General features: G+C 37.8%; 32 protein-coding genes and 2 tRNA genes. 22 read left to right on the forward strand and 12 right to left on the reverse strand.

The features are described from left to right. Nucleotides 1–207 precede the first annotated feature (207 nt). From D0T60_RS11910 to D0T60_RS11930, 5 genes are all read left to right on the forward strand, one after another. Nucleotides 208–831: a hypothetical protein gene (locus D0T60_RS11910; protein WP_163218387.1), complete on the forward strand. Its 624-nt coding sequence runs from the start codon at nt 208–210 to the stop codon at nt 829–831. A 132-nt stretch (nt 832–963) separates the two neighbouring features. Further along, nucleotides 964–3,060, forward strand: a complete 2,097-nt coding sequence (locus D0T60_RS11915; RefSeq protein WP_163218388.1) for a KamA family radical SAM protein — start codon at nt 964–966, stop codon at nt 3,058–3,060. A gap of 11 nt (nt 3,061–3,071) precedes the next feature. After that, a complete protein-coding gene (locus D0T60_RS11920) occupies nt 3,072–3,656 on the forward strand; it encodes a uracil-DNA glycosylase family protein (protein ID WP_163218389.1) in 585 nt (194 codons plus the stop codon). Nucleotides 3,657–3,742: 86 nt separating this feature from the next. Next, nucleotides 3,743–3,815, forward strand: a tRNA-Trp gene (locus D0T60_RS11925). Between the two features lie 32 nt (nt 3,816–3,847). Beyond that, nucleotides 3,848–4,204 (forward strand): YbaN family protein, encoded by a 357-nt coding sequence (locus tag D0T60_RS11930; RefSeq protein WP_163218390.1) that lies wholly within the window; start codon nt 3,848–3,850, stop codon nt 4,202–4,204. Nucleotides 4,205–4,352: 148 nt separating this feature from the next. Here D0T60_RS11930 and D0T60_RS11935 read toward each other — a convergent pair whose 3' ends face one another. Both D0T60_RS11935 and D0T60_RS11940 read right to left on the reverse strand, forming a co-directional pair. Beyond that, nucleotides 4,353–5,792, reverse strand: coding sequence for a tagaturonate reductase (locus D0T60_RS11935; protein WP_163218391.1), 1,440 nt, complete (start codon nt 5,790–5,792; stop codon nt 4,353–4,355). A gap of 17 nt (nt 5,793–5,809) precedes the next feature. Then, a complete protein-coding gene (locus tag D0T60_RS11940) occupies nt 5,810–6,871 on the reverse strand; it encodes a LacI family DNA-binding transcriptional regulator (RefSeq protein WP_163218392.1) in 1,062 nt (353 codons plus the stop codon). A 224-nt stretch (nt 6,872–7,095) separates the two neighbouring features. Between D0T60_RS11940 and uxaC the strand changes: the two genes are divergently transcribed. The 4 genes from uxaC to D0T60_RS11960 all read left to right on the forward strand — a co-directional run bounded on the left by uxaC (nt 7,096) and on the right by D0T60_RS11960 (nt 11,001). Beyond that, nucleotides 7,096–8,502 carry a glucuronate isomerase gene (uxaC, locus tag D0T60_RS11945; RefSeq protein WP_163218393.1) on the forward strand — a complete coding sequence of 469 codons (1,407 nt, stop codon included), beginning with the start codon at nt 7,096–7,098 and terminating at the stop codon, nt 8,500–8,502. A 112-nt stretch (nt 8,503–8,614) separates the two neighbouring features. After that, complete coding sequence (locus D0T60_RS11950) at nt 8,615–10,009, forward strand: peptide MFS transporter (RefSeq protein ID WP_163218394.1); 1,395 nt, start codon at nt 8,615–8,617, stop codon at nt 10,007–10,009. Beyond that, nucleotides 10,000–10,839, forward strand: a complete 840-nt coding sequence (locus tag D0T60_RS11955) for an MBL fold metallo-hydrolase (protein ID WP_163218395.1) — start codon at nt 10,000–10,002, stop codon at nt 10,837–10,839. The genes D0T60_RS11950 and D0T60_RS11955 overlap by 10 nt, the downstream gene beginning before the upstream one ends. Nucleotides 10,840–10,925: 86 nt before the next feature. After that, a tRNA-Lys gene (locus tag D0T60_RS11960) sits at nt 10,926–11,001 on the forward strand. Between the two features lie 231 nt (nt 11,002–11,232). Here the strand turns inward: D0T60_RS11960 and D0T60_RS11965 are convergent. The 5 genes from D0T60_RS11965 to ppdK all read right to left on the reverse strand — a co-directional run bounded on the left by D0T60_RS11965 (nt 11,233) and on the right by ppdK (nt 19,420). Continuing rightward, nucleotides 11,233–12,999 carry an ABC transporter ATP-binding protein gene (locus D0T60_RS11965; RefSeq protein ID WP_163218396.1) on the reverse strand — a complete coding sequence of 589 codons (1,767 nt, stop codon included), beginning with the start codon at nt 12,997–12,999 and terminating at the stop codon, nt 11,233–11,235. 6 nt (nt 13,000–13,005) lie between these two features. After that, nucleotides 13,006–14,730, reverse strand: a complete 1,725-nt coding sequence (locus tag D0T60_RS11970; RefSeq protein WP_163218397.1) for an ABC transporter ATP-binding protein — start codon at nt 14,728–14,730, stop codon at nt 13,006–13,008. 4 nt (nt 14,731–14,734) lie between these two features. After that, nucleotides 14,735–15,778, reverse strand: a complete 1,044-nt coding sequence (locus D0T60_RS11975) for a L,D-transpeptidase (RefSeq protein ID WP_163218398.1) — start codon at nt 15,776–15,778, stop codon at nt 14,735–14,737. 178 nt (nt 15,779–15,956) lie between these two features. Then, a complete protein-coding gene (locus D0T60_RS11980; RefSeq protein WP_163218399.1) occupies nt 15,957–16,454 on the reverse strand; it encodes an outer membrane beta-barrel protein in 498 nt (165 codons plus the stop codon). 245 nt (nt 16,455–16,699) lie between these two features. Further along, complete coding sequence (ppdK, locus tag D0T60_RS11985; protein WP_163218400.1) at nt 16,700–19,420, reverse strand: pyruvate, phosphate dikinase; 2,721 nt, start codon at nt 19,418–19,420, stop codon at nt 16,700–16,702. A 191-nt stretch (nt 19,421–19,611) separates the two neighbouring features. On the opposite strand from ppdK, the gene rlmD reads away from it, so the two are divergent. Next, nucleotides 19,612–21,030, forward strand: a complete 1,419-nt coding sequence (gene rlmD, locus D0T60_RS11990) for a 23S rRNA (uracil(1939)-C(5))-methyltransferase RlmD (RefSeq protein WP_163218401.1) — start codon at nt 19,612–19,614, stop codon at nt 21,028–21,030. Nucleotides 21,031–21,034: 4 nt separating this feature from the next. Next, nucleotides 21,035–21,976 carry an RluA family pseudouridine synthase gene (locus tag D0T60_RS11995; protein WP_163218402.1) on the forward strand — a complete coding sequence of 314 codons (942 nt, stop codon included), beginning with the start codon at nt 21,035–21,037 and terminating at the stop codon, nt 21,974–21,976. A gap of 69 nt (nt 21,977–22,045) precedes the next feature. Here the strand turns inward: D0T60_RS11995 and D0T60_RS12000 are convergent, their stop codons facing one another. Continuing rightward, on the reverse strand, nt 22,046–22,906 hold the full coding sequence (locus tag D0T60_RS12000) for a CPBP family intramembrane glutamic endopeptidase (RefSeq protein WP_163218403.1): 861 nt from the start codon (nt 22,904–22,906) through the stop codon (nt 22,046–22,048). A 103-nt stretch (nt 22,907–23,009) separates the two neighbouring features. Between D0T60_RS12000 and D0T60_RS12005 the strand changes: the two genes are divergently transcribed. Further along, a complete protein-coding gene (locus D0T60_RS12005; protein WP_163218404.1) occupies nt 23,010–24,056 on the forward strand; it encodes a leucine-rich repeat protein in 1,047 nt (348 codons plus the stop codon). Nucleotide 24,057: 1 nt separating this feature from the next. Here the strand turns inward: D0T60_RS12005 and D0T60_RS12010 are convergent, their stop codons facing one another. Continuing rightward, nucleotides 24,058–25,677: an ABC-F family ATP-binding cassette domain-containing protein gene (locus D0T60_RS12010; RefSeq protein ID WP_163218405.1), complete on the reverse strand. Its 1,620-nt coding sequence runs from the start codon at nt 25,675–25,677 to the stop codon at nt 24,058–24,060. Between the two features lie 239 nt (nt 25,678–25,916). On the opposite strand from D0T60_RS12010, the gene D0T60_RS12015 reads away from it, so the two are divergent. Both D0T60_RS12015 and dnaJ read left to right on the forward strand, forming a co-directional pair. Then, the gene (locus D0T60_RS12015) at nt 25,917–26,516 is read left to right on the forward strand and encodes a nucleotide exchange factor GrpE (RefSeq protein WP_163218406.1); all 600 of its coding nucleotides are present in this window, start codon (nt 25,917–25,919) and stop codon (nt 26,514–26,516) included. 11 nt (nt 26,517–26,527) lie between these two features. Further along, the gene (gene dnaJ / locus D0T60_RS12020) at nt 26,528–27,706 is read left to right on the forward strand and encodes a molecular chaperone DnaJ (RefSeq protein WP_163218407.1); all 1,179 of its coding nucleotides are present in this window, start codon (nt 26,528–26,530) and stop codon (nt 27,704–27,706) included. Between the two features lie 80 nt (nt 27,707–27,786). Here dnaJ and D0T60_RS12025 read toward each other — a convergent pair whose 3' ends face one another. The 3 genes from D0T60_RS12025 to uvrA form a co-directional block, all read right to left on the reverse strand. Then, nucleotides 27,787–29,361, reverse strand: a complete 1,575-nt coding sequence (locus D0T60_RS12025) for a peptide MFS transporter (RefSeq protein ID WP_163218408.1) — start codon at nt 29,359–29,361, stop codon at nt 27,787–27,789. A gap of 152 nt (nt 29,362–29,513) precedes the next feature. Continuing rightward, nucleotides 29,514–29,990 carry a Cys-tRNA(Pro) deacylase gene (ybaK, locus tag D0T60_RS12030; protein ID WP_163218409.1) on the reverse strand — a complete coding sequence of 159 codons (477 nt, stop codon included), beginning with the start codon at nt 29,988–29,990 and terminating at the stop codon, nt 29,514–29,516. 6 nt (nt 29,991–29,996) lie between these two features. Then, nucleotides 29,997–32,822 carry an excinuclease ABC subunit UvrA gene (gene uvrA / locus D0T60_RS12035; RefSeq protein WP_163218410.1) on the reverse strand — a complete coding sequence of 942 codons (2,826 nt, stop codon included), beginning with the start codon at nt 32,820–32,822 and terminating at the stop codon, nt 29,997–29,999. A 288-nt stretch (nt 32,823–33,110) separates the two neighbouring features. Here uvrA and D0T60_RS12040 point away from each other — a divergent pair, with 288 nt between their 5' ends. The 8 genes from D0T60_RS12040 (at nt 33,111) to D0T60_RS18960 (ending at nt 40,794) form a co-directional block, all read left to right on the forward strand. Continuing rightward, nucleotides 33,111–34,733: a LysM peptidoglycan-binding domain-containing protein gene (locus D0T60_RS12040; RefSeq protein ID WP_163218411.1), complete on the forward strand. Its 1,623-nt coding sequence runs from the start codon at nt 33,111–33,113 to the stop codon at nt 34,731–34,733. 163 nt (nt 34,734–34,896) lie between these two features. After that, nucleotides 34,897–36,660, forward strand: coding sequence for a LysM peptidoglycan-binding domain-containing protein (locus tag D0T60_RS12045; protein ID WP_163218412.1), 1,764 nt, complete (start codon nt 34,897–34,899; stop codon nt 36,658–36,660). Nucleotides 36,661–36,669: 9 nt separating this feature from the next. Next, nucleotides 36,670–37,371: a porin family protein gene (locus D0T60_RS12050; protein WP_163218413.1), complete on the forward strand. Its 702-nt coding sequence runs from the start codon at nt 36,670–36,672 to the stop codon at nt 37,369–37,371. A gap of 183 nt (nt 37,372–37,554) precedes the next feature. Continuing rightward, nucleotides 37,555–37,848: a hypothetical protein gene (locus D0T60_RS12055; RefSeq protein WP_163218414.1), complete on the forward strand. Its 294-nt coding sequence runs from the start codon at nt 37,555–37,557 to the stop codon at nt 37,846–37,848. Between the two features lie 23 nt (nt 37,849–37,871). Next, complete coding sequence (locus D0T60_RS12060) at nt 37,872–38,162, forward strand: cell division protein ZapA (RefSeq protein WP_163218415.1); 291 nt, start codon at nt 37,872–37,874, stop codon at nt 38,160–38,162. Nucleotides 38,163–38,264: 102 nt separating this feature from the next. Next, the gene (gene rny / locus D0T60_RS12065; RefSeq protein ID WP_163218416.1) at nt 38,265–39,800 is read left to right on the forward strand and encodes a ribonuclease Y; all 1,536 of its coding nucleotides are present in this window, start codon (nt 38,265–38,267) and stop codon (nt 39,798–39,800) included. Between the two features lie 46 nt (nt 39,801–39,846). Further along, nucleotides 39,847–40,524 carry a copper homeostasis protein CutC gene (locus D0T60_RS12070; protein ID WP_163218417.1) on the forward strand — a complete coding sequence of 226 codons (678 nt, stop codon included), beginning with the start codon at nt 39,847–39,849 and terminating at the stop codon, nt 40,522–40,524. A gap of 135 nt (nt 40,525–40,659) precedes the next feature. After that, on the forward strand, nt 40,660–40,794 hold the full coding sequence (locus D0T60_RS18960) for a hypothetical protein (RefSeq protein WP_255491686.1): 135 nt from the start codon (nt 40,660–40,662) through the stop codon (nt 40,792–40,794). Nucleotides 40,795–41,527: the final 733 nt, after the last annotated feature.

The raw sequence follows: 41,527 nt of genomic DNA on the forward strand, positions 1-41,527 counted from the left end.
ATCTCACGAATCCGAAAATGAAAAGCGTGAGCATCGTTGGACTTCTTTTCTTTCATTGGTTGAGTCGTTAAAGAGTCAACCATATCTACAAAAAGACAGCTTGCCCTAAACTTCTTCATGAAGCTGAGTATGAATAATCCGGGTTAAAGCTAATATTTCTTTTTATTTTTGTATTTTTGCGCTGATTCTAAAAAAACATCAAGAACTATGAGTATATTTTCAAAGCTTTTCGGAAAAAAGAATGATGACGATCAAAAGAATGTAGAAGACTTTGCCTCTCTTACACGTGTTTACTTTCAATCCGTGATTGCTTCTAATCTGGGAATTACCAACATCAATATGGTACCTGACGTAGCCAACTTCAAACGCGTATTCAAAGTACCTACCCAGGGAGGAAAATTAGGTTTGGGCGAAAAATCGCGTGCTAAGAAAATGCTCATGCAAGATTATGAAATCAGCGAAAACTTCTTCAAGGAAATAGATTCTTCCATCAAAAAGAACTGTAAAAAGCAGCAGGATGTACAACCATACCTGTATGTTTATCAGGCATTCTCCAATGATTTAATGATGTTATTGGGAAATTTGATGCAATGGAAATTCCGTCTTCCCGGTCGATTCAAGAAAACGATGTATGGCTTAACCGAGAAAACAATTCATGACATTGTAACCAAAACAGTGTGGAAGAAAGATGAAGTACACAAAACCGCCACTGATGTTCGTAAATACAAAGAACGTTTGGGATTCTCTGAACAATGGATGACGGAATATGCTTATCATATTATTATGTTGGCTAAAAAAGAATCCGGAAAGAAGAAAACAGCCGAAGAATAATTCTGTTAGCGAATAGGAAAAAATCCTAAAGAAATTCACATAACACCGAAGCGGGAGACCTTTTCTCCCGCTTTTTTGTTATATTTATATGATCCCACCTTATTTAATTAACAATTAAAACAACATTTTTACATGAAACAAAAGAAGATACTCACCTTCAATTTCAATCAATTACGCCAGTTATTTAAACAAGATTTACCCGATCTTTTTTCGATTGCTTTGAAAAGCGAAAACGATTCGGAATTTAAAGATTACTTGCTTACATACCTGGACGGGATGGAAAGAAAAGAAGCCAATGAGCAGATTCGACTCCTGATTGATTATTCCGGCAAAGAGATCTATGAGCTCTCTACCGAACAAACCATGAAAGTACAAACACTGTCTCTGCTTTGGCAATTCTTAACCGGTCATCTTCCGGAAGAAGTTACCGGCACCGATCTGTTTATTGATCTCTATTATCAATTTCAAAGGTTGTATTTTCCGGATATACCCAAGCCATCTGCCCAGCGCATTAAAACCCGCACAGAAAGATGGCCTACGGGAATGGACGAAGATGTCATACAATTGCGTGAACAAAACAAAGAACGAATGATTCAATTACTGATTACAAAAATTGAAGCACGCAAAGGTTCACAATCTCGCTATCAATTTCCGGAATCGGCCTCCTATGAAGAAAAATACAACCTGGTAAGCAACTGGTGGAATAATTTTCGTTTCCACTTATCCATGGCCATTAAAGGCCCCAATGAACTAAATCGCTTTCTGGGCGAATCATTATCGGCAAATACCATGCAAGTTCTTACCAAAGCGAAGAAGAAAGGAATTCCATTCTTTGTAACTCCCTACTACCTCTCTTTACTGAACACAACCAAAGAAGGGTATAATGACGAAGCCATCAGAAACTACATTCTTTATTCGCCCGAATTAGTGGATACTTATGGCAATATACATGCTTGGGAAAAAGAAGATGTAGTAGAAGAAGGGAAACCCAATGCTGCTGGCTGGTTACTCCCCGATGGACACAACATCCATCGCCGCTACCCGGAAGTAGCGATTCTAATCCCCGACACTATGGGACGTGCTTGTGGAGGGTTATGTGCCTCTTGTCAACGTATGTACGACTTCCAAAGCGAACGTCTTAATTTTGAGTTGGAAACGCTTGCTCCCAAAGAATCCTGGGAAAAGAAACTGCGCCGACTCATGAATTATTTCGAAGAAGATACTCAACTAAGAGATATACTCATCACAGGTGGAGATGCCTTGATGAGCCAAAATAAAACCTTGAAAAACATTCTTGATGCCGTATACCGGATGGCGCAGCGCAAACGTCAAAAAAACTGGGATCGGCCCGAAGGAGAAAAATATGCAGAGCTACAACGAGTACGCCTTGGTTCTCGCCTGTTGGCTTATCTGCCTATGCGTATTAACGATGAGTTAGTAAATATTCTGCGAGAATTTAAGGAGAATGCTTCTGCCATCGGAGTGAAACAGTTTGTTATCCAGACACATTTTCAAACGCCATTAGAAATCACTCCGCAAGCCCGTGAAGCTATTAATAAGATTCTCTCTGCCGGATGGACAATAACTAACCAACTGGTATATACGGTTGCCGCCTCCCGCCGGGGACATACCAATCGTCTTCGTCAGATGCTTAATAGATTAGGAGTAGTTTGCTATTATACATTCTCCGTAAAAGGGTTTCACGAGAATTATGCCGTATTCACGCCCAATAGCCGTTCATTACAAGAACAGCATGAAGAGAAAATATTTGGGAATCTATCTTATGCACAACAAGAAGAATTGGTTTATCTTCTGGAAAGTGGCGAGTATATTGCAGAACGTATCCTGCGATTCATGAAAAGATATCATCTCCCCTTTTTAGCTACCGACCGCAGCGTACTTAATTTGCCCGGAATAGGAAAAAGCATGAGTTTCACCACCATCGGGCTTACCAAAAATGGAAAAAGGATTCTAAAATTCGATCATGATAATACCCGAAAGCACAGTCCTATTATTAATCAAATGGACAATGTCTACATTGTAGAAAACAAATCCATAGCCTCTTACCTTCGTCAATTAGAACAAATGGGAGAAGATGCCGATGACTATAATACAATTTGGTTCTACACCGAGGGAAAAACCGAACCCAGATTTCGCATTTATGAATATCCTAATTTTCGTTTCAAAACCACCGAAGAGTTTAGTAATTTGGGCGTCGACATCAAATAACCAAGCAACCAATGAATATTATCCCTATTGAAACACATCCGCTTGAGCCATTCATGCCCATGAATGCTCTAGTGTTGATGCTGGGTAGTTTTCCTCCCCAAAAGAAGCGCTGGTGTATGGAATTCTACTACCCGAACTTTAACAATGATATGTGGCGAATTATGGGCACCATTTTCTTTGCTGATAAAGAATACTTTCTGACTGATGCCAAAAAAGCTTTTTGCAAAGAACGGATTATTGAATTTGCCAACAAAAAGGGCATTGCCTTGTTCGATACTGCCACCGAGATACGCAGGCTGCAAGATAATGCTTCCGATAAATTTCTGGAAATAATCAAGCCTACGGATATTAAAGCTATGCTCAGGCAACTACCCGCATGTAAGGCAATCGTTACCACAGGTCAAAAAGCCACCGATACTCTTTTAGAACAATTCGATATCAAAGAACCCAAAGTGGGAGGATTTGCTGAGTTTATGTTTGAAAGGCGACTGCTTAAATTATACCGAATGCCCTCTTCTTCTCGGGCGTATCCTTTAAAGTTAGAGGAGAAAGCGGCTGTTTATCAGGGGATGTTTGAGGATATAGGGTTATTCTAAGAATAAATACGAAACATTCTCTTCAGGAAAAAACAGCAAAGGTATTTGGTTATATCAAATAATAAACTACCTTTGCAACCGCAAACACGGGAGTAGCTCAGTTGGTAGAGCACTGGTCTCCAAAACCAGGTGTCGGGAGTTCGAGCCTCTCCTCCCGTGCGGATGCAAAGTTTAGGATTCTAATCTTTCACATGAAAATTTTATATATCATTTTAGGCTCTATTTCTTTAGGATTAGGAATTCTTGGTATCTTTCTACCGTTACTACCCACTACCCCTTTTTTATTACTCACAGCGGCACTTTATTGCAAATCATCCGATCGTTTATATAATTGGTTGCTGAATCATAAATATTTAGGATCTTATATCCGGAATTTCAGAGAAAACAAAGCAATCCCACTAAAAGCCAAGATACTTTCGATCTGTTTAATGTGGGGCACCATGCTTTACTGTATCTTCTTTGTGGTTCCTTTGCTTCCTGTTAAGATTCTACTTTTTATTATTGCCGTAGGAGTAACTTATCATATCCTATCTTTCAAAACGCTATAACAACTTCTGTGTATCTTCGTTTGATATACTAAAAAGGGAATCAAAACTCTAATTGTTCTTATCATTTACAATCTACTCAAAGAACAACCAGACTTTTGACTCCCCACAAATACTATATTAAAATTCCATCAAATAAATGCTAATAACTTTAAATAATAGCTTTTACAATTTCAAGCATTCCTTTTTCTTGAATTGAATTAAGATCAGCCACAATTGCATCTGTCAACCCTGGAATCTTATTCAAATCTTCGCCCCAAATAAATTCTGCTGCAAGAACACCTTTAGCTACTTTCTCTGTATCACCAGTTGCCCAAAGGTCTTTCAATAAGCTCATTATTTCAGGTGCATCGTTAGGAATGATTTCAGCACCATCTTTACGCACTCCACCTTTATAATAAGTAATAATAGCTGCTAATCCCAGAACCAATCCTTTAGGAAGTTTGCCTTTACGCTCTAAATAAGTTTTCAATCCCGGAAGATCACGGGTTTCGTATTTAGGGAATGAGTTTAGCATAATACTTGTTACGGCATGATCTACGAATGGATTATTAAAACGTTCCAATACATCTTCGCCAAACTTTTGCAATTCATCTTTAGGTAAGTTCAAGGTTTCCATCAGTTCATCAAACATAACCATATTAATGTACTTACCTACTACTGAATCCTGACAAGCATCGCGTACAATATTAATACCCGAAAGGAAAGCTACAGGAGATAAAACAGTATGAGGACCATTCAATAAAGTTACTTTACGTTCATGGTAAGGAGCCTCAGATGGCACAAAGAGTACATTCAATCCGGCTTTATCTGCTGGAAACTCATTAGCCACTTCTTGAGGAGCTTCGATCACCCACAAATGGAAGATTTCAGCCTGAACAACCAAGTTATCATCATATTGTAGCTTCTCTTTAATCTCTGCAATATCTTTACGTGGGAATCCCGGAACAATACGGTCTACCAATGTAGCATATACAGCACAAGCTTCCTCAAACCAGGTTTTAAATTCTTCACCTAAATTCCAAAGATCAATATATTGATAAATCGTTTCTTTTAGTTTATGACCATTCAGAAAGATCAACTCACAAGGGAAAATAATAAGCCCTTTAGTTTTATCTCCATTAAATGTTTTAAAGCGGTGATATAATAATTGAGTTAATTTTCCCGGATAAGAAGATGCTGGAGCATCATCTAATTTACACGAAGGATCGAAGGAAATACCTGCTTCCGTAGTATTGGATATAACAAAACGCATTTCAGGTTGTTCTGCCAATTTCATGAACTCAGCATGTTGCGAATATGGATTTAATGAACGACTAATAACATCAATCAAAGTTAAATCATTCACCACTTTACCTTTGTCAAGCCCTTGAAGGTTTACATGATAGAGATTATCCTGAGCATTCAACATATCTACCATTCCTTTTTCAATAGGCTGAACCACCACTACGCTGCTGTTGAAATTTGCCTTCTCATTCATATTGTAGATAATCCAATCCACAAATGCACGTAAAAAGTTACCTTCACCAAATTGAATAACACGTTCCGGGTACGTGTTTACCTGAGCTGTTTTTCTGTTTAATTCTTTCATTTTTAAATGATATTTGATTATTCTAATTCGAAATAGTAATCTATATTTTCTTTCATTAATATATCTATCGGCATATATTTGATGGGATCGACCTCCTTTTTAAATACCACATAATCACATAAGGCTTTCACGCCATAGTATCCCTGCAGAGCAGGACGTTGCCCTATCAAATATTTTATTTCTCCGGACTTTAACAGCTCTACATTCTTTTTAAGCAAGTCATATCCTACCAAACTTTTCAGGGTATTTCCGGATTCCTTCAAATAACTTCCTATATAATGGGCACGTGAATTAAAAACAACACCAAGCTTCACCTTTGGGTGTTGCTGAAAGAAGCGATCCAGAGAAATTCGATCTTCTTCAGGTTTATCTTTATTGAAAACGACATCATGAATGGTTACCTTATCACATTGCTCAGTCAGAAAATTAACAAAACCTTCCATGCGTCGCTGCATTTGAACTTCAGCAGGATTATCTTTATTGTTATTCAGGAAGAGTACGATCTCCTGATCTTTCTCATAATCACTCATTAATATTTTTCCGGCAATATATCCGCTCATATATGAATTTTGACCGATATACATTAATGCTTTGGTATCCAAGAAGTTATGATCAATGAAAATATAGGGAGTTTTCTTTTTATCAAGAATCCTTGTCAGCTCAATGGTAATTTCTTCAAAGATTGGAGCCAGAAGAATTGCGTCTGTCTTTATCTCTCTCAATTCTTCGCAAACTTTTCGATAAGAGGCTTCATCGCTATGCTTATATTGCACAAAGTCTATATTTACATTGAATGGTTGCAATTCTTTGGCTGCTTTTTCTATGCCGGTAGCAATGGTATACCAATAGTCATTCTCTATATAATAAGGTATAGCACAAACAAAGGAATATTTCTTTTTGGCCGCCAAACCAATAGCAAACATATTAGGCTTATAGTCGATTTCTTTAAGCACTTTTTTCACTTTTTCCATGCTCTCTTGAGACACATCGCCCCGATTATGCAATACACGATCTACTGTGCCGATAGAAACCCCGGCCATTTCAGCTATGTCTTTGATTCTATAACTTTTGGATTTCATGGTACTTTTTTATGTATTTACTCTTGAAACATCGAAGCGTTAAATATCATAAATCTTCGGGGCAAATATACGAATTATTTTGGTACTACAAGTAAAATATTTATTTTTGTGTTCGATAACGGTTAATAAAACATAAAGAACTTATTAACCTATTCCATTAATAATCAGCATTATATATCTTTAAAGTCAAAAGTAATAATTTTGTATACCAAAAACACAAGAGAATGAAAAATTTTATGGATGAGAACTTTTTGTTGCAAACCGAGACTGCACAGAAGTTATACCACGAACATGCGGCTAAAATGCCCATTATTGATTATCATTGTCACTTAATTCCACAAATGGTAGCTGATGATCATAAGTTTAAATCCTTAACAGAAGTTTGGTTGGGAGGCGACCATTATAAATGGCGTGCTATGCGTACAAATGGAATTGACGAACGCTTCTGTACAGGTAAAGACACCAGCGATTGGGAGAAGTTTGAAAAGTGGGCAGAAACAGTTCCCTATACCATGAGAAATCCGCTTTATCATTGGACACACCTGGAATTGAAAACTGCTTTCGGTATCAACAAAATTTTAAGTCCTAAAACTGCGCGTGAGATTTTTGACGAATGTAATGAAAAGCTTACTCAGCCCGAATATTCTGCTCGCGGTTTCATGCGTCGTTATAAAGTGGAGGTTGTTTGTACAACTGATGATCCTATTGATTCACTGGAATATCATATTAAAACCCGCGAAAGTGGTTTTGAGGTAAAAATGCTTCCTACATGGCGTCCGGACAAAGCTATGGCTGTAGAAGTACCAGCTGATTTCCGTGCTTATGTTGAAAAACTGGCAGAAGTAAGTGGTATATCCATCTCTACATTTGATGATATGATTGCTGCTCTTCGCAAACGTCATGACTTCTTTGCAGAACAAGGTTGTAAATTATCCGACCACGGTATTGAAGAGTTTTATGCTGAAGATTATACAGAAGCTGAAATTAAAGCAATCTTCAATAAAGTATATGGTGGCACTGAATTAAGTAAAGAAGAAATTCTGAAATTCAAATCAGCCATGTTAGTTGTATTTGGTGAGATGGATTGGGAAAAAGGTTGGACTCAACAATTCCACTATGGTGCCATCCGTAATAACAACAGCAAAATGTTTAAGCTGCTTGGTGCCGACACCGGATTCGACTCTATTGGAGAATTCACCACAGCCAAAGCAATGTCTAAATTCTTAGACCGTTTGAACTCACAGGATAAATTGACTAAAACAATTCTGTATAATCTGAACCCATGCGCCAATGAAGTAATTGCTACCATGCTTGGAAACTTCCAGGATGGAACAATTGCCGGTAAGATTCAATTCGGTTCAGGCTGGTGGTTCCTTGATCAGAAAGATGGTATGGAAAAACAAATGAATGCACTGTCTGTACTTGGTTTATTAAGCCGTTTTGTAGGTATGCTAACGGATTCTCGTTCTTTCCTTTCTTATCCCCGTCATGAATATTTCCGTCGTACTTTATGTAATCTTGTAGGACGTGATGTAGAGAATGGCGAACTTCCTGCTTCAGAAATGGATAGAATTAACCAAATGATCGAAGATATCAGCTACAACAACGCTAAAAAATTCTTTGAGTTTTAACAATCTGACATAGATTTAATCGTCTTTAAAGGAATACTTTCTATGAGAGTATTCCTTTTTTCATTAATTTTGCACACCTAATTACATTTTTATAATTATACTAGCTAAATCGATGAACAATCCTACGCAAACTGCGCCCAAAGGGTTCCCAAAAGCCTTTTGGGTCAGTAATACAGTTGAACTGTTTGAACGTATGGCATATTATGCCATATTTATTGTATTAACCATCTATCTCTCTACCATTTTAGGCTTCAGTGATTTTGAGGCCAGCATGATTTCCGGTCTTTTCTCTGGTGCTCTTTATCTCCTCCCGATATTCACAGGTGCATACGCCGATAAAATAGGATTTCGTAAATCCATGCTTATTGCTTTTTCGTTACTTACCATCGGATATATAGGTCTCGGTATTTTTCCAAATTTGCTTGAATCAAGTGGTCTGGTTACTTATGGTGAAAAAACAGTCTTCTCCGGTATACAAGAGAGTTCACAAAGATGGATCATTGTTCCTATTTTGCTTACTATTGTTGTAGGAGGTTCTTTCATCAAATCTGTAATCTCAGCTTCTGTTGCCAAAGAAACAACTGAAGCAACTCGTGCTCGTGGATATTCCATATTCTATATGATGGTTAACATTGGTGCTTTTACCGGTAAAACCCTCATTGATCCTTTAAGAGGAGTTGTTGGCGAAGAAGCCTATATTTACATTAATTTCTTCTCGGCAACCATGACTCTTATAGCCTTACTGGCAGTTTATTTCCTTTATAAATCTGCCCACACAGCAGGACAAGGTAAAAGCATGAAAGACATTTCGGCCGGATTTGTGCGAATTTTATCTAATTGGCGTTTATTACTACTGATACTCATCGTTACCGGTTTTTGGATGGTGCAACAGCAACTATATGCAACTATGCCTAAATATGTGATTCGCATGGCCGGAGAAACAGCCAAGCCAGGTTGGATTGCCAATGTTAACCCCCTGATAGTGGTTTGTTGTGTTAGCTTTATAACTCGTCTGATGTCTAAAAAAAGCGCTATCACTTCTATGAATATAGGTATGTTTCTTATTCCAATCTCAGCTTTGCTAATGGCATGTGGAAACTTATTCAATAATGAAATTATCTCGGGATTGAGCAATATTACTTTAATGATGGTAGCAGGAATCATAGTACAGGCATTAGCAGAGTGCTTTATTTCTCCCCGCTATTTAGAATATTTTTCGCTCCAAGCGCCTAAAGGAGAAGAAGGTTTATATTTGGGATTTAGTCATCTACACTCTTTTTTATCCTCCATTTTGGGTTTTGGATTGGCAGGATGGTTATTAACTAAATATTGTCCGGACCCCATTTTATTCGAAACTCATGAAGCATGGGCAGAAGCAAGCGTCCATGCACATTATATTTGGTATTATTTTGCAGCTATTGGTCTTATAGCAGCTTTTGCTTTACTGATATTTGCACAGGTCACCAAAGCTATTGACAAAAAGAAGAATCTTAACGTATGCAATTAAATATAGATTATCCGGAAGAGGAATCCTCAAAAATAAAATTTCTAAGTCTTGCAAGTGGTAGCAGTGGAAACTGCTACTACTTAGGTTACAAAGATTACGGCATATTAATAGATGCCGGGATTGGGATTCGCACTATCAAAAGAACGCTCAAGGAATTCAATATACCCATGAGTTCTATTTGTGGAGTTTTTGTTACCCATGATCATGCAGACCACATTAAGGCTGTGGGACATTTGGGAGAAAAGCTACATATACCCATTTATACCACTCAACGAATCCATGAGGGCATTAATCGAAGCTATTGTATGACCGAGAAATTGTATACATGCGTAAAATATATCGAGAAACAGCAACCTATACAACTTAAAGATTTCCGAATAGAAGCCTTCGAAGTTCCTCACGATGGCACTGATAATGTAGGGTACTGTATTGAAATAGCAAATAAAACCTTCTCTTTCTTGACCGACTTAGGCGAAATCACAGAATTAGCAGCTCAATATATTATAAAAGCAAATTATTTAATCATAGAAGCCAATTATGACGATGAAATGCTGAAAATGGGACCTTACCCTGCTCACTTAAAACAAAGAATATCCGGACGAACCGGACACCTCAGCAACAAAGTTACCGCAGATTTCTTAGCAGAGAACATAACAGCAGACTTAAAACACATTTGGTTATGCCATTTAAGTAAAGACAACAATCACCCTGAACTTGCTTATAAAACAGTAGAATTTAAACTTAGGAGCAAAGGTATTATTCCCGGCAAAGACATTCAACTGCTTGCTTTAAAGCGAAGTACTCCTTCTGATTTATATGAATTCGATTAAATCGCACATTTTCTTTATAAAAAACTAATCATTCATTTGGCTGTATAAAACAAATCTGTTAAATTTGCACTCGCAAACAAGAAAATGCACTCTTAGCTCAGCTGGTAGAGCAATTGACTCTTAATCAATGGGTCCAGGGTTCGAGTCCCTGAGGGTGTACCAAGAGGTAATCTGATAAAGGTTACCTCTTTTTTTGTTTAAAATTTGCAACCCTGAACCTATTTTTGCCACGGCCGTAACAGAATTTAGGCACGGCCGTAACAAGATTTTGCTGCGGCCGCAACAAGATTTCTCCACGGCCGTGACAAAACGTTGCCGCGGCCGTGGCAAAACCCGGCATAAGAAATTTCAAAAATGGAGTTATTGAGAGGTATAACGATAAGCATTCAATCCCTACTTAAACTGCTCCTGATACAACGAATAATACTTCCCTTTCATTTCCAAAAGTTCCTGATGAGTGCCATATTCAATAATGCGACCTTCATCGAGCACTAATATTTTATGAGCATTTTTTACGGTGGAAAGACGATGGGCAATAATTAAACTTGTACGTCCTTCCATCAACTTATCAAGACCCTTTTGGATAAGAATTTCACTACGAGTATCAATATTACTGGTTGCTTCATCCAAAAGGAGGATGGGAGGATCTGCAATGGCAGCCCGGGCAATATTCAATAATTGTCGTTGACCTTGACTAAGGCTCGCTCCATCATTTTCTAATATAGTATCGTATCCCTTTGGTAAACGTTTAATAAAAGAGTGTGCGGCTGTAAGCTTGGCAGCCTCTATTACTTCTTCATCGGTGGCATTCAGACGTCCAAAGCGGATATTCTCACGAACGGTGCCGGTAAAAAGATGCGTATCTTGTAATACAATAGCCATAGATTGGCGTAGATTATCCCGTTTTATATCTTGAATGGATTGACCATCTATGGTTATCTCGCCCGATTGGATATCGAAGAATCTGGGTAGCATGTTCAGTATGGTGGTCTTTCCTGCGCCTGTAGCTCCGACTAATGCAATCTTGCAACCTGCTTTTACCTGAAAAGAGATACCTTTTAAAATAATCTTTTCCGGTTTATATCCAAAATAGACATCTTTCATTTCCACATCTCCATGAATATGAGGTAAGTCTACGGCATGAGGTGTATCAACAGGTTCGGGGGCTTCATCAATCACGCTAAAAATACGCTCTGCTCCTGCAATAGCAGCCTGAATACTGTTGTATAGACTGGCCAATTCATTAATAGGACGTCCGAATTGTCGCGAATATTGTAGGAATGCAGCTAATCCTCCCACATCAAATCCTCTGTAGATGGCTAACAGAGCACCAACTATGGTGATAATGACATAGTTTAATGTATTGAGATTTTGCATTAAAGGCATCATTAAACCGGAAAAGAATTGCGCTTTTTGCGACTTTCCTTTCAGGTCTTGGTTCATTTCATCAAAATCGGCTTCTACTTTCTTTTCGTGCCCAAACACCTTTATTACCTTTTGTCCACTGATCATTTCTTCAATATACCCATTTAAGCCCCCTAAAGATTCCTGTTGAGCTTTAAAGTACTTTCTACTTCTACTTACAATTGTTTTTGCACTCAAAAACATCAACGGTACAGTAACAAGTGTAACCAAGGTAAGTATGGGACTAATGTATAGCATTAAAGAAAAAATACCAATCAGCATTAAAGCACTGGAAAGCATATCTGATAAACTATCAGTCAGCGCATCGCTAATCCGGTCTATGTCATTTGTATAGCGACTCATCAAATCTCCGTGCTGATGGGTATCAAAATATTTGAGGGGAAGTCTCTCCATCTTTTTGAATAAGTCGGCACGCATACGCATAACTGTTCGCTGCCCGATTACGTTCAACAACCTATATTGAATCCAGACTGCGACTACTCCCACTAAATAGATGCCCAATAATACTAAAAGTACATGTACCAACCCAGAAAAATTTCCGGGAAGAATATAATCGTTGATAATAGGGCGGATCATATAAGACCCCAACAGATTGACTATTATACTAATAACAATCAAAAAGCCAATTACAAACAATAGCTTACGTTCACGAGCTACATAAGTTACCATTCGAAGAAAAGTCTTTTTTCCTTCCTTGGGTTTGCCTGTATGTTTAAAATGATCTCCGTGCGCCATTGTTCTTTAAAATACAATTTGTTGAGAGTTATATATTTCCTGGTAAACAACCGAGTTCTCCAATAGTTCGGCAGGTGTTCCTATGGCATTTATTTCTCCATCTTCCAATACGATGACTTTATCTGCCGATTGCATGGTGTTGATACGCTGCGTTATTATAAATACTGTGGTATTATTCAATAACTTATGTAGATTGTTTCGAATCTTCATTTCAGTTTCCGTATCCACAGCGCTGGTGCTATCGTCTAATATCAGAATTTGGGGCTTACGCAATAAGGCACGAGCAATACAAATGCGTTGCTTTTGTCCGCCGGAAACGTTCACTCCTCCCCTTCCCAGCATGGTATTATAACCTTCAGGAAAAGACATTATAAATTCATGAGCCTGCGCTGCAATACAAGCTTCTTCTACTTCTGCCAGAGTAGCATCTTCCTTTCCCCATCGCAGGTTTTCCATTATGGTGCCTGTAAACAGTTCATTTTTCTGCAACACCATACCAATTCGGACATGAAGTTCATCCAGGTGATAAGATTTCACAGAAATTCCATCTATCAGAATCTCGCCCGAAGTAACATCATATAAGCGAGGTATCAATTGCACCAAAGAGCTTTTTGCCGAACCGGTTGCTCCCACTATTGCGATGGTTTCTCCCGGTTTTACTTCAAAATTGATATTGCGCAATACATCTGTTTCTCCACTCGGATATCGAAATGATACGTTTTTAAATACAACTTCTCCTCTCGTCACCCTATACTTATCTTGCAAACCTTCCGGAGTATTTACTAAGGAAGGATTAGCATTAAGTACCTCCAAAATACGTTCGGATGATGCAGAAGCACGAGCCAGATTCATAAAAATCATGGACAACATCATTAGAGCCATCAACACCTGCGAAAGGTAATTCACAAAAGATATCAATTCTCCGACTTTCAGTTCACCCTCCATCACTTTAAAACCGCCAATCCAAAGAATAGCAACGATAGATACATTCAGAACGAGTTGCATTACCGGAAAAATAGAAGCAACAATGTTTGATGCATGAATAACCATATCGCGCAGCTCTCCACTGCTCTTCTCGAACTTATCTGCTTCAAAATCTTCGCGAACAAAAGATTTAACGACACGAATGTTTATCAGGTTCTCCCGTACTACTTCATTTAATTGATCTACTTTCTGCTGCACTTTCAGAAAAAAAGGAAATCCTTTTCGCAAGATAAAAAAGACACTTACTCCTAATACCGGAATAGCAATCAATAATATTAAAGCCAGATCTGTATTAATGGTTATCACAAAGAAAAGAGCCATAACAAGCATTAAAGGAGAGCGAAGCATCATTCGCATAGACATTAATATAATCTGCTGAATCTTGGATATATCATTTGTTAAGCGGGTTATAAGAGAAGCCGAACTAAAATGGTCTATATCGAAAAAGGATAATTGTTGAATCTTATCAAAAAGGGCAGTGCGCAAATCCGTCCCGAACCCGATAGAAGCTTTGGAAGAAACATACACATTAATAACGGAAACTGTTAATCCGGCAATGGAGATCAAAACCATATAAATTCCCGTTTCCGTAACCACAGAAAGATCGCGCTGCATTACACCATCATCAACTATTTTTGCCATAAACATAGGCTGAATGGTTTCACACAACACCGCGACCAAAACCAGGATAGGACTAAGTATCAGGCTTGTCTTATAGTTTTTGAGAATTTGCCAGTATTTCTTCATTTATCTACTCAATCACAACAACCAACGACTTTTCAAGAAGTGCCCAATCATACACAAACTTAGCATGCGAAGAAGCATTTCTTACACACATGTGCGAACGGGGAATGGTTCCAAGCGTTCGGCTATATTCTATAATACTTCCTTGCGGATTAGTGGTGGGTACTCCATGTATATATCCTCCATTCGTAAAACGGCTTGCCCAAGGGGCATATCCGGCAATGGTGGTAGTACCATCTACATAATAATACATTTTTGCTTTCTTTTCCTGTATTACAAAGATACCAAGTGGGGTATCGTGTGCATAAGGTGGGCGGTACTTCCCGGTAGTAGAAGGATTCATACTACGAACAAGCCAAGTATCATTGTTTTTCTCTAAAGTAGTAATGTTTTGGTTGTGCCTATCTACAAATACTAAATGTTCAAAACAGATGGTATCTATTATATGAACATATTTACGAGGGATTATAAAATCACCCGGCACATATATGGTTTGTGCACCAATGAATTCGCTACTATCATTGCTATAAGTAAGTTTAACCAATTCGCCATCTTGCCCATAACGCACAGGAGTTACCGAATCATAAGGTAAAAACAAGGGGGTTCCTTGAAAGCGTTCTATTCCAAAAGAGTCGGCCACATTCTTGTATGCATTCCTACTCCAGTTGTGTACTAAAGGAGCTTCTCCGTTTTTGTTTCTCCGGTTTTTAAGTATTCCCCAAGGTTGTGGGCCTTCGCGCTGAACGTTTTCTATTTGGGCCATTATCTCTCGAATCTTATCCCATTGAAAAGTGCGAGTAGTGTCTTTATAAGGGTAAGTATCTTCTAAAGTATATTGTTCGTAAGTTAGTTCTTTGGTTATTTTTATGTCGGCAGGAAGTATTTCTTTTATTTGGGGTTCTTCTTCTACCACAATTTCTGTTTCAACAGAGTCAATACTCGCCTCTCTTACTTCTTTGTTATTTCTATCTACAGAATCTTTTGAGGAACAAGAAGGTAAAGTAAGTAATCCTACTAATAGAATTATAGAGGCAATTCTTTTTATGTGCATATTTATGTATCTATTTCAGTTTGTGAATGTAACAAAAGCAAAGGCAATTAAGTTTGCAAATATAGGATATTAAATCGGATTTTCAGAAGAGATACTTCATCCGTAATTAGATAGAAAAGAAAAATCCCCCTCTATCTCTAAGATAGAGAGGGAAATTTATAAGGGGTCTGTTATTTCATTAGAAATTAACAAAGAAACCGAAAGTGATGTTGTTTGTTAAATCCAATCCAAATCCATTTTCCATAAACTCATAATCATCACTGTATCCTACAAATCCGAATTTGCTTACTAGGCTGAATTTATCAGTTAATTTGATAGCTAAACCAGGTTTCAAACCAATGTTAAACCCATCTTCTCCATCTTTAACAGTAGAGAAACCAAATCCACCATCAACAAACAAACTTACAATACCTTTGTTGAAATAAGAATAACGAGCATAAGGAGCTACAAAATATATATCCTTTTTAATTCCTGCTACTTTTGAATGATCATAGCCAAGTTCAATACCTAAAGCCCACTTATCATCTAAAGTATATCCTACTTCAGGAACAATTCTAAAAGAAGTTTTGTCAGCATCATCATTATCCCAAAAACCTAAGCTACCACCAGCATAAACTTGTGCATTAGCTGCTACAGCAGCACATACTACGAATAAAAACATTACAATCTTTTTCATAACTTTCTTCTAATTTTAAGTTAATAATTTAGTTATTTTAAGCCGTTGCAAATGTATGCGGGAGTTTTGAATTATCCAACTATTAAGCTTTCGAAAATTAAAAAAAACGAATAAAACAGTAATTAAGAATAGCAAAAACAGCACGTATCGCATTAACAATAAATAAGTTAAGGGATTTCCCTAAATTAATTAAGAAAATCCCTTCACATTTTAAATTACACCTTATTATATTATATATAGCAAGATTATTGTTCCAATACAGCTTGCGCCGCAGCCAAACGAGCGATTGGCACGCGATAAGGAGAACAGCTCACGTAGTTCAAGCCTACACTATTGCAGAACTTCACAGATGAAGGCTCACCACCATGCTCACCACAAATACCACATTTTAAGTCCGGACGAACTGCACGACCTTTTTCTGCAGCCATACGCACCAACTGTCCTACTCCCTTTTGATCTAATACCTGGAATGGATCGAACTTCAGGATCTTCTTTTCAAGATAAACAGGCAAGAACGAAGCGATGTCATCACGAGAGTATCCGAAAGTCATTTGGGTCAAGTCGTTTGTACCGAAAGAGAAGAACTCAGCGGCAGAAGCAATACGATCGGCTGTAAGAGCAGCACGAGGAATCTCAATCATTGTTCCTACTTTAAAGTCTATCTTATCGCCTTTTTCCTCAAATAATTGAGCAGCTGTGGCACGAATCACTTTTTCTTGTTCAAGGAATTCATAAAGGATACCGGTTAATGGAACCATGATTTCAGGAACCGCTGTAACACCTTTCTTCTTCAAATTCAGAGCAGCGCCTAAGATAGCACGTGTTTGCATCTCTGTGATTTCAGGATAGGTATTACCCAAACGAGCACCACGGTGTCCAAGCATTGGGTTTTGTTCGTGAAGAGCATCAACACGTTGCTTAATCACTTTCACATCTACGCCCATAGCATCAGCCATTTCCTGCTGTCCTTTATCATCATGAGGAACGAACTCATGCAAAGGAGGATCGAGCAAACGAACTGTTACAGGAAGTCCGTTCATAGCTTCGAATATACCTTCAAAGTCAGCTTGTTGGTAAGGAAGAATCTTAGCTAAAGCTTCTTTGCGACCTTCTGCATTTTCTGCAAGGATCATTTCGCGCATCGCTTTGATCTTTTCACCTTCAAAGAACATGTGTTCTGTACGGCAAAGTCCGATACCTTGAGCACCAAATTTACGAGCTACCAATGCATCATTCGGAGTATCTGCATTAGTACGCACAGCCATACGTGTATATTTATCTGAAAGATTCATGATTTCAGCGAAATCCTCATCCAGTTCAGCCTCTTTAGTAGGAACTTTACCATCAAAGATATCTCCGGTAGAACCGTTTAATGAGATATAATCTCCTTCTTTCAGCGTTTGTCCATCCACCTCAATAGTTTTAGTGGCATAATCTATCTTTAAAGCACCGGCACCAGACACACAGCATTTACCCATACCACGCGCTACTACCGCAGCATGTGATGTCATACCGCCACGGGCAGTAAGAATACCTTGTGCAGCAGCCATACCTGCTAAATCTTCGGGAGAAGTTTCAATACGAACCATGATTACATCTTCGCCTTTCTTTGCCCATTCAGCAGCATCGTCGGCACTAAACACGATTCTTCCTGTTGCAGCACCCGGAGAAGCAGCCAAACCTTTAGCAATTACTTTTGCTTTTTTCAATGCTTCTTTGTCAAACACAGGGTGAAGAAGTTCGTCTAATCTGTTGGCGTCGATACGAAGAAGAGCTGTTTTCTCATCAATCATACCTTGACGAAGCATATCCATTGCTATTTTAATCATAGCAGCACCAGTACGTTTACCGCTACGAGTTTGCAACATCCATAATTTACCTTCCTGAACGGTGAATTCCATATCTTGCATATCACAATAGTGATCTTCCAATTTGGTTTGAATGGTATCCAGTTCTTTATAGATTTCGGGCATTGCTTCTTCCATAGATGGATATTTAGCTTTACGTTCTTCTTCAGAAACGCCTGCTAATTCTGCCCAACGTTGAGAACCTAATTTGGTAATTTGCTGTGGAGTACGGATTCCCGCTACCACATCTTCTCCTTGTGCATTAATCAGGTATTCACCAATAAACTGGTCTTCGCCGGTGGCAGCATCACGAGAGAAGCATACACCTGTAGCCGAAGTTTCGCCCATGTTTCCAAATACCATAGCTTGCACATTTACAGCAGTACCCCATTCAGCAGGTATTCCTTCCATTTTGCGATAAAGGATGGCGCGATCATTCATCCATGAATCAAATACAGAGCAGATGGCACCCCAAAGTTGTTCGTAAGCCGATTCGGGGAAGTCTTTACCTGTTTGTTTTTTCACTGCAGCCTTAAATTTAGCTACCAGTTCTTTCAGGTCGTCTACTGTTAAATCTGTATCCAGTTCAACACCTTTGGCTTCTTTTACTTCTTCAATTATTTCTTCGAACGGATCGATATCATTTTTGTTAACCGGCTTCATACCTAAAACCACATCGCCATACATTTGCACAAAACGACGGTAAGAATCCCAAGCAAAACGTGCATTGCCGGTTTTGCGAATCAAACCTTCTACTACTGCATCATTCAGCCCTAAGTTCAGGATAGTATCCATCATACCCGGCATAGATGCACGAGCGCCCGAACGTACAGAAACAAGTAGTGGATTCTCAATATCTCCGAATTTGGAGTTCATCAGTTTCTCAACAGCGACAATGGCTTGCTCCACTTCATTTTTCAATAAAGCAACCACTTTATCCTTACCTATCTCGTAGTATTCTGTGCAAACGTCTGTAGTGATTGTAAACCCGGGAGGAACGGGTACACCGATTAGATTCATTTCCGCTAAGTTTGCTCCTTTTCCACCGAGCAAATTTTTCATGTCAGCCTTACCTTCTGCTTGTCCATTTCCGAAGGTATAAACTCTCTTTTTGTCCATAAGTTTTAGTTTAAAGTTGGATAATAAGTCTCATTATTGAACGCAAAAATAGTGATATTATCTATATTGGGAAATTTTAGAACCTTTAAATTGCTATTTAAACATTACAAAATTTATTCTTTAATAGATATACTTCTTTTTATCACAGAAATGCCTACTTTTGCACCATTAATTAATAGACTGGCGTAAAAGTGGCAAGAAAGAAAAAAGAGCTCCCCTTATTGGAGAAGGTGACTATCATAGATATAGCAGCCGAAGGAAAGGCAATAGCAAAAGTAGACGATCTGGTAGTTTTTGTTCCTTATGTAGTTCCCGGAGATATCGTTGACTTACAAGTAAAAAGAAAGAAAAATAAATACGCTGAAGCCGAAGCTGTGTACTTCCATGAATATTCGCCCGTACGAGCTGTCCCTTTTTGCCGACATTACGGTATCTGCGGAGGATGCAAATGGCAGGTACTCCCCTACCAAGAGCAAATAAAATATAAGCAAAAGCAGGTAACAGACAACCTTACCAGAATCGGGAAAATAGAACTACCCGAAATCTCTCCTATATTAGGATCTGAAAAAACAGAATTCTATCGTAATAAACTGGAATTTACGTTCTCAAATAAACGTTGGCTTACCAACGAAGAGGTAAAGCAGCATGTGGTATATGACCAAATGAATGCTGTAGGCTTTCATATACCCGGGGCATTCGATAAGGTATTGGCTATTGAGGAGTGTCACCTGCAAGATGATATATCGAATAGGATACGAAATGCGGTTCGTGATTATGCATATAAACACAACTATCGTTTCTACGATATACGCCAACAGGAAGGAATGTTGCGCAATATGATTGTTCGTACATCTACTACAGGAGAATTGATGGTTATCATGATCTGCCAAATAGTAGAAGAAGAGGAAATGGCATTGTTTAAGCAACTGCTACAGTATATGGCCGACACCTTCCCCGAAATCACCTCCTTATTATATGTAGTTAATAATAAGCGGAACGATACAATTACCGATCTTGATGTACATGTATTTAAAGGAAACGATCATATTTTCGAAGAAATGGAAGGTCTGCGCTTTAAGATAGGACCAAAATCATTCTACCAAACAAATTCCGAGCAAGCATACAATTTATATAAGGTAACCCGAAACTTTGCCGGATTAACCGGAAAAGAATTGGTTTATGACCTTTATACAGGTACCGGTACCATTGCCAACTTTGTTGCCAAACAAGCCAAACAGGTTATCGGTATAGAATATGTGCCCGAAGCCATAGAAGATGCGAAGGTAAATGCCGAAATAAATAAAATCGACAACACACTCTTCTTTGCCGGAGATATGAAAGACCTGTTAACACAGGAATTTATCAACCAATACGGTCGCCCCGATGTGATCATTACTGACCCTCCCCGCGCAGGTATGCACCAGGATGTAATAGACGTTATTCTTTTTGCAGAACCCGAACGCATTGTATATGTAAGCTGCAACCCGGCCACACAAGCCAGAGATTTAGCTTTATTGGATGAAAAGTATAAAGTAACAGCCGTACAACCAGTGGATATGTTCCCACATACACACCATGTGGAAAATGTTGTTCTTCTTAATCGTAGATAAAAACATGGCTAAACAAAATAATAAAGAAAAAAAGGGTAAACCTGTAGCAAGGGCTGTAGCTAAGTTCGAAACATTTACAGTAAAAGAGCCGGCTGAATTATTGGAGTTTTTGATGAAAGCCAAAGACGGAATCAGCCGGAATGCTGCGAAGTCTTTTCTTTCTAAACGACAGATATATGTGGATCATGTAATTACCACTCAATATAACTTCCCTTTAAAATCGGGAATGAAAGTTCAAATCAACAAAGAAGGCAAAAAAGAATTTCAAAGTAATCAGATTAAGATACTTTATGAAGATGCTTATTTATTAGTAGTAGATAAAAAAGAAGGCATATTAACTACCACAGGCAAACAAAAAGAGCGCAGCGCACATTCTATTCTCGAAGAATATGTGCAACGCTCCGGAAAGCAACGTCGTGTGTACGCTGTACACCACATGGATAGAGAAGTTTCGGGAATCCTTATTTTTGCCAAAGACGAAAAAACCAAGATAACTCTCCAGGATAATTGGAATAAAACCATAAAGAGATATCAATATGTGGCTATATTATCCGGCGAAACGGAAAAAGACAATGGAGTGGTAACTTCATGGCTTCTGGATGGACGACTTTATTTCTCTCATTCTCCCCTATCTAACAACGATGGGAATAAAGCTGTTACCTATTACAAAACAATCAAACGAGCCAACGACTTCTCAATGGTAGAGTTAGATTTGAGTGAAAGTAAGAAAAATCAGGCGCGGGCACACATGCATGAACTAAAACATCCGATTGTAGGCGATGAAAAATTTGAAAGCGAATCCAATCCTATCAAACGCTTGGCACTGCACGCATTCAGACTTCATTTCCATCATCCCGTTACCGGTGATTTGATGAAGTTTGAAACTCCCTATCCGGTTGTATTCAGAAAACTGGTGCAGAAAGAAGCTGCATCACAAACAAAATAAGTAAACAATCCAAAAATCATTTTAAGTACATGCGTATAGTCTCCAAACTTGACGCATGTACTCAAACAACTACCTACTTTCGTAATATCTTACAATCAATACTGAGCTTATAATTAGCAGTATAGAGCAAATAATAGATCCTTCAAAACCGAAGCTACCACCATTCAACAAATTATTCTCTGATAAACGCAAAGTAAACAAAGAAGGAAAAAGCTTGCCACCGCTCACTTCATATCCCAACACAGAGCCCTGAATCCAATTCCAAGCTGTATGCAACATGATGGGAAACCATAAATTGTGTGTGTACATAAAGGAAGCACCCAACATAATACCAGCCAAAAACAGATTTAAAAGAGAGAAGAATGTTAAATTCGCATTGAAAATATGAAGTAACGAGAAAAGAAGCGAAGCAACAATCAAAGCTGCAAATTTATTCATTTTAGTCATTAAGATGCCTTGCACATAGCCACGCACAAGAACTTCTTCGGCAGAAGCTGCAATAAAATAAACGATAAAGCTTCCGATTAAGGAAACGAAATCCCAACGAACCGCAGCGACTTCCAACACTCCCAAAGCAAGAGATACGGTAAACCCTATTGCGTACAGAACAGCAGCAAAGATAACTCCCACCAAACAATCCTTCCTTCTCCCCTTTATACTAAACCCTAATTCGGAAACTGGTCGACCATTGATATATTTCATAAAAAGAATAGCACATACTACAGCAGAAAACAACATCACCAACCAGGATACAAAATATGTAATCAACAATGAAAGAGTTGAGTGATTGGCTGGCAGAAGTTTCAAAAACAAGCTCGAAAATATAGAGAGCACAGCTACCAAAGAATATGTTATGATAATATATAAAGGAACAGATAACCACACAGGTATCAAACACTTCGCGGATAAAAAGTTTGAGTTACGCTCCATTGTCTAATTGTTAATTAAATAACAAAAATAGAGATAAAAGCTGAAAAGCTGTGCTGGTTTTTAGTCTATTTGCATATATTTGTTCCACATTACTAAATTACTTATGAAAACAAAACAACTATTTATAGCTGGCCTGTTATTAATGGCCACAACAGCGAATGCGCAAAAAGTAAGCAAAAGCATCTTTGTAGATAAAGCAGGTACATTAATCAGTAATCTGACAGAAAAAGAAGCTAAAACAGTTACGCACCTTACCATTACAGGAAGAATCAACGCGATTGATTTCAAAAATATGCGTAATGATTTTGAGCATCTTGAATTTCTTGATATTTCCAATGCCGAAATCAGAACTTACGCAGGAAGAGGTGGTACTTATCCGGGCGAGAAGCTTTATGTATACCCCCAAAATTGTGTACCGGCGTATGCTTTCTGTTTTGTTATGGAAAAAGATACGATAGGAAAAAACACTTTAAAAGAGGTTTTCTTATCAGAGAAAATCAAGAACATAGACGATGGAGCTTTCAAAGGCTGCAAGAATCTATATGCTTGTAGAATAAACAAGAAAACTCCTCCCAACCTTCTAAAAGGTGCTTTAACAGACAGTATCACTGCTATTTTTATTCCGGCAGGAAGTATCGACGAATATCGTTATAAAAAGAATTGGGAAAACTTTGCTTTTGTAGAAAATAAGCCTATAACAGCTTTTATTCAAATTGGAGCAGCAGGAAGCCTGAAGGAAGAAATCCAAAATGCCGGTTTAGAGCCTAAAGAAATAAATTTCCTGACCATAGAAGGTAAATTAGATCCGGAAGATTTTAAACTAATCAGTAACTATATGGGGAATTTGGTAGATATTAATATCTACAACACCAATACGGCTGTTCTGCCAGACTTCACATTTGCACAGAAGAAGAATTTATTAAGAGTTAAACTCCCCAAAGGTTTAAAATCAATAGGGCAACGTGCGTTTAGTGGATGTACTCGTTTAAGCGGAGCTTTGGAATTACCGGAAACCGTAACCAATATTGAATACGGAGCATTTATGGGTTGTGATAACCTAAAACAGGTAATAGTTACCGGAGGTAACCTTACCGGTTTAGGAAATAATATATTTGGAGATGAAAGCAGTAAACTAATCTATTCAAAATAGATTAGTTACTACTATACATGCGTTGACGTATTTCTTTGATGTGATCGGAAGTGATGTATTCATCATACTCCATCATCTTATCAATAATACCATTCGGAGTTAATTCAATAATACGATTGGCCACGGTTTGAATAAATTCGTGGTCATGAGAAGAGAAAAGAATATTTCCCTTATACATTTTCAAGTTATTGTTGAACGCCTGAATAGATTCAAGGTCAAGGTGATTCGTTGGAGTATCCAGAATCAAACAGTTGGCATTACGCAATTGCATACGAGCAATCATACAACGCATCTTCTCTCCTCCTGAAAGCACATTTACTTTCTTCAAAACCTCTTCGCCCGAGAACAACATTCTTCCGAGGAAGCTTTTCATATACACTTCATTACCTTCTCCGTACTGACTTAGCCAGTCTACCAAGTTTAAATTGGAGTCAAAGAAAGCTGTATTATCGAGCGGTAAATAAGCGGTAGTAATGGTTACCCCCCACTTAAAGTGTCCGGTATCAGGTTTTATATTATCGTTTATAATCTCGAAGAAGGCAGTCATAGCACGAGGATCCTTGGAAAGGAATACCACTTTATCCCCTTTCTCCACATTGAAGTTTACGTCGCTGAACAGAACCTCTCCTTCATCTGTCTTCTTGCTCAATCCTGAAACTTCAAGAATTTGATTTCCCGGTTCACGTTCAGGAGTGAAGATAATACCCGGATATTTGCGTGAAGAAGGTTTAATATCTTCCACATTAAGTTTCTCAAGCATCTTTTTACGACTGGTAGTTTGCTTGCTCTTTGCCACATTCGCACTAAAACGACGAATAAACTCTTCCAGTTCTTTCTTCTTTTCTTCCGCTTTTGCTTTTTGATTCTGTTGCTGACGAAGTGCCAACTGACTGGATTCATACCAGAAACTGTAGTTACCGGCAAACAGATTTATCTTACCATAGTCAATATCAACAGTATGTGTACATACAGAATCTAAGAAGTGACGGTCGTGACTTACAACCAATACTGTATGTTCAAAGTTAGATAAATACTCCTCCAACCAAGTGACAGTTTCCATATCCAAGTCATTGGTAGGCTCATCCAGCAGCAAGTTATCCGGGTTACCAAAAAGAGCTTGCGCCAACATGACACGTACTTTTTCATTACCGCTTAGGTCGCCCATCAACATATAATGTTTATCTTCTTTAATACCTAAGCCACTCAACAAAGAAGCGGCATCACTTTCCGCATTCCATCCGTCGAGTTCGGCAAACTTTTCTTCCAATTCAGAAACTTTCAGACCATCTTCATCGGTAAAATCTTCTTTGGCATATAAAACATCTCGTTGTTTCATAATATCCCAAAGTACGGTATGCCCCATCAATACAGTATCCAGCACTGTAAAAGCATCCCATTTAAAGTGATCCTGGCTCAATACAGAAAGACGTTCGCCGGGTCCCAATCCTATAGAACCGGTAGTAGGATCCAAATCACCACTAATAGCCCGAAGGAAAGTAGACTTTCCCGCCCCATTGGCTCCGATAATACCATAGCAGTTACCATTTGTAAACTTCAGGTTGACATCATTAAATAAAACCCTTTTACCAAACTGTACCGAAACGTTAGAAACTGTAATCATTGTTTATAATCATTTATTTTATAGGTGATTCACACGCTATTATTACTCAAATTGGGTGCAAAGGTAGTCATTTTAAATGAATTAGAGGACATAGAGCATACGTCAATCTGGCATAAATAGCTATCTTTGCGAAATCTTTGCCGTAAACAATCATCTTGGCAAAGTTTTTGCTACTGAAAGGTAAATTCAATACACTACTTATAGCTATGATATTTAACAGAAATAAAAAAACAAACAATATGGATCCAAAAGAGAAAAAGAAAATGGAAGAAGAGGAGTTAAAAACAAAATCGGATGAAAACTCTACAGAAAACGAAGAGCAACTGCAAGATGCTGTAAATGAAGAAGCACAAACGGAAACTCCTTTATCCAGAGAAGAAGAATTGGAAAAACAAATAGAGGAGCTTAATGAGCAAATCAACGATCAGAAAGATAAGTATCTACGCCTTTCTGCCGAATTCGACAATTACCGGAAACGCACCATGAAGGAAAAAGCAGAGCTAATCTTAAATGGAAGCGAGAAAAGTATCGTCACTTTGCTACCTGTTCTTGATGATATGGAGAGAGCTCTGAAAACAATGGAAACAGCGAAAGATGTAGAAGCTGTAAAAGAAGGAGTAGATCTTATATACAACAAGTTCATCTCCATCTTATCTCAAAACGGGGTGAAAATCATTGAAACAGCAAATCTGCCTCTTGATACCGACTATCACGAAGCAATTGCTGTAGTACCCGCTCCTTCGGAAGATGCAAAAGGGAAAATTCTGGATACTGTTCAAACAGGATATACAATGAATGACAAAGTGATTCGTCATGCTAAAGTTGTAGTAGGAGAATAATAAAGAAATATATGTCAAAAAGAGATTATTATGAAGTGCTGGAAGTGTCGAAAGATGCATCAGCTGATGAAATAAAGAAAGCATATCGTAAAAAGGCGATTCAATATCACCCGGACAAGAATCCGGGCGATAAAGAAGCCGAAGATAAATTTAAAGAAGCTGCCGAAGCTTATGACGTGCTCAGCAACGCAGATAAACGTGCCCGCTACGATCAATTTGGTCATGCCGGAATGAGCGGAGCTGCCGGAAATGGTGGACCTTTCGGAGGTGGATTCGGCGGTGGCGGTATGTCTATGGACGATATATTCTCCATGTTTGGTGATATCTTTGGTGGCCATAGCGGTGGCTTTGGAGGCTTCAGTGGCTTTGGAGGCGGTGGCGGAGGTAGCCAGAAAAGACGCTTCCGTGGTTCAGACCTTCGTGTAAAGGTAAAACTGAATCTAAAAGAGGTTGCCAGTGGCGTTGAAAAGAAATTCAAGCTCAAAAAATATGTAGATTGCGACCATTGTCATGGTAGTGGTGCCGAAGGAAGTGGAGGAGTGGAAACTTGCTCTACCTGTAAAGGAAGTGGTAGTATCATCAAGAACCAACAAACAATTTTAGGCACCATGCAAACCCGCACTACATGTCCTACATGTAGCGGAGAAGGTACTATTATTAAGAATAAGTGTAAAGTTTGCGGTGGAGACGGTATTGTGCATGGAGAAGAAGTTGTAAGCGTAAAAATTCCTGCAGGTGTAGCCGAAGGCATGCAACTATCCATGAGTGGCAAAGGTAATGCTGGTAAACACAATGGAGTACCCGGAGACTTACTGATTCAGGTACAGGAAGAAGCACACCCGGACTTAATTCGTGATGATAACGACTTGATCTACAATCTCCTATTAAGCTTCCCAACAGCTGCCTTAGGCGGCACTGTAGAAATCCCAACCATCGACAATAAAGTAAAAGTTAAGATTGATGCCGGAACCCAGCCGGGCAAAGTTCTTCGTTTACGTGGCAAAGGCTTGCCAAGCGTGAATGGATATGGTACAGGAGATTTATTAGTAAATGTCAGTGTATATGTGCCGGAAACTTTGAGTAAAGACGAAAAAGGAACCTTGGAGAAATTAGAATCTGCCGAGAACTTTAAACCAAGTACTTCGGTAAAAGAAAAAATATTCAAGAAGTTTAAGAGTTTCTTTGATTAAGAAGAAGCTATTAAAAGAAATCGGGCTGACTTGGAAATCCAAATCAGCCCGATTTTATTTTATATCTGCTTGATTCTAATTTACTTGGCTACTCTTTCTAACCATTTTACCATGGCAATCATAGTAAACATTGATATAAGACATGCAACAACAAATATACACCAAGTCATCCAGATTGGAATACTTTGATAGAAAATTGCTCCAATAAACAACAATTGGTTACCTACAGCTGTGGCACCTAACCAACAACCTTGCATAATACCTTGATATTGAGGAGGAGCAACCTTGGATACAAAAGAAATACCCAAAGGACTGATAAATAGCTCGGCTATAGTCAGTATTATATAAGTTCCTATCAGCAAGAATGGAGTTACACGCATTTCCTGTGGTAAAACCCTAATGGTATTAACAATTGTATCACCCGAATCCGTCTTGACTTTCTCAAACAAAGAAGACCACAAAGGAAGGTCAGCAATATAAGACCCATAAGCCATAACACAATACGCTAATGCTGCAATTCCCATCCCTATTGCAATTTTTCTAGGTGTAGATGGTTCTTTACCGCGCGCACGCAACCAGCCAAACAATCCCATAACAAGCGGAGTCAATAACACTACACACAAAGGATTGATAGATTGAAATACCTCTGCACCCTCTATAGTCGTAAAATTAAGATCCACCTTTACGGCCGAAAGGTCTGTATATTCTTTAGCAAAGGAAGTTAATGTAAGTCCATTTTGATGGAAAGAGAACCAGAAAAAGATTACAACACCAAATACTGCAAATAAAGCATACATACGTTGCTTGATCTCTTTAATATCCATTTCAGTAACAGGAGTTGCAGAAGCATTTGTCTGTGCAACTTTACCTTTCTCGTCTGCTGGGAAATTCTTCTTATTAAGTAAAAAGACAACTAAGGAAATAGCCATTGCAACAATTGCACAAGCAAAAGCATAATGAAATCCAGTTGTAAATACATCTAAATATTCATTAGCAAAAGCAGTTAAGTCTGTACGACCAAATTGGTCTGCAAATAATCGTAATTGTTCTGTTGTTTCAGCATTAAGAGTGCCAGCTAATTGACCGTGACACAAAGAAGGCATATCGGCATTGTATACAAAACCATTTGTCTTGAGCCACCAGTTTCTAATAAGAACAGCAAGCAATGGAGCGAAAATAGCTCCAACATTAATAAACATATAAAAGAGAGAGAATCCGGAATCTCTCATTTTAGAGTATTTTTCATCGTCGTACATCTTACCTACTAAAGCTTGCAAATTGCCTTTAAATAATCCGTTACCAAAAGCAATCACAAATAAACCAACACAAGTTAAAGTAAGATATAAAGCAAATTCTTTTACTGGAGTAGGAGAAGGAATTGCAATTAATCCATAACCAACAGCCATTAAAATAAGCCCTGTAAGGATTGTCCCTCTAAAGTTCTTAGTCTTATCTGCAATAAGTCCACCGACTAAAGCCAACAAATATATAAGAGCATAAAACACTGAATAAATAAGTCCGGCTCGTGTTCCGTCAAAACCAAATTTTGCTTGCAGGAAAAGCACTAATATAGCCATCATAATGTAGAAGCCAAAGCGTTCTCCCATATTAGAGAGAGCTGCTCCAAGTAATCCTTTAGGATGATTCTTAAACATAGAAGTAATAGTTTAAAGTAGTATAATTAATAAATTTCAAAATTATAATAGTGCAAATATAATCACAAGAAATAAATAAATGGCATAAAGAGTGAATAAATATCAAAGAAAAACCTCCTATACCATAGATAGAGGAGGTTTTATCTTTCATTTTAACACAAAGTAGCGACATGTATCGCTACCAAATTTATTAAATCACTTGGGTTTATCTTAATCTGAAGCCCTCGTTGCCCGGCACTGATATATATAAAGTCATATAAAAGGCAGGTTTCATGAATATAAGTTGGGAAAGGCTTTTTCATCCCTATGGGAGAACATGCTCCACGTATATATCCGGTTATTGAGAGAAGTTCTTTCATCGGAATCATTTCACAATTCTTATTTCCGGATACTTTAGCAGCCAGCTTTAAACCAAGTTCTTTATCACCCGGAATAACGCAAACGAAATAGCCAATTTTATCGCCATGCAAAACAAGAGTCTTAAAGACTTGCTCCACATCTTCTCCCAAAGTCTCGGCAACATGGATAGCACTTAAATCACTTTCATCTACTGTATAAGGAATCAGTTCATAAGCGATTTTTGCTTTATCCAATAACCGAGCAGCATTTGTTTTCTGTATCTTAGCCATGAGATATTATGGTTTTAATTCATCGCGTAAGAATTTAGGAGTGTACCCTTTCTTACTTTTAGCAACCTCTTCCGGAGTACCGAAACTAAGGAGCTTTCCTCCGCCCTTTCCTCCTTCTGGTCCCATATCAATAATGTAATCAGCCATTTTAATAACATCCAGATTGTGTTCAATAACAATTACAGTATTTCCTCTATTCACGAGTTTATCTAACACTCCAAGTAAAATGCGTATATCCTCAAAATGAAGTCCGGTTGTAGGTTCATCAAGAATATAGAGCGTCTTTCCGGTATCTCGTTTAGAAAGTTCGGTAGCTAATTTCACACGTTGACTTTCGCCACCGGATAAGGTTGTAGAAGATTGCCCCAGTTTAATATACCCCAAACCAACTTCTTGTAAAACCTTGATTTTATTTAAGATTTGAGGCACATTTTCAAAGAACTCAACCGCCCGATTGATAGTCATATCCAATACATCGGCTATAGATTTTCCTTTGAAACGAACTTCCAGCGTTTCACGGTTATAACGTTTGCCATGACAAATTTCACAAGGCACATATACATCCGGCAGGAAATTCATTTCAATGGTTTTATAACCATTTCCGGAACAAGCTTCACAACGTCCGCCAGACACATTAAAAGAGAATCGTCCGGGTTTATATCCGCGTATTTTGGCTTCGGGAAGTTCTACGAATAAGTTACGAATATCGGTAAACACACCGGTATATGTGGCAGGATTAGACCTTGGTGTACGCCCTAAAGGAGATTGATCCACATCCACCACCTTATCTATATACTCTAAGCCCTCTATTGATTTATATTCTAAAGGATCTTGCAAAGAACGATAGAACTTTTGAGATAGAATAGGATGAAGTGTTTCATTGATTAACGTCGACTTACCACTTCCGGAAACTCCGGTTACACAAATCAATTTGCCTAAAGGAAATTCTACATCCACATTTTTCAGGTTATTGCCTTTAGCACCACGTAGCCATAAAGAATGCCCATTACCTTCCCGACGTTTTTCCGGTATCTCTATTTTCTTTTTCCCGTTTAAATATTGAGAAGTAAGTGTATCCGTCTTCAGCATCTCCTGAGGAGTACCGGAAAATACCACCTCCCCTCCCAGCCTACCGGCTTTGGGGCCCATATCAATCACATAATCGGCGGCAAACATCATGTCTTTATCATGCTCAACTACAATTACGGAGTTACCAATATCTCTTAATTCTTTCAGAGAGTTAATCAAACGTAAATTGTCTCTTTGATGAAGTCCGATACTTGGCTCATCCAGAATATAAAGTACATTCACTAATTGCGAACCTATCTGAGTAGCTAATCGAATACGCTGGCTTTCTCCCCCCGACAGACTTACTGAACTACGATTTAGAGATAGATAATCCAACCCCACATCCAAAAGAAATTTAAGTCTGGTTTGTATTTCCTTAAGTATTTCAGTGGCAATCTTTTTTTGTTTGGAGGATAGATATTGATCAACATGCTGTAACCATTCATACAGTTCGCAAACATCCATCGTTGCCAATTCATAAATATTCTTATCATGAATGCGATAAGCTAAAGCTTCTTTATTAAGTCGGGCTCCATTACATTCCGGACAAACAGTAGTGCGTGCAAATTGGTCTGCCCACTTTTGAGCTGTGGCAGATGCATCTTTCTCTTGCTGCATTTTAATGTACTTCACTACTCCTTCATACGTCACAAAATAATCTGAAGAGGTTCCTATTAAAGTTCCTTTGAGCTTGATTCGATCGTCGGAGCCATAAAGTATCTCTTCCAGAATATCATCCGTCAAATTCTTAATGGGTGTTTTTAAAGTTACTTCATGTTTCTCCAACAAGGCAGCGATCTGCCAAAAGATCATTGAGTTCTTATATTTACCCAATGGAGCAATACCTCCTTCATGCACAGATAATTTCCGATCCGGAATCACCTTATCTATATCAATCTGATTAACTATTCCAAGCCCCTTACACTTAGGACAAGCACCTTGTGGAGAGTTAAAAGAAAAATTATGGGGAGCCGGTTCTTTATAGGAAAGTCCGGTAAGAGGAGACATTAAACGTTTACTGTAATGTCGGATTTCCATTGTTTGTGCATCCAGAATCATAATTAATCCATCTCCCTGACGCATGGCAGTGGCAACACTTTGCTTCAAGCGCTTATCATCTTTATCGCTTACCACCATCTTATCTATCACAACTTCGATATCATGATTCTTGTAGCGATCTAACTTCATGCCATGAGTAATCTCTTTAACTTCTCCATCTACCCGCACATGGAGATAGCCTTTTTTGCGTACATTCTCGAACAACTCTTTATAATGTCCTTTACGAGTACGTACCAAAGGAGCCAGCATAAATATTTTCTTCCCATTATAATCTTTAAGAATCAGGTCTAAGATTTGTTCCTCGGTATATTTAACCATCTTCTCACCTGACAGATAAGAATATGCATCTCCTGCTCTGGCAAATAACAAACGGAGATAGTCATAAATCTCTGTTGTTGTGCCTACTGTAGAACGAGGATTGCGATTGGTTGTTTTTTGTTCAATAGATATAACCGGGCTAAGACCTGTAATCTTATCAACATCAGGTCGCTCCAAATTCCCTAAAAAATTACGTGCATAAGCAGAAAAAGTCTCAATATACCGACGTTGCCCTTCTGCAAAAATTGTATCGAAAGCTAAAGAAGATTTTCCACTGCCACTTAATCCGGTTATAACAGTTAAACTGTTGCGGGGCATTTCGGCATCAATATCTTTTAAATTATGTACACGAGCACCATATACATTTATATATTCTGTTTCCTGCATGTTCTGAAAATTAGTCTGCAAAATTAATATTTCCTGTTCAAATAAACTTTTAAGAGCCTGCTTAAATTTCGTATGTTCTTTTATTTTGTGCTATTTTTAGATTGTTTGCTTTCTTTTAAAGTGAGAATAGCAGACTATTAAACCCGAAAAAAGAGAAAAATAGGTTCTTTAGAGTATTGAATTAATAGTTTTTTATTGAAACGATGATTAAAAACAAAAAAAAATATATCTTTGCATTATTAGATATTTACAACACAATTTACTAATAAAATATTTAATATAGAAGCGATGAAACTTATTACCTTTTTGCTATTTCTGTGCCTTGTTTTTTCTCCAGGTGTCAAGCCTTTGGCGCAAGGATCTTCAAATTATGTTCTCCACACTATCAAACAAGGAGAAAGTTTATACTCCATTTCAAACATGTACGATGTAGGAAAAGAGGAGATTGTTCGTATGAATCCCGGATGTGAAAAGAAAATATATGCGGGAAACACATTAAAAATCCCACAAGATTATGTTCAGGCACCGTCGTCTGTTAACAATGATGTTTTCCATACTGTTCAGGAAGGGGAAACTTTTTATAGACTGTCGGTTATGTATCAGGTTAGCTTAAAAGAGATTATGGAAGCCAACCCTGAAATAAGTGCGGAAAGTCTTAAAGTGGGTGATGTAGTTCGTATACCCTCATCAAAAATGCTTTTGCAGGAAACAACGGCTATATCAAGAGCCGCCACTACCACTACTACCACTACTACTAAAAAAACTGAAACTTATAATTTGCCTGTATCGACCAGAGCCATTCTTAATGAAATAGACCGGGAGATAGATCAGGAAATACAGAAAAGTTTAATCCTTAAAGTAGCGGTTATATTGCCTTCGCCAACAAAAAAAGTTACTGAATCGGTGCGTAGAAACCGCTTTTATGAAGGTTTTCAAGCTGCTATAGACAGTCTTAAAAGACAAAACATAACAGTAGAACTATCTGTATATAATGTAGGAAACGATGCCAGCTCAATTAATACTATTTTAGCTAAAAGCGAGTTGAGACAAGCTAATATTATATATGCTCCTTTAAACGAGATGTATATTAAACCATTGATTACTTTTTCTAATGATCAAAAAATCCCATTAGTAATACCTTATGCTACAGAAGATATTGATTTATCATGGAATCCCAACACCTATCTGGTGAAAGCTCCTCCTCATTATCTTTACCAAGGAGTATATAATTGCTTTCTTCGTAAATTCCCCAACCCCAATGTTATATTGTTAGACGGATTGAGCACCGATAAGGACAAAGCCTCTTTCATCAGCGGATTAAAAAACGAATTAATAAACAATGGAGCACCTGTACAAACAATAAACTCAATCCTTACTACTGATATTTTAAAATCGACATTGCGACTCGATAAAGAAAATGTTTTTGTTCTGACAAGCGGAAGTAATGCTGCATTAACCAAATCAATTGCACATCTTAAAAAGGTTATTAAAGATAATCCCGATTTTAGAATTAGTGTATTCGGCTATCCTGAATGGCAAAATTATACCGGAAACAACATGATAGAAAATCTGTTTGAGATTAATGCATATATTTATTCTTCTCACTATAACAAATCTCTTAATCTGACACAAAATCCGGCTACTGCTTTCCTTAAATGGTATCAAAGAAGACTTTTATCCATATACCCATCAGATAAAACAATGGGATTTGAAACCAGCTATTTCTTTTTAAAAGGACTATTTGACTATGGAACCGAGTTGAATAATAATATTCAGAATATAGATACCGAATTAATTAAAAACGGATTCAAATTTGAACAGATAAATAATGGAGGCGGATACGTTAACAGAGATATTTTCTTTATAAACTACGCAAAAGACCTCATGCTAAATAAAGTGGTATTTAAATAATCCTAACTATAAAATGCTATACAAAAGAGAGAATTTTATTCTCTCTTTTTTTATTATTCTTGAATAAAACATAAACTGCCATTCAATTATTACCTAAATATTTGGTATTATTTGTACCTTTGCCCTCATTAGTATCTAATTTTTAAATACATATATTCTAAGTATGGAATCTATTAAGCGTGTATTGCTTCTATTTCTTATATGCTATTCTTCCATAGCAACACTTACAGCACAAGAAAACAATTCTTTTTTCCTTCATACCATAGAAAAGGGACAAAATCTATATTCCATATCCAGCATGTATGGAATTAACAAGGCTGATATCATTCGTTTAAATCCCGGATGTGAAGAAAAAATATACGCAGGAAAAACTTTAAAAATACCTCAACAGGTAAGTAACAAAGAACAGACAGAGATTTTTCATACCATCCAACCCGGCGAAACCTTATACAAATTGACAACTATGTATAAAGTGTCTGCTAAAGCCATTACAGACGAGAACCCGGGATTAAGTGCTGAAAACTTCAAAATAGGGCAAGTAATTCGTATACCGGAGAAAGGGGCTGTTGCTATTGAAGTTCTTCCGGAAGTCATTCCACAAATTCAGCCGGAAGTAAAACCTAAATGCAAGGAAATGCATAAGGTGAAAAGAAAAGAAACAATCTTTAGTGTTAGCCGCGAATATGGAATCACAGAACAAGAGCTAAAGGACGCTAATCCGGAACTTAACAAGGGCATGAAAAAAGGTCAGCTACTATGCATTCCCTATCCTCAAAACAAAGAAGAAAAGCAACAGCAGGTGATAACTCCCCCTACAGATAAAGAGTTGTTTAAGAACACAAAAGAAGCTGCAGAAAAGATACAGACAATCAAAGCTGCTGTTATACTTCCTTTCTTATCCGGTAGCAAGAGTGATGCAAGTAAAATGGTAGAATATTATGAAGGGTTTTTATTGGCAGTAGACAGTTTAAAGCGCCAAAAAGTCTCCATGGATATCTATACATATAATTCCGGAGATGAAAACAGTTCCATCGCTCCGATTCTTGCCAAAGAAGAACTCAAGAATATGGATGTCATATTCGGCCCGCTTCATCAACAGCATATAAAACCATTGGCAGAATTTGCAGATGCTAATAATATTCGCTTGGTAATTCCATTTAGTTCTAAAGACAATGAAGTATTTCAGAATCCTAATATCTTCCAAATTAACACTCCTCAATCTTATTTGTATTCCGAAGTATATGATCATTTCACCAAACAATTTCCAAATTCAAATGTCATTATCTTAGGCGGATTGGCGGAAGAAAAAGACAAAGTTGAATTTATTGCAGGACTCGAAACTGAACTAAAGAAGAAAAACATCCTGGTACAAACTGTTAATGGAAATATTTCTTCTGCTACTTTAAAAAGTTTTCTTCAAACAGATAAGGTGAATATTTTCATACCTACTTCCGGTAGTGATTTAGCACTGATTAAACTTATACCTCAGCTCAAATTATTAATCAGAGAAAATCCGGGACATAAGATACACTTATTCGGATATCCGGAATGGCAAGTATATACTAAAGACCATCTGGAAAGCTTCTTTGAGTTAGATACTTATTTCTACTCATCATTTTATACAAATAACTTGCTTCCATCTGCAATCAATTTCATTAATAACTACCATAAATGGTATACTAAAGAAATGATGAATATATACCCCAAATATGGAATGTTAGGATTTGATACCGGTTATTATTTCCTAAGCGGTTTAGCCAAGTATGGAACCGGCTTTGAAGAGAATCTATTAAAAACAGATATTGTTCCCATACAAACAGGCTTCAAATTTGAACGTGTTAATAATTGGGGAGGATTTATTAATAAAAAAGTATTCTTCGTTCACTTCACCAAAGATTTTGAACCTATTAAATTAGACTTTGAATAATAGAAATTAATGATTAATAAACACATTAAATTAATCTTCCCATTCTTACTTACATTCATTAGTTTGCAAAGCATGGGACAAGTCGGGGAATTACGCGATAACTTTTCCGTTGGCTTCAATGGAGGAGTTAATTATAGTAATGTTACCTTTGAGCCATACAAAATTAAGCAAAATGGTTTGATGGGATTCTCCGGAGGGTTAACAGCACGCTACATCTCCGAGAAGTACTTTGCTATGATCTGTGGTATACAACTTGAAATAAACTATTCTCAACGAGGCTGGGATGAAAAGTTTGAAGATGAGCCACAATACTCCTACAGTCACACAATGAACTATCTCGAAATCCCTCTTTTAGCACACCTCGCATTTGGAAAAGAGAGAGGAGCTCGCTTTTTTCTTAATATGGGACCTCAAATAGGTTTCTTATTGAGCGAATCGGAAAAGATAAGTAATCCTTTTAATCCCACCATTATTAAAGGAGGCACTAAAGAGCAATATGGAAAAATGGCTGACAAAAAATTCGATTACGGAATTACCGGCGGCCTCGGACTTGAAATAAGAACGAAAAGTATCGGAAACTTCTTGTTGGAAGGAAGATACTACTTTGGATTATCCGACTTTTATAACAACACCAAGAAAGATGTATTTTCGCGTTCTGCCCATACAGTTATTATGGGAAAATTAACGTATTTGTTTGATTTAAGGAAGTAGTATATGATCCGCTTTTGAAGATAAAAAGCGGATCGTAAAATCCATATTTACCTCAAAGCTTCCTCTCATGCTTCCTTATATTATCCCATATTAAACAAAATTCTATAATTATCTCCTAAAATACTACGAAAAGTTTTTGTAGTCTCATTCGAAATCGTAATTTTGTGTACAATTTTGGGTAGAATGACAAAAGAAGAAAAAGAGTTATTACAAACTTTTGAAGCCAGAATTAGACATTTAATCCATTTGCACGATGAATTAAAACGTGAAAATCATGGATTGAAACAACTTCTTGAAGAAAAAGAACAAGAAATAGAGAAGGGACTGGCAGATTACAAGAAACTGGAATCGGACTACTCGAACCTAAAAACAGCTATGACAATCAGCCTTAACGGCAGTGACGTAAAAGAGACGAAACTGCGATTGTCGAAATTAGTGCGTGAAGTCGATAAATGCATTGCTTTATTAAATGAATAACGTTGAATCAAAGCAATAAATGTATGAACGATAAAATAAAGATAAAGCTGCAAATTGCAGATTCTTATTATCCGTTAACCATTAAACCCGAAGATGAACAGATGGTAAGGGATGCTGCAAAGCAGGTAAATATCAGACTTAATGCGTACCGAAAGCATTTCCCGAATCAGGAACCTAAAGATACAATAGCCATGGTGGCTTATGAGTTTTCTTTAGAAATACTGAAGCAAAAAGACAGAAATGATACGGCACCGTATACAGAAAAAATAAAAGAATTGACAGGAATACTCGAAGATCACTTCAAACAAGAGTAACCCTGACTAACTAAAGAAAACCCACGCACTGCTGTGATGATCAAGGTAGATACTTTGGCCATACGGTAGTGCGTTTTTATTTATATTAATAATTATTGAACAATGGTAGAAATTATAGTAACATCCATCGTATGTTTCATCGTAGGAGGAATAGTAGGCTACATGTTATTCAGACATGTACTGAAATCCAAATACAACAGCAAAATGAAAGAAGCTGAGATAGAAGCAGAAGCTATTAAAAAGAACAAACTGCTTGAAGTGAAGGAGAAATTCCTGAATAAAAAAGCAGACCTTGAAAAGGAGGTTTCCGCACGTAACCAAAGAATACAACAAGCGGAAAACAAGTTGAAACAACGTGAATTGGTTATTAACCAACGTAACGAAGAAGTACAACGCAAAAAGTCTGAAGCCGATGCAGTAAGAGAGAATCTGGAAGCACAGTTGGTTATTGTAGATAAGAAGAAAGACGAACTTGATAAGTTGCAACAACAAGAAGTTATAAAATTAGAGGCTATATCAGGAATTTCTGCCGAAGAAGCTAAAGAACGTTTGGTAGATTCACTTAAAGAAGAAGCTAAAACAATGGCGCAATCTTATATCAATGATATTATGGATGATGCCAAATTAACTGCCAATAAAGAAGCCAAACGTATTGTGGTACAATCCATTCAACGTGTGGCTACCGAAACAGCTATCGAAAACTCCGTAACGGTATTCCATATTGAATCGGACGAAATCAAAGGAAGAATCATCGGTCGCGAAGGCCGTAACATTCGTGCTCTCGAAGCCGCTACCGGTGTAGAAATTGTAGTTGATGATACTCCCGAAGCCATTGTACTTTCAGCGTTCGACCCTGTTCGTCGTGAAATTGCTCGTTTGGCTCTGCACCAATTAGTTACCGACGGACGTATTCACCCTGCCCGTATCGAAGAGGTGGTAGCTAAAGTACGCAAGCAAGTAGAAGAAGAGATTATTGAAACCGGTAAACGTACCACCATCGATTTAGGTATTCATGGCTTACACCCCGAACTGATTCGTATCATCGGTAAAATGAAATATCGCTCTTCTTATGGACAGAACCTACTGCAACACTCTCGCGAAACAGCTAATCTTTGTGCTGTAATGGCATCGGAGTTAGGACTTAATCCTAAAAAAGCGAAACGTGCCGGACTCTTACACGATATAGGTAAAGTGCCCGATGAAGAGCCGGAATTGCCACACGCCTTGCTTGGTATGAAATTGGCCGAGAAATATAAAGAAAAGCCAGACATCTGCAATGCCATCGGCGCACACCACGATGAAGTAGAAATGACAAGTCTGTTAGCTCCTATCGTGCAAGTATGTGATGCCATCTCGGGTGCTCGTCCGGGTGCTCGCCGCGAAATAGTAGAGGCTTATATCAAACGCTTGAACGATCTTGAGCAATTAGCGATGGCTTATCCCGGGGTAACCAAAACGTATGCTATTCAGGCGGGTCGCGAGCTTCGTGTTATTGTAGGTGCCGATAAAATTGATGATAAGCAAACAGAAAACTTATCTGGTGAAATAGCTAAGAAGATCCAGGATGAAATGACTTATCCGGGACAGGTGAAGATCACCGTAATTCGCGAAACCAGAGCTGTTAGTTTCGCTAAGTAACCTTATAAATTAATATGTAGCACGGAGCTATTTAAAACTTAACATCATGTATTTATTTGAAGTTTGTGCCAATTCTGTAGAAAGTAGTATAGCAGCTCAAGAAGGGGGTGCTCATCGTGTAGAGCTATGTGCAGGGATCTCCGAAGGAGGAACAACTCCTTCTTACGGCGAAATTATCACCGCCCGGAGGTTATTATCCATCAAATTACATGTTATCATTCGCCCCCGTGGAGGAGATTTTTGCTACAATGAGTTAGAAGCCGAAATTATGGAACGCGATATCCGTTTTGCCAAAGAAGCCGGGGTAGACGGAGTGGTATTCGGTTGCCTAACCCCCGAAGGAAATATCGACATCCCATTAACACAAAGATTAATGAAAGCCTCCGAAGGACTCTCCGTAACTTTCCATCGTGCTTTTGATGATTGCGCAAACCCCATGCAAGCACTGGAAGAAATCATTGAATTAGGTTGTAACCGTATATTAACCTCCGGACAAAAACCCGTGGCAGAAGAAGGAATACCTTTAATTAAGGAACTTGTAGCCAAAGCCGGTGATCGTATTATCATTCTTCCGGGAAGCGGAATTAGCGAAAGCAACATTAAGAAAATAGAAATGGAAACAAAAGCCAAGGAGTTCCACTTCTCTGTTCGCGAGCAGATAGGCAATCGCAGTGTTACTACCGCAAGAAGGGTTATAAACACAATTCAAGCAGTAGAAAAGTGAAAACGCCATGTTTGAATAAACTTTTCATGTTATAAAACATGTTTTCGAAGAACTTTTCGTATCTTTGTAGCGTTATAAAGATAAAGAAGTAAAAACCGTTCTTCAAAACGTGAGGAACAATAAAAGATGAAAATTATGAAAACTTATTCAAACGAAATCGCAAAATTGCAGTATCAAATTAAAAGATATCAAGCAATGAGAAATGGAACCATGTGTCAGATGCTGACCAACAAACTCCAAAAACTGCTGGAAAAGCAGTCTGCCATGTAAAAAAACACATTTATTATATTTTAAAGAAAGGAGCTTTTGCTCCTTTTTTTATTATAAGTAGCCATTCAAAATTAGTTTTATATATATTGAGTACATTAATTGAATATGAATCCCCTACGGGGATTCATTGATAATGAGTAGATGATAACAAATAGTATAAACTAATTCTGAACACTTACTTACTTAAAAAAACCATAGAAGAACTTGTTCAAATATCCACAGAAGAACTATGAATTCCCCTGAATTAGCCACATATTTAGAGGTTTTTCACCCGTAATTTTAAGGTCCTTTTTTTCTACTTTTTCACTGTTTCGTAAACCTATTTCTTATTTTTTCGAACTGAAAAACAATTCAAATTCATTTATCTCATAATAGCAAACAAGTTGTTTAGTAGTAGCAAACAGGTTGTTTCATACCACAAAACAACTGAATACGCACTTTCATCCCTCCACTAAAACGCTCCATATTTTTACCTATATTGAAGCGTGCTGGCAAATTTGCCGTCACGCTGCCAGCACGGGTTGCCAGCACGCTATAACTACATGTATTTCAGATAGATACAAGCAAATCGTGCTGGCGTGCTGGCAAAAATGCAAAAAACAAAACTCTGGGAGGAGTAGGAATGCACCAACCTAAACAGGGCATCCACTCAATAATCTCAACAGTTGAATTTTCAATATTTGCATAAGCTTGTCGCTCCATACCATCAAGTTAAGGGTTATTGCCTTTTTTC

Origin of the sequence: Bacteroides sp. 224, assembly GCF_010500995.1 — a bacterium.
In the GTDB taxonomy this organism is placed as follows: Bacteria; Bacteroidota; Bacteroidia; order Bacteroidales; family Bacteroidaceae; genus Bacteroides.

Bases quoted from the DNA above. Each gene is read 5' to 3' on its own strand.
- D0T60_RS12015 (WP_163218406.1), top strand. From the start codon at position 25,917: ATGGATCCAAAAGAGAAAAAGAAAATGGAAGAAGAGGAGTTAAAAACA.
- D0T60_RS12000 (WP_163218403.1), bottom strand. From the start codon at position 22,906: ATGGAGCGTAACTCAAACTTTTTATCCGCGAAGTGTTTGATACCTGTG.
- D0T60_RS12050 (WP_163218413.1), top strand. From the start codon at position 36,670: ATGATTAATAAACACATTAAATTAATCTTCCCATTCTTACTTACATTC.
- uxaC (WP_163218393.1), top strand. From the start codon at position 7,096: ATGAAAAATTTTATGGATGAGAACTTTTTGTTGCAAACCGAGACTGCA.
- D0T60_RS12045 (WP_163218412.1), top strand. From the start codon at position 34,897: ATGGAATCTATTAAGCGTGTATTGCTTCTATTTCTTATATGCTATTCT.
- D0T60_RS12070 (WP_163218417.1), top strand. From the start codon at position 39,847: ATGTATTTATTTGAAGTTTGTGCCAATTCTGTAGAAAGTAGTATAGCA.
- D0T60_RS11915 (WP_163218388.1), top strand. From the start codon at position 964: ATGAAACAAAAGAAGATACTCACCTTCAATTTCAATCAATTACGCCAG.
- D0T60_RS11940 (WP_163218392.1), bottom strand. From the start codon at position 6,871: ATGAAATCCAAAAGTTATAGAATCAAAGACATAGCTGAAATGGCCGGG.
- dnaJ (WP_163218407.1), top strand. From the start codon at position 26,528: ATGTCAAAAAGAGATTATTATGAAGTGCTGGAAGTGTCGAAAGATGCA.
- D0T60_RS11975 (WP_163218398.1), bottom strand. From the start codon at position 15,778: ATGCACATAAAAAGAATTGCCTCTATAATTCTATTAGTAGGATTACTT.
- D0T60_RS11955 (WP_163218395.1), top strand. From the start codon at position 10,000: ATGCAATTAAATATAGATTATCCGGAAGAGGAATCCTCAAAAATAAAA.
- D0T60_RS11935 (WP_163218391.1), bottom strand. From the start codon at position 5,792: ATGAAAGAATTAAACAGAAAAACAGCTCAGGTAAACACGTACCCGGAA.
- D0T60_RS12055 (WP_163218414.1), top strand. From the start codon at position 37,555: ATGACAAAAGAAGAAAAAGAGTTATTACAAACTTTTGAAGCCAGAATT.
- D0T60_RS11980 (WP_163218399.1), bottom strand. From the start codon at position 16,454: ATGAAAAAGATTGTAATGTTTTTATTCGTAGTATGTGCTGCTGTAGCA.
- D0T60_RS11965 (WP_163218396.1), bottom strand. From the start codon at position 12,999: ATGGCGCACGGAGATCATTTTAAACATACAGGCAAACCCAAGGAAGGA.
- ybaK (WP_163218409.1), bottom strand. From the start codon at position 29,990: ATGGCTAAGATACAGAAAACAAATGCTGCTCGGTTATTGGATAAAGCA.
- D0T60_RS12025 (WP_163218408.1), bottom strand. From the start codon at position 29,361: ATGTTTAAGAATCATCCTAAAGGATTACTTGGAGCAGCTCTCTCTAAT.
- D0T60_RS12040 (WP_163218411.1), top strand. From the start codon at position 33,111: ATGAAACTTATTACCTTTTTGCTATTTCTGTGCCTTGTTTTTTCTCCA.
- D0T60_RS11920 (WP_163218389.1), top strand. From the start codon at position 3,072: ATGAATATTATCCCTATTGAAACACATCCGCTTGAGCCATTCATGCCC.
- D0T60_RS11930 (WP_163218390.1), top strand. From the start codon at position 3,848: ATGAAAATTTTATATATCATTTTAGGCTCTATTTCTTTAGGATTAGGA.
- D0T60_RS12005 (WP_163218404.1), top strand. From the start codon at position 23,010: ATGAAAACAAAACAACTATTTATAGCTGGCCTGTTATTAATGGCCACA.
- D0T60_RS11950 (WP_163218394.1), top strand. From the start codon at position 8,615: ATGAACAATCCTACGCAAACTGCGCCCAAAGGGTTCCCAAAAGCCTTT.
- ppdK (WP_163218400.1), bottom strand. From the start codon at position 19,420: ATGGACAAAAAGAGAGTTTATACCTTCGGAAATGGACAAGCAGAAGGT.
- D0T60_RS11995 (WP_163218402.1), top strand. From the start codon at position 21,035: ATGGCTAAACAAAATAATAAAGAAAAAAAGGGTAAACCTGTAGCAAGG.
- D0T60_RS11910 (WP_163218387.1), top strand. From the start codon at position 208: ATGAGTATATTTTCAAAGCTTTTCGGAAAAAAGAATGATGACGATCAA.
- D0T60_RS11970 (WP_163218397.1), bottom strand. From the start codon at position 14,730: ATGAAGAAATACTGGCAAATTCTCAAAAACTATAAGACAAGCCTGATA.
- D0T60_RS12010 (WP_163218405.1), bottom strand. From the start codon at position 25,677: ATGATTACAGTTTCTAACGTTTCGGTACAGTTTGGTAAAAGGGTTTTA.
- D0T60_RS18960 (WP_255491686.1), top strand. From the start codon at position 40,660: ATGAAAACTTATTCAAACGAAATCGCAAAATTGCAGTATCAAATTAAA.
- uvrA (WP_163218410.1), bottom strand. From the start codon at position 32,822: ATGCAGGAAACAGAATATATAAATGTATATGGTGCTCGTGTACATAAT.
- D0T60_RS12060 (WP_163218415.1), top strand. From the start codon at position 37,872: ATGAACGATAAAATAAAGATAAAGCTGCAAATTGCAGATTCTTATTAT.
- rny (WP_163218416.1), top strand. From the start codon at position 38,265: ATGGTAGAAATTATAGTAACATCCATCGTATGTTTCATCGTAGGAGGA.